We start from the raw sequence: 57671 nt of genomic DNA on the forward strand, positions 1-57671 counted from the left end.
ATATATGAAAAAATAAGATGAATTTAACAAAAACTTAATATTGTTTAAAACACGGATGTTTTCAACATTTTATTTTTTTGGCCCATTTTTCAATTATAATTTGGCTTACTTTTGAGTTGCAAAATACATCTGGTATAATTTTCATAAATAGTTGTAGAACGAGTATTTTTTACTGGATATTGTAAAAGAGATAAAATGGCTCTAATTCTTCTGTTATATTCTTCTTCAGCAGCTTTCTTGGCAAGATAAGCTTCATAATCTTTTTTAACAATTCTAATGATTTCATGATAAGCTTTTTCCATTTGATCCTCTATAACTACATAAGCAAATTCTCTTACTAATGTATATATAACTTTTCCATATGAATTAATATTTGATTTTATAACTAATTGTTCTTCTGGGAGTATCGTTTTTTGATTTTCATAATACTTTACACCATTTGAAAAAATTGTTAAACTTACAAAAATTACCAAAAATACTATAAAAATACGTTTATTCATACAATCCCTCCTGATTTTTAGATTTTTATCTGGCGCCAGAAATTAATTATTATTAATTATAAAGATCTTTTACAAAATTATTAAAAAAATGAATTATTGAGAAAATGATAAAGCATAGGTGAATATATTGTTTTAGATTTTTTAAATGAATAATAATTAATTATTGCAAATATAAAGATAAATAATTTTCCATCTAACAATGTATATTGTTGATGAACAATAGCAAAAATAAATGCTGAAATAAAACAAACTATCTTATTACTTTTAAATATAATTTCCAAAAAACCTATCACTATTAATCTATATAATATTTCTTCGTATATAGGTGCCCAGGTTATAGCCATTAAATCTATTGAAGAAAAAGCATTAAAATCAAAATTTTTAATCTTTATATATATTCCAAAAAGATAAAAAATCAATATAAATAAAAGCAATTTATTTTTAAATATAATAGTGAAATTATTAAATTTAAAATAGAATTTTAATGATTTATCGCCTTTTATTTCAATATAAACTGCTATAAGATATAAAAGAAACATTATAGCCCAAAAATATGAAATACTGGAAGTAATTTCTACATAGGTTATTGCAATAATATGAAAAAATATTATTATTTTTGTTTTAAATGAGTAACTTTCTATATCATTTACCATAAACTTTCACCCTTTTTGACAATCTTTTATTTAATATTATTTTTTATATTTTATTTATAAATAATTCAATAATATTTTGTAAAAAGAAATAAAAAAAATTAAAAAATGCTATTATAGAATTTTTTTATTTTTTCATCATAATCTTTGAAGACACTATTTTTATTTATGGCGCCATAGATATTTTTATAAAGAGTAACAAAAAGATTATTAAAAAAATGTTATTATAGTATTTTTATATTCTTTTCGATTATATCAAAAAAAAAAAAAAGAAGTCAACACAAATAAAAAAATTTACCTTATATTTCCAATATTTAAATTTATAATTAATATATCAAGTGATCAAATAATAATATAAAAAAAGTGAGTTATGGTATAATTGATAAGGAATACAGTGTATTATATAACTGAAAACAAAATTGCTGAAATAAAAGAGAGGTTTCCATTATGTCTGAAATAACAAAAAAAGCACTTTCAAATTCATTGAAAAAATTGATGAAAGAAAAACCTTTATCAAAAATCACAGTAAATGATGTTGTAAAAGACTGTGGTTTAAATAGAAGAACATTATACTATTACTTTCATGATATTTATGAATTACTTGAATGGACATTTATTACAGAAATAAAAGAGGTAATTGGCGAGAATAAAACATATAAAACATGGCAAAAAGGTTATTATTTTCTATTATTAAATAAAATCAAAAAGTAGTATTAAATGCATATAATTCAATAGATAGGAATCGACTTGAAGACCATCTTTATGATTATGTGTCAAAGCTTATATATAACGTGGTTGAAGAACTTTCAAAAAATATAGAAGTTCCGGATAAAACAAAAAATGATATTGTGAAGTTTTATGAAATAGCGCTTACTGGAGTTATTATAGATTGGATAAAAAATAAAATGATAGAAAATCCAAAAACTTTAACAGATAAACTGAGCAGGATTATAGAAGGAGATATATATAGATCGCTAAAAAAATTTGAAAAAAAAGGGCTCATGAATGAGCCCTTTAATTATAGTAATCCATCTAATGAAGTATCTTTAAGTAATTTTTTTACGAAAAATTCTCCTGGTAATGGTTTATTTCCATATAATGTTTTGGTTGCATTTACAATATGTCTAATATCATATTTACTTGGATAAATTTCTGGTACCTCTTTGTCGAGGTTCAATAATTTATATACAGCCATCATTGCTGAACGAACAGAATATTCTACTGTAAATACACAGTCTCCTTCTATTTCAACAAATTGTCCAAGGAATGCTAAATTTACACTACCCTCTGGAACAACTTCTGGCCTATCTCCTTTAACACGTGGCATAAATTGACTTGTAATATGTGGCATCATTGCTGGAATAACTATTGCATCACTAACAATTTCTTCCATTAATTTTTCTTCTACACCCATATGGTACAATAATTCTCTTAATAATTCTTCTCCAGTACATTCACTCATCTTTTTCTTAATGTAGTCGCCTTCATTATCTGCAAATAAACCATATGCCCATAATACCAGTACATCTTTTGGTTGATTTGCAAAGTGTGGTTGTCTGCTTAATGTAAAGCTCATTCCCCAATTTGAATCTTTTATTGTAATTATCCCTCCAGTAACAACTCTTCCTGAGTATGGATCTCTATTTGTTAGCTTTCTAATAATATCTGCAATTTTTGGATCTTTAAAGGTTACAGTAAATGATTCCCATTTTGTTTTATCTATATTTTCATAAAATACTTCAGGTCTTCCAAATGATGGATCTTTTGCAGCAATGTTTTTCCATAATCTCCATACTGGACCAAGTTCTGTGTTTAATTCTGGAGCTTTATCATTGCTTCCTAATGTTGAATTTTCTGTCATTGAACCATTAATTACAAATACCAAATCGTTTCTTGTAGTTTTTATATGTTTTTCTTCACCATTTTGAACTAAGTGAATTCCAGTTACAACTTTTTCTTTACCAGAAATTTCGATATCTAAATCAGTAACTAATGTATTATTTTCGATTTTTACCCCATGATCCTCTAACCATTTTACTAAAGGCAAAACAAATGAATCATATTGATTGTATCTTGAGAATAATATATTTCTTAATTCTGTCATTCCAGGTAATAAATGTATAAATCTTTCCATATATCTTTTCATTTCGACAACACTATGCCATGGTTGGAAAGCAAACATTGAACGCCATAATAACCACATATTTGTTTCAAGATAATCTGGTGTGAAGAATTGTTCAACAGTTAAATCTCCTAAATCTTCTTCTTTTGCTAAAAATAATTTTGTTAATTGCTTTATGTGATGCTCTTTTAAACCTAATGTTGAGGCATCTACTCTTTCACCTCTATTTTGAATAACTCTATTAGCTGAAACATTAGGGTCCCAATCATTAATTTCTTTCATATCATCTAAAATGGTTCTTTCTGGATCTTCTAATGTTGGGATATCACCAAATAAGTCCCATGTACATTCATAATGTTCTTCCATTTCTCTACCGCCACGAATTATATAACCATCTTCAAGGTTCCCTGCACCATCTAATGCTCCACCATTTACGTTTTTTCTTTCAAATATAGTGATATTTTTTCCATCCATATGTCCATCTCTTATTAAGAAAAAAGCTGCTGCTAATGTTGCAATACCTGAACCAACGAGATATGCTTTTTTGTTTTCTATTCCTTCAGGTTTTTTTGCATGATATTTTAATTGATAGCTGCCCATGTTATCACTCCTTTATTTAAAATCTTCAAGTAATTTTAGTATACTCTTATTTTTTGTGGTTGTAAATTATCAAAACCCTTTATTTGTGCAAATTTGCAACATATTTGATTATTTGTGTAAAAATATGTTATTATATAACCAAATAGAATGAATTCAGGGAGGGATAGTGATGAAATATGTGGACAGAAGAGGGACATATTCCGTGAAATGGGATTGGTATGAGTGGAATAAAAATTTATTTTTAGATAAAGATGTATTACCTATGTGGGTTGCAGACATGGATTTTGAAGCTCCAGAAAAAGTTATAAAGGTTTTAAAGGAAAGAATAGAACATGGGGCATATGGTTATACATTTAGACCTAGGAAATTAAAAGAAAACATTGTTAGTTGGCTTGAATATAAGCATAATTGGAAAGTTGATAAAAACTGGATATTGTCCACACATGGTGTAATACCAGCATTAAACTTTTCCATTCAATTATATACAAATCCAGGTGATAAAATATTAATCCAGACACCTGTTTATCCCCCTTTCATGAGTTCTGTTAAAAATAATAATAGGGAATTGGTTATAAACGAATTAGTATTAAAAGATAATAGATATGAAATTGACTTTGATGATTTTGAGGAAAAATTGAAAGAATCAAAGATGTTTATCCTTTGTAGCCCACATAATCCAATTGGGCGAGTTTGGAGTAAAGAAGAATTGGAAAGAATAGGTAAATTATGTTTGAAACATGATGTATTAATAATATCAGATGAAATACATGCAGATTTAACATTTGAAAATGTGAATCACACACCAATAGCTTCTATTTCAGATGATATAGCACAAAACACTATTACATTAATGGCTCCAAGTAAAACATTTAATATTGCTGGACTTCATTATTCATACACCATTATTAAAAATACAGAATTGCGAAAAATATTTAAAAAATGGATTATTCAAAGCGGTTTATATGGGCACAATTTAACTTCAATTATAGCTGCAAACGCAGCATATAAATATGGTAAAAATTGGTTAAATAAAACAATGGAATATATTGAAGAGAATTATTATTATGTAAAAGAATACTTTGAAAAAAATATTCCAGAAGTAAAAGTAATAAAATCTGAAGGGACTTTTTTAGTATGGCTTGATTTTAGACAACTAAATTTAAGTCAAAATGAGTTAAGAGAATTATTAGAAAAAAAGGCTAAGGTTGGTTTAAATTCTGGTGATACCTTTGGACCAGGCGGCAAAGGTTTTATGAGAATGAATATTGCAACATCAAGAGAAAATATAGAAGAAACGTGTAAGAGAATTAAAAATGCACTTAGATAAGAGTGCATTTTATTTTCATTTTTTAACACTCTGGCGTTGAATTTTATAATAATAGTAAAATCCTTAAAACAATAAGCTCTCTTTTGAGATATCCAGATTGAAAAATTAGATATTTTCCATATTATATAAAAATTTTATTTTTTTAATTTTGTTACTTTAAATAATTATAATTTGATATATTAATCCAATATTTGATTATTTAAAATAATAGAGTAAATATTTGATTTTTTGTTGACTTTTTTTTTTTTTGATTTATAATAATTATGTTTAATATTAAGCAAGTTTTATTTAAAATTTAAAAGGGGTATTTTTTATGTATTTGATTGAGATTCCATATATTTCCAAATTTATATTTGTACAAAAAGATAAAAATTTAAATACGTTAAAAGAGATTCCAATTTCAAATATTTCAAAAAAAGATTTGAAAAATGTTAATTTTTATAAAATAAAAACACCTAATAATCTTGAAATCCCATTACCAATAATAAACAATAAGATTATCAAAACAAATAATAAATTAATGTGTTCAAATGAATTAATAAAGCAAATTCCGCGTTTAAAATATATTTATGTGTCGAATTCATTTAACGGAAAAGAAAAATGCGTATTTTAGGAGTCAATAATACAATATTTATTAATTTTTCTTTTAATAAAATATATGATTTTAATACATATTATAATGTATTTGCTATATTAAAAAATGAGCAAAATATAATTCTTATGTCTTATTTTAATATATTTGAATTCACCACAAATGTTTCAGATGGTTATGTTATTTTTAAACTAAATTCACTTCATCTTATTCCAGAAATTTACTATATTGATTTTTATATAAATGGAGTCAGATATTTTTCAAAAAATATTGAATTTAAAAAACTACTATATAATATAAAATGATTTACAAGGAGGGTTTCTTGTGAATATTAGAATGGATGCTATTTATGAAGGAAATGTTAGTGGTTATGGGCAAGTTAATCAAGGAAGATATGTTACAGGATCAGAATCGTGGGAAAAACTTCAACAAAGAAATGCACAAAAAATTGAAGAATTTAATCAAAAAGGTATTGAAGCATGGAAAGAAACAAAAAAATCTTCAATAGTTGGAGGTATTATGGGCGGAGCAGGATACCTTGCTACAGCTGCATTTAGTTCAAATCCTATAACTTTAACAAATTTAGCTTTAGGTATTGCAGGAGGAGCAATTTCAGGCGCAATATCAACAGATGTAGCATCGTGGGTGAAATGAAATGAACAAAAGAAATCAATATGGATTATTAAAATCTATTCTTGTTGTAACCTCATGGGTAACACTTATAAAATTTTTAGATTCAAAATTTTTAAAAAATTTAATATCTATAAGGGAGCTTATAGGAGCTACTATATTATTTATTGCTACATTAATTATAATGTTTGATTTGAAAGAAAAATATTCTATAGATGATAAATTACTGGGAAAACGTTTAACTATATTATTTATTATATATAACATTTATATACTATGGGGATCATTTAATTTACTAATTCCCTTTGTAACGGTATCTATTTTAACATTTTTTGAAAAGAACAAATAATATATTATTCTTAAAAAAATGAGTAATTAAAGTTGATGTTGTAGAATGGTTAAAAAAATAATTATTGCATTAGCTATAGGAACTTATTCTTACATATTTTTGTTATTATCCTTCACAAAATTTTATTATTGAAGAAAATATTCAAAATTCTTAATATCTTCTATATATTTTATATTCTTTAATATAGAAATACTCAACAAAATAATAGGTTTTTCTTATTTCATTATTTGTTCAGTATTACATATTTTCTTATATGGGGACATTTTATAGTAGTGCTCATTTTTATTACTGAACTAATAAGGTTATTTATAAAACAAAAAAATTATCATTAGGAAATTATAGAGAATAAATTATAAACATTAATCTAAAAAACGGCCGCTAATGGGCAGCCGTTTTTTAGATTACTCCACTAATAGCTTTAACGGGACATCTACTCTGACATAAGCTACAACCAAAACATTTAGTTTCATCTACTATTACCTGTTTATTTTCTTTATCAACAGTAATAGCCCAATATGGACATACCATTTCACAAAGCTTACAGAAAGTACATTTGTTTAAATCAACTTGTGGATATTTAGGTTTAAATACTACCTCTTTTTTCTTAAGACCTGTCTTTTTAACCTCATCTATACTACTAAAATCATATTTTTCAAGTGCTTTAGGAAGTTGATCAACAATAGTTTTATACAATTGTTTACCTTTTATTAATGCAGCAGACAACATTTGTACAGCATCGGCACCAGCTAATAAATATTCTATTACATCATCTGCAGAAGAAATTCCTCCAACTCCAATCACTGGAATTTCAGGGACAGCTGATTTAATAGTATTTACCAGTGCAAGACCCAGATTTTTTATAACAGGACCTGAAATCCATACTTGTCCTTTATCGTTACCAATTAAATTTGTTCTATTTTGAATATCTATTAACATAGTTGGTCCTAAAGAATTAATGGCCACAACGCCTGTTCCGCCATTTTCAAGCACCATTTGGGCAAATTCTACCGGATCAGGAATATGAGGACTCATTTTCATAAATATAGGCTTATCTGTATTTGCTCTTATAGTTCTTACCGTTTCTGCAATATTATCTAAATTTTTTCCAACATAATGTGTGGAAATTTCAAATGCATCTGCAAATTTATCCAGCTGAGGAATTAAAATTTCCATATCTTCTTTTGTATATCCTGCACTAACAATTAATGGAATATCTAGTTCATTTTTTAATCTTGGTAATATTTCATTTATCCATTTTTCTGGAGGTAATTCAGACCACAATTCTGCATTAACTATATAATTATTTGTGCCATATATACAAGGTCTTGGTACCTCGGCAGCTTTTGTAGAAATAGTTTTTGTAACCATTCCGCCAACTCCAAGTCTGGAAATATATAACATTTTTTCATCATCGCCAACAAGAGGACCAGATGCTGGCATCAAAGGATTTTTTAATTTAATTCCTGCAAATTCTGTACTTAAATCCATACTTTCCCCCCTTAAAGTCTATCCCACATTTTATCAGCAATTTTTTTTGCTTCACTATAAATTTTTTCAACTTCAAATTTTACCTCTCTATCTTTCATTAAAAACTCCCCATTAACAATAGTGTCCATTACATCTAATTTGTCCCATATTCCAAAAAATACATGCCCAAAAATATTATTTTCATTTAAAGATGTGAAAGGTATATAATCATATGAAATAATATCTGCTTTATATCCTTCTTTTATTCTTCCTATTTTTATGTTTAACATATCACCTACAAGATTATATACATTATCGATATTATTTTTTAAATCATTAAAACTAAAAAATGTTGGATCTTCATATCTATATTTTTGGGTAAAATATAGATTTAAATATTCTCTTGTGAGATTAAAACCAAGCCCATCATTCCCGATAATTGTTTTTATTCCTTTTACTTTTAATAGCTTATAATTCGGTAATCCAACTGAATTATTCATATTTGAAGTTGGGTTTAATGCAACATATACATCATGTCTAGAAACAATATCAGCTTCTTTTTCATCAATATGAACACAATGGGATAATATTGAGTTTTTTGTTAGTAAATCAAATTCTTCTAATCTTTCAACTACTCTTTTGCCATATTTATTTATTGAGTCTTTTTCATCTTCCAAGCTCTCTGCAACATGTATATGTATTGGTGCTTCATTTAAAAATTCCGATACTTTTTTCAATGTTTCATTTGATAATGAGAGTGATGCATGAAGACCAAACATTCCAGCATATTTCTCTGACTGTTTTTTTAAAAATTCAATATTTTCTTCTATACAGCTATCAACATCAAATCTGTCACTTGTTTCAAAGCAAAAAATTCCTCTTAAACCAATTTCATCACATGTTCCTTTTTTTAATTCATTTAATGTTCCTCTTATATCCATTCCACTGGCATGATGATCAATAAAAGTTGTAATACCATTTTTTATAAACTCAATGCCACTAACTAGTCCACTATAGTATGTAGTTTCTAAATCTATTTTAGAATCCATTCTCCACCATAGCTGTTTTAGTATATCAGAAAAGGATTTAGGATTAAATTTAACGCTCATCCCTCTTGCAAAAGTGGAGTATATATGTGTATGCCCATTAACAAAGCCAGGCATAACTAATTTTCCTTTAAAATCTATAATTTCTTCATTATCTTTTTTTTCGAAATCGTCCATATTTCCTACTTCAAGAATAATATCATTAAATCTAATATATTGATTTTCTTTGTAAGTATCATAATCAAAAATATTACAATTTATTATGGTTTTTACCATATAATTTCTCCCCTTTTAATATATGAGCCTTTAATTTTTTTGTTTAAAACTCCATCCTTTATTACAAATTTGCCTTTAGATATTGTTGAAACAATCTTTCCTTTTACTTTAAATCCCTTATAAGGTATATAATCAGATTTAGAATGATGTTCTTTTATTACCCACTCTTTATTGGGATCAAACACTACTAAGTCTGCATCGTATGAAGGTAATATCTCTCCTTTATTTTTAAGTCCATAATAGTCTGCAACATTTTTTGTAAATTTGTCTATAATTTTATTTCTGAATAAAGAATACATTAATACAAAAGAAAATTCTACTCCACCTATACCCATCGGCATGCCATTCACTATATCTTTTTTCTTTTCTTCAATATTGAAAGGGCAATGGTCTGTACCTATTGTGTGTATATAATCAATATTTTCTATTAGCATTTTTTGTTCTTTTTTACTCCTAAGAGGTGGAGTCATTGTATATAGGTACCCTTTTTCTGTATTATATATATCATCAGTAAAATAAAAATAATGTGGGCAGCTTTCAATAATAAGGTTTTTACCCAATATATGTTTAAATTTTTTCTTTAATTCATTAAGTGTTTTTCCACTAGTAAGATGAACAATATATAATTGTGCATTATAATACTCTGCCATTTCAGCTAATTTTATTACTTCTGATAATTCAATAATTGTTGGTCTATATTTTGAATGATCTTTTACTTTAATTTCATTCTTTTCATATTTTTTTATTATCTCATCATTTTCTGCATGAATAGAAATTACTACTCCATACTGTTTTGTTTTTTCTAATAATTCAGCAATATACCCATCATATGTTCTTCTACTAGAAGAAGAGTATGTGGTAAATAATTTAATACTTGATAATCCCAATTTTTTTGCTTTTCTTAAAATTTTTTCTGGTTCATCTATAGGATTAGCTATTGTAGCATGAAAAGCATAATCTGTTAAACTATTTTTTGCAAGATTTAATCTATATTCAAAAGCTTTTTCTAATTCTTCAGCTGTTCTTACTGGATCTAAGAAATCTATATATGTTGTAATTCCACCATATGCACCTGAGATGGACCCAGAATAAAAATCATCAGCAGAAATATATTTTCCTAAATCAAGATGAAAATGCACATGTGGATCAATAAAACCGGGAAGTAAATACTTCCCGGAAATATCATAATATTTTTTAGCCTCTAATTGAGATTTGCTAATGTCAGAAATTTTTCCATTTTTTATATAAACATTGGCTTTTAAAAATTTACCTGATATATATAAAGTACCATTTATTATTCCAAGATCAAACATAAAATCACACCTTATTATCTTCCACCCATTAATAATGTCATAACAGCTTTAGCAGTATGTAACCTATTTTCTGCTTCATCGAAAATTACAGAATGTGGTCCATCAATAACAGAATCTACAACTTCTTTTCCTCTATCTGCAGGCAATGCATGCATATATATTGAATCTGGTCTTGTTAATTTCATCTTATCTTCATCGCAAATCCAATCTTTATGTTTTGCAGTTTCTGCTTTAATTTCTTCTGGATCATCAGAAACAAAGAAACCTCCCCAGTTTTTAGGAATTACAACATGTGCATCAACAAAAGCATCTTCCATATTATGTGAGATATTTAATTTTCCACCATATTTTTCTGCATTTTCTTGTGCTTGTTTAACAATATCTGGCATTAAATCAAATTTTTCTGGATATGCTAATGTAACATCCATTCCCAACCTTGTAAATAATAATATTTGTGATTGTGGAACAGATAGTGGCTTTAAATGACTTTCTGCATATGCCCAACTAATACCAACTTTTAATCCTCTTAGATTTTTTCCAAATCTTTCTTGCATAGTCATAACATCTGCTAATACTTGGAATGGGTGATAGACATCATCTTGTAAATTCATAACAGGCACTTGAGAAACAGATGCCATACCTCTCAAATATTTATTACCTTTTCCAAATTCACAAGCTCTAACTGCAATTCCGTGACCCATTCTTGCTAATACTCTTGCAGTATCTTCAGGTGTTTCTCCATGAGATAATTGCATCATATTAGGAGCTAAGAAGTTTGCATGTCCACCAAGTTGTGCAATACCTGCTTCCATAGAGTTTCTTGTTCTTGTTGATTGATCAAAGAATATTAAAAATAATGTTTTATACAATAAATATGGTGTTGGAATGTTAGAAGCCATTTTGATTTTTAAGTCTCTTGCTAAATCTAACATTATCTCTATTTCTTCATTTGTAAAATCTTGAGTTGTTATAAAATGTCTACTTTTTTCTGTTTTAAAAAATGCTGACATACCTATCTTCCCCCTTTTTTATAATGATTTTATTATTTTGATTTTTCTACTAATGTCTTTGGAAAATTAGCATAAAATGCAGCTGCCTTTACTAAATGCTCAATTTTTACTTTTTCATTTGGAGCATGAGCATACTTTTCATCTCCAGGTCCGAAACCTACTGTAGGAATACCGTAGACCCCAGCTGTTGCTATACCATTAGTGCTAAAAGTCCATTTATCAATTAAAGGTTCAGAACCAAATGTTCTAATATATGTTTCTTTAGCAGCTTGAACAATATCTGCATCTTCAGGAAATACCCATGTTGGAAAATATTTTTCTACAGGGTATTCAATTCCTGTATATGATGGTTTTGAATAAGTCAATTCTACAATTTCTGCATCTATACCTGTCTTTTTAAATATTTCTCTTATTTCTTCAAAAGCACTTTCTTTTGTTTCTCCAGCTGTTAATCTTCTATCTATATGAATTACACATTCATCTGGAACTGCATTATGTGAAGGTGATTTAAAGAATATTTGTGAAACAACTATTGTTCCTTTTCCTAAAAATGGATCATAATGAAGATTTTCATTTAACTTTTCTATTTCATTTATGATTTTTGCCATTTTATATATAGCATTGTCTCCTCTTTCAGGAGCGCTTGCATGAGCGGAAAGACCAACAGTTTTTATTCTAAATTCTATTCTTCCCCTATGACCTCTATATACGTTTAAACTTGTTGGTTCAGATATAACTACAAAATCAGGTTTTATTTTTTCTTCTTCAATAATATATCTCCAACACAATCCATCACAATCTTCTTCCATAACGGTTCCTGTTACATAAACTGTAAAATCATCAAGAAGATTTAGATCTTTTAGTATTTTCATTCCATATACCATTGAACACATACCAGCTTTTTGATCTGATGCTCCTCTACCATAAACCCATTCATCATCCCAGTCACCACTAAAAGGATCTTTATCCCATAAGTCTGGATTTCCAACTTCAACAGTATCAATATGTGCATCCATTGCAATAACATGTTTTCCGTTACCTATTCTACCTAGAATATTTCCTAGACCATCAATAATAACCTCATCAAAACCAACTTTTTCCATCTCTTCTTTAATTACTTGTATAACTTCTTTTTCTTCACCTGAATAACTTCGAGCTTTTATTAATTTGCTCATAAACTTTACAATGTCTTCTCGATATTTTTCTGCTAATTCTAATGTTGTCAAACATATCCCTCCCTAAAATAGCTTTATAAAATTATATAACTTTTAGTTTAAAATTAAAAATTAAGTCAAAATTCATTAACAGTATTTTAGTATTTTGAGTTTTAAATAAACTCAATTATCTCTTTTATTTATAATATTTCTAATTATTATTATATTTAATATAAAAAAAGAGTGCAAAGGCACTCTTTTGCTTTAATATTACTTTTTATAATAATCACAGTAATCTTTTATAGGACATTCCCCACATTTAGGATTTCTTGCTTTACAAGTATTTCTTCCGTGAAATATTAACCAATGATGAGCTTTTCCCCATAGTTCTTTAGGAATAACCTTCATTAAATCTTCTTCAGTACCTCTTACATCTTTACTATTAGCAAGGCCTATTCTATTTGCTACCCTAAAGACATGTGTATCAACAGCTATAGCATCTTTGCCCAAAGCCACGCTTAAAATAACATTTGCAGTTTTTCTTCCAACACCAGGTAATTTAATTAATTCTTCTCTTGTTTCAGGTATTTTTCCATTATATTTTTCTACAAGAATTTTAGCAGTCTTTATAATATTTTTACTTTTTGTCTTATATAAACCCACTCCTTTTATGTATTTTTCTAATTCTTCTGGTTCTAATTTTGCAAAATCTTCTGGTGTTTTAAACTTTTCAAATAATTTAGGAGTTACTTTATTTACCTGATTATCAGTGGTTTGAGCAGAAAGCATAACAGCTATTAATAGTTCGAAATTATTGTTGTATTTTAAAACTGTTTGAGGATTTGTATAAGTTTTTGATAAAATATCTAAGATTTTTTTTACTTCTTTTTTTGATTTCAATATGTTCATTTAGTCCCTCCATAATTTTTATCATAAAACTCCAAATACTCACCAGAAATTACTCTTTTCATCCAGTCTTGATTTTCTAAATACCATTCTATTGTTTTTTCTATTCCTTCATCAAACATTATTTCTGGTTCCCATCCTAATTCTTCTTTTATTTTTGTTGGATCTATTCCATATCTTCTATCATGTCCTAGTCTATCTTTTACATGTTTAATTAAACATTCATTTATTTCTTTATCTCCTGTTTTTTCTCTGAGTATTTCTATTATCTTTTTTACTATGTATATGTTTTCTTTTTCGTTATGTCCTCCTATGTTATATACTTCCCCTGTTTTTCCATTTTCAAATACTAAGTCTATTGCTCTACAATGATCTGTTACATATAACCAATCTCTTATTTGTTTTCCATCTCCATATACTGGTAACTCTTTGTGGTTTAATGCGTTATTTATCATTAATGGTATTAATTTTTCTGGAAATTGATATGGTCCATAATTGTTTGAACATCTTGTTATGTTTGTTGGCATTTTATATGTATCATGATATGCTTTTACTATTAAGTCTGCTGATGCTTTACTTGCTGAATATGGACTATGTGGATCTAGTGGTGTTTTTTCTGTGAAGTATCCTGTTGGTCCTAATGATCCATATACTTCATCTGTTGATACTTGTAAGAATTTTACTCCATCTTTATATTTTTGTGTGTCTATTTCCCAATATTTTTTTGCTACATTTAATAATGTTTGTGTTCCTATTATATTTGTTTTTAAGAATATTTGTGGATCATGTATTGATCTATCTACATGACTTTCTGCTGCAAAGTTTATTATTCCTTCTATTTTATATGTTTCAAATATGTATTCTATTAATTCTTGGTTGTTTATATCGCCTTTTATGAATATAAACCTTTCTTTTTGTTCTGGAGTTAAATTTTCTAAATTTTCTAAATTTCCTGCATAAGTTAGTTTATCTAGTCCTATTATTTTTCTATCTTTGTATTTTTCTAAGTAATAATATACAAAATTACTTCCTATAAATCCTGCTACTCCTGTTACTAGTATATTCATTTTATCACTCCACATTTAGTTCTTCACGAAGTTTTTTTTCTAATTCTAGAATACTTTTTTTTCTTTCCTTAAGAGGTTTAGCTGGTATCCCTACAACAATAGTCCATTCAGGCACATCTTTAGTAACTAATGACATACTACCAACAGCTGAACCGACACCAATTATTACACCTGGTAATACTATACTACCAGCTCCAACCAGAGCATGTTTTTCTATTTTCACGGATTTATTTATTACATTTCGATACTTTAATGGAATTGTTGAATTTGTCATGTATTCTCCAGAATAGTCATCTGTAATAGCATAAACGCTTACTTTTCCAGATGTGCAAGTGAAATCTTCCATTATTATTCCAGCTTCGCCAGCAAATAAGTGACAACCTGCTGCTATATGAATAAAATTACTAAGTCTTATTTTTCCTGAAAGAATACAGAAATCATCTATCCTAACATTATCTCCTATTTCAATTAATTCAGGTTTATATATTGATGCTTTTCTGCTAATTAAAACATTTTTTCCTACAGATTTGAACCCAAATTCTTTTAACTCTTCAGGTGTATAAAAACTTGTTTTCATTTATTCACCCCCGCTACATTTTCTATTATTGAACACACTCTTTCAATATTTTCATTTTCTAAATCACCATATAATGGCAAATGTAATATTCTTTTAGAAATATTATGTGAAACCCTGCATTGATTTTCCGAATTGTATACTTCATCTAAAGAAGGAAAAAAATATTTCCTAGTATTGTAACCTTCTTTTTTAAGTTGCAAATATACTAAATCTCTCATATCCTGATTTTCGAATAATACAGGCATATATATATAATTATATTTAGTTATATAATTTGATAATTTTTGAAATTTAATTAAACCTTTCAATTTTTCTTTATAAAGTTCAAATCTTTTTTTCCGTTTTTCAATTTCTTCGTCTACAATTTCCAAATTTAGTAATCCCATAGCTGCTTGGAACTCATTCATTTTTGCATTAATTCCTTTATCTACTATTTCAATTTTTTCATTAAAACCAAAGTTTCTTAATCTTTTAGCACGGTTTATTAATTCTTTATTATCAGAAAATAAGGCTCCGCCTTCTATAGTATGAAAGACTTTTGTTGCGTGAAAACTTGCAATCGAAATTTCTCCTAATTTGTAAATTGATTTTTTTTTATAATAAACATCAAAACAATGAGCAGCGTCATAGATAATTTTTAACTCATACTTTTTAGCAATTTCATCTATTTTTTCTATATCACAGGGATTTCCAAAAACATGAACTGCTAAAATTGCTTTTGTTTTATCCGTTATTTTTTCTTCGATTTTTGATGTATCTATATTAAATGTCATTGGGTCAATATCTACAAATATAGGTTTATATTTTTGCCATATTATCGATCCAGATGTAGCTACAAATGTAAATGGTGTTGTGATAATCTCAGCTTTTTCTGGAAAATCAAATAATTCTAATGCTATTAACAAAGCTAATGTTCCATTTGAAACAACAGCACAATTAGTTTCAAATCTTTTTTCAAGTGAGTTTTCAAGTTCTACTAAATATTTACCATTATTCGATAACCATCTATTTTCCCAAAGTTTTTCTATCTTTTTTATATATTTATCATAATCTGGCATTATACTTCTAGTTACATTTATCACTCTATTCACCCGCCAATTCAATTAAATATTTCCCATATTCAGTTTTTTCCTGTTTCTTCCCTAATTCAAACAATTGTTCTTTTGTTATATACCCCATTCTATATGCAATTTCCTCTATACATGAAATATAAAAACCTTGTCTTTTTTGAATTGCTGCTACAAAGTTTGAAGCTTCTAATAATCCTTCTGGTGTTCCTGTATCAAGCCATGCAACTCCCCTACCAAGCGGAATAACATTTAATCTTCCCATTTTAAGATATTCTTTATTTACATCTGTTATTTCTAATTCCCCACGTAAAGACGGTTTTAATTTTTTAACTACATCAACTACTTGATTGTCGTAAAAATAAAGTCCTGGTATTGCCCAATTTGACTTTGGTTTCTCAGGTTTTTCTTCTATTGATATTGCTTTTCCAGTTTTATCAAATTCAACTACCCCAAAAGCTTTAGGATTTCGAACTGGATAAGCAAATACTACCGCTCCTTCTTTGATTTGTGCTGCTTTTCGAACCGTTGCGCCAAAATTCTGACCAAAAACTAAATTATCTCCTAAAATAAGACTTATATTTGAATTACCTATAAATTCTTCACCAACCAAGAAAGCATCAGCAATCCCTCTTGGTTGAGTTTGTTCTTTATAGGTTATAGTTATTCCTAAATGAGAACCATCCATAAGTAGTCTTTTATATAATGGCAAAAATTCCGGATTGGTTATAACAAGAATATCTCTAATTTCAGCTAACATTAAAATAGAAAGTGGATAATATATCATTGGTTTATCGTATACTGGTAGAAGTTGTTTACTAACTGATATTGTTGCAGGAAAAAGTCTTGTTGCTCGACCCCCTGAAAGAATTATCCCTTTCATATTATCCCTCTTTTAATTTAGATTAGATAGAAAATTTATAAAAAACATTATTTATTAATATTAAATCTAAAAAACTTAAATACTTCTTAAAAAGCAAAATTATATTAAAATGTATTAATAAATTTACTTTACAACAAATTAGTTGTTTATTTTAGGAATTTTCAAAATTATTTTCTGATTTTTTTAGTAAATTTATAACATATTTCTCAAATGATTTGACAAATGTTTTGTATTCTAACTCATTGTTTTCTATTTTTCTTTTAGATTGAACAAAATTTTTAAACTCTTCATCAAGGATAATTTTTTTTGCAAATTTATATAGTTCGTCATAATTCCCTAATCTTGGGAAAATGTTTAAAGCATCATTATAAAACATCATTGGAAATGTATTCATTCTATTTTCTATACCCTTTAAGGAATAATCATATTCTTTAACAAAAGTTATTATAGGTAAATTAGCATAATAAGCTTCAATAAAAGAAAATCCTCCGGCATTTGGATCGGAATTAATAAAATAATCACAACTTTTTAAATATGCTCGTGCATTTAAATCTGCACCCAATAAAAGTATTTTTTTATTATTTATATATTTTGGAGGGATATGTTCTTTAAAAAATCCCTCATATGTAGGTCCAAAAAATACAAAAGTAATGTTTTCTATATCATCTGACAATTTTTTCACTACATTCCAATAATTTTTGCTATAATATTTTATAGCTCGTCCTATAGAGATAATAACTTTATTTTTTTGAGGTATATCATAATCTTTTTTTATATTCTTATTTTTATTAATCAACTCTGAATTTACTGGTGGTACTTTAAGAAATACATTTTTAGCAATATTTTTATCTTCTAATACAGTAAAAATAAAATCTAATTTATTGTCAAAATAAGGTTCTATATCTTGAGTTATTTGCCTTCCTATTAGTTTTGAAATTTTTCTTAATAAAGGATATATTAATATACCATATGGAGCAAAATATAGTGATTGGTAAAATGAAATATCAGGATTTACTTTTGAAATATATTCATAGTATTGAATTATTATGTCTTCTATGTTATTTGAAGGTTTTGGAATAAAAAAATCTATATTATGTTTTTTTAATATGTTTTTTGCATATTCTGCGTTTCTAAAACTATTTTCATCCAATAAACTTAAAATATGATATTCAATATTTTCGTTATTACTATTAATTATCATTTCAAAAACGAATCTAAATAATACTTGAAAATAATCTAAGCCATTTAAAACAAATAAAAAATGTATTTTTTCATCTTTTTTATGTTTTTGATTGAAGTATTTGTCATAATATTTATATAAAAATCTTTCTCCTTCTTTTTCTAAATATATAAAAGGATTATCTGATAAATATTCAAATCTATCATATTTATCAAATTTAAAATATAAATTTCTCAAAAAATAATTGATTTTTTGCTTTAATTCAAGTTTTCCGTTTATCAATAAATATTCTATAAATTCTATAAATTTTTTTATTTCCCCTTTTTCTAAATAATAATTTAAAATGTAGTCATTATTTTTGAAATTATCAGGATTTTTATATGATAATTCTAACATATGCTTTATATCATTTTTTTTATCGATTAAAGAAGCTATTACCTTTTTTACTTTATTAATCATTACTTGAAAAGAGTAATTATTTTCAATAAATTCTCTATATTTAATTGAATCATAATTGTTATCCAATATCAAATTAATAGCTTCATCTATTGTGTTGAATATTAACTCATTAGGCCATTGATTTTTACTTCCATAATAATTATGTATAATTGGTTTTAAACCTCTTGCCATACCTTCCATAATATTATAAGGGTGTCCTTCGTGAATGCTGGTAGAAAGAAGATAATTTTTATCTTTCCACCATTCATCCATATTTTCTACCCAACCATAAAAAATTACATTATTTTCTAAATTCATTTCTTTAACAATATGTTTTAAATAAATTTGGTATCTTAACTCTTGGAAATCTCCAGCAATATGAAGTTTATATCTTTTGTCTTTTTCAACAAGTTTTTTTATTATTTGAAGCATCACTGGAGGATTCTTTTTATGAGAAATATTAGCAACCCAGGCAATATTATATCCTTTTTCTCTTTTAGTAAATTGAATGTTATCAATTTTTACACCATTAGGAATTATTTCAATATCTACTAAATTTTCTATATTATGAATATATGATTTTATTATATCTTTAATATGTTCAGCAACTAATATTAATTTATCTATATTATTCCAATTTATTTTTGTTGGATAATAAGCTAATGACTCATAACTATGTAATCTTATAATTGCAGGTTTTCCTGATAATTTATTATAATTACTTGCAACAATAGCAACTTCATTTGCCCATTCTAACCAAACAATATCAGCCCAATCTATTGCTTGATATATTTCTTCATTTTTAGTTACAACAAATTTTCTTACCCAATATTCATTAGATAATCCCTCGATTATATCATTTATAAAATTATCAAGTCCTTTGGCACAAATAAAAGATAATTTTGGTAATTTTTTTGCATTTTCAAACTTGTTTTTAAAATTATTTATTTTATTTTTAAAGTAAGATTCTGAACCTTGAGGAGCATTATTAAAAGCTTTCTCTAAAAAGGATATAGCTTGATCAAAATGTCCTTCGAATAACCATAAATCTGCCAGCATATCATTAATAGCCCAGTCTGTAGAATCTTTTTCATAATATTTTAAAGCAATTTCTTTTAATTTATTCCAATTTTTGAGTTCATAATAAATACTGGATAAATTAAATAATGCGTCAAGGTTATTTGGATTAATAGACAACAATTTTTTTAAAACATTTATAGCTTTATTTTTTTTACCTAAATTATAATAAGCTATGGAGGCATAAATATAATCTTTTTCTGTTTTATCCTTTGTATTATTAAAAAAATCAATAATTTCATTATATTTTTTTTCATTGATTAAATTTTCTAAATTCATAAAATCCCTCCAATCTATTATATATTTCGACTTAAATAATCAAAATCCTTAATTCATTAATTCGCTTTACGAATTAATGAAAATGTGTTATAATTAAAATATATAAAAAATGGAGGTGAAATAGTGTTAAGTAAAGAATTAGTACATGAGATTATAGCCACTGTTTTAAAATATGGTGGAGATTTTGCAGAAGTATTTGTTGAAAAAAGATATACAAACACTTTTGAAATGAAAAATGGAGATTTAGAAAACGCTAGTTCAGGTAATTCCTTTGGAGTAGGTATAAGGGGATTTTTAAATACACAAGCAGTATATGCATATACTAATGATTTAAGTAGAGAAAGTTTATTAAATGTTGCAAAGAGAGTTGGAGAAGCTTTAGGTGAGATAAAAATAAAAGATTTAACTTTAAACTTAACTAAAGAAGAATTTGAAAATAAGCATATTGTATTATTATATCCTGAAGATATATCAAAGAAGAAAAAAGTAGATATAATGAAAAGAGCATATCATTCAGCGAAAAATTATTCTGATTTAATTAAACAAGTATTAGTGAGATATTGGGAATATAATCAAAAAATATTAGTTGCAAATTCTGAGGGTGTTTTTGCAGAAGATAATAGAGTTAGAACAAGATTGATGATATCTGCAGTAGCTGAACATAATGGCGTTATGGAAACAGGGTTCTATGGACCTGGTGCAGGAATGGGATTTGAATTTTTTGATAGAATTGATGTAGAAGAAGCTGGTAAATTAGCAGCAAGAACAGCAACAAAAATGGTTAAAGCTGATCCAGCTCCAGCAGGTAAATTACCAGTAGTTATAGCAAATGAATTTGGTGGAGTTATATTCCACGAAGCGGTTGGTCATGCATTAGAAGCAACATCTGTAGCAAAAGGTGCTTCAGTGTTTGCAGGAAAATTAGGTCAAAAAGTTGCTGCAGAATGTGTATCTGCAGTAGATGATGGTACAATACCAAATGCTTGGGGTTCAACAAATATAGATGATGAAGGTACTCCAACAAGAAGAAACCTATTAATAGAAAAAGGTGTTCTTAAAGGATATATGATAGATAAACTTGGTGGAAGAAGAATGAATATGGAACCAACAGGTAGTGCAAGAAGACAAGATTATACATTTGCTCCAACATCAAGAATGACAAATACATTTATTTTACCTGGTGATAGTTATCCAGAAGAAATAATTGCAAATACAGAATACGGATTATATGCAAAAAGAATGGGTGGAGGTTCTGTAAATCCAGCAACAGGTGAATTTAATTTTGCTGTAAATGAAGGATATTTAATAGAAAATGGAAAAATCACAAAGCCTGTTAGAGGTGCAACATTAATAGGAAAAGGTTATGAAATAATACAAAAAATAGATATGGTAGGAAATGATATTGCAAGAGGTCAAGGTATGTGTGGATCAATTTCTGGATCCATTCCAGCAGATGTAGGACAACCAACAATAAGGGTATCTGAAATAATAGTTGGGGGGCGAAACAAATGACATATGATGAATTTAAAGATAAAATATTTAAATTAGCTAAAGAAAAAGGATTTGAAGCACAAATCTCATACTCTAAAAATTATGAATTTTCATTAAGATTAGCAAATGGTCAAATGGATGAATATAAGGATGCTAACAATAGTTCTATATCATTAAAGGTATTAAAAGATGGAAAAATAGGTTCAGCATCAACTTCAATTTTTGATAATCCTGAGAGATTATTAGAAGAAGCAATAACAAATTATGAAATAATAGATTCTAATGAAGAAAATTTATTCTATGATGGTTCAGGGGAATATCTAAATATACAATCATATTATGGTGAATATGAAAAACTCAGTGTAAAAGAAAAAATGGAAAAATTAAATAAAATGTTTGAAGTAGCTTCAAAGGATGAAAATATAATGATGGTTCCTATGACAGTATATGGACATCAAACAACAGAAGTTTCAATGGCTAATACATTAGGATTAGATAAAACATATAAAGGGGATGGAGGATATGCTTATCTCTCAGTAGTTGCAAAAGATCAATCACCAAGATCAGGATTTTGGTATGGTTTAGCTCCAAAACCCGAAAATTTAGATATAGAAAAAATTAGTGAAATGGCTGTAAAAGAAGCTGTATCAAAAATAGGTTCTAAATCTGTAAAAAGTGGTAAATATAGGGTTATTTTAAGAAGCGATGAATTTGCATCATTATTATCAACAATGTTAATTCCAATGATCTCTGCAGAAAATGCCCAAAAAAATATGTCACCATTAAAAAATAAACTTGGAGAAAAGATAGCAAGTGAAGTATTAAAAATAAAAGATGTACCTTATTATGAAGGATCATTATCTAATGCGTCTTTTGATAGTGAAGGAGTGCCAACTAAAGAAAAAACAATAATAGAAAACGGTGAATTTAAAACATTTTTATACAATTTAAAAACAGCTAAAAAAGAAGGAAAAGCCTCAACTGGTAATGCTTCTGGTAGAGGTATAGCGCCAATAAACCTATTGGTAGAACCAGGAGAAAAATCATTTGATGAATTGTTAAAAGAATTAAATAATGGTATAATTATAACTTCTTTAGAAGGATTACATTCTGGTGCTAATCCGATATCAGGAGAATTTTCATTAGGAGCACAAGGTTTAAAAATAGAAAATGGAGAAATTGTTTGTGGGGTAGAACAAATTACAATTTCTGGAAATTTCTTAGAAATGATGAAAAAAGTTGAACAAGTTGGTAATGATATGTGGATATCATTTGGAGGTACTATAACACCATCAGTTATTATTTCAGAAATAGATATTGCCGGTAATGAGTAGGTGAAAATAATGCCTTTAGATCTTTCAAGCTTAGAAAAAGCAATTAATTCCCTTGATGAATTAATAAAAAAAACAAATGATAAAGAGTTTATGGACTCTTTGGATGTTATATTTAGATATGGAATTAAAGCTGGTGTAATACAAAATTTTGAATTCACATATGAATTGTGTTGGAAATTTATGAAAAGATGGTTGGAAGAAAATATAGGGCGAGCATATGTTGACGGAATAACCAGAAAAGAATTATTTAGATTAAGTTATGAAAATAAATTAATTGAAAATATAGAAAATTGGTTTGAATATCACAAATATAGAAATTTAACATCACATACATATGATTTAGAAATAGCTGAAGAAGTATATAATATATCAAAAGATTTCATTAAAGATGCTAAAATATTATTAGAAAGGCTAAAAGAGAGAAATGATTGAAATTAAATCCGAGCATTTTGGAATTGTCTTAAATATTCTAAAAAAATACTTAAAAGATTGTCAAATAATCATATTTGGTTCAAGAGTTACTGGTAACTCTAATAAATTTTCTGATTTAGACATTGCTATAGATTGTAATGAAAAAATTAAAATGTCTGTTTTATTTAAATTAGAAGAGGAATTTCAGGAGTCAGATTTACCTTTTAGAGTTGATATTATTGATTGGAATAGAACTTCTGAAAGTTTTAAAAAGGTTATAAATAAAAAATGTATAAAAATAAAACTATAGCAGCCTTTAGGCTGCTATAGTTATTATATTTTCAATCTTTTTAGTGAATTATCTAAACTCTCAAAAGATTTTGTTACCTCATCATATTTATTTGATAAGTATGATAAATTGTCTTCTATTTTTTTAGCAATATTTAATAATTCTTCTCCCTGAATTGATATATTTGAAATACTTTGAGATATCTCATTTGCACCAAAACTCATCTCTTCGGATGAAATATGCTGTTTTTCACTAAATGAATTTAGTGAAGTTATAGAATTTAAAATATCAGAAATAGAAGATTTGAAATATTCAAAAGTATTTGATAGTGAATTATATCCATTATTAGTGTCGTTTATATTATTTTTTAAAATATCAATTTTATTTTTTAATTTATCTGAAGAACTTCTAATATTTTGAATAGTGTCAGTAATTATTTCTGTTGATTTTTTAGTCTCTTCAGCCAACTTTCTAATTTCATCTGCAACAACAGCAAATCCTTTACCTGCATCTCCTGCTCTTGCGGCTTCAATTGCAGCATTTAATGCCAAAAGATTAGTTTGTTCTGTTATATTTTGAATGCTAAGTAATATTTCTTCTATATCTTGAGTTTGCTTTGTTAAATTTAAAATATCTTCTTCAATATTATTGTATTCAATAATAAGATTATCAGTAATATTTTTTAACTTTTTTAATTCTACAACACTTAAATCAGATTTCTTTTGTAAATCAACAGAATTGTTTTTTATATCTGAAGACATTTGAGAAAGTATTTGAGACTGATTAGATAATTCTTCAATATTAGCTGTAATCTCTTCGACTGAACTAGTAATTCTTTCAATGTTTTCTTGTTGTTTTTCTACTGAATTAATCATGTTATAAGTTTTTTCTTTGAATGAAGAGAAAGTATTTTGTGATTCGTTAAATATCATCTTGGAAGAATCAGATGTATTAATAACATTCTTAATTATATTAGAAAGTCCAAATAATGAATTATCTAAATTTTTTGAAATTATTTTAAATTCATCTAAACTATTTAATTCTGTTTTCATTGAAAAATCTCCATTAGATAATTTATTTAATACATCTGTGATTTTAGGTAATCCGAAAAGTATTTTTTTAGAGAAATAAATCAAAGAAAAAGCTAATAATATATTTAAAAATATACCTGTCATTACAAAACTTTTTTGAATATCAAGATTCAATTCTAATTTTAAGTTCATATATTTTAATAATATGGGAGCTATCCACATTGAAATTGAGAGAACACTAATAGTTAATTTTAAAGATATAGGTATTATAAGATTATTAATTGCATCACCTTCATATTTTTTTAAGAAGTTTGATTTTGAATATATAATTAAATAAATAGCAATAATATTAATATTAATTGCTAAAGCTCCTATTAATCTAATAATTAAAGTTTCTTCAGGTAATGGTTGAATAGAATTAGCAAATAGACCTACAAATGTTGCAGCAATAAAGTTTACAAAAAATAGAGAAATTGAACTGAATATAGGGAAATTAATTCTTGAATCATTTATAGCCTTTTTTGCTAGATATTTATTGAAAAATGCAAAACCTAAACCTAAAGTTAGAATTGCAATTAAATATCCTAATAAAAATATCCAAACAGGATAATTCTTAATACCTGCAAATATGTAATAACTAAACAATAGTGCTGGTGTATCAATAATAATAAGAGTATAAATAGTTTTTTTAAATATTTCCCATTCAAATGATTTGTGATTCATATTATCCCTCCAAATTAATTAATCTATCATTTGATATATTATTATATCATAAAAATTTCAATTAAATACATATTCAAAAAAATCTAACTTAAAATAATGACTAAAGATATAATAGGGGATATTTTGACAAATAAAATATATATTTGTATTAACTTAAAAATAAAATGCACTCTTATCCGAGTGCATTTTTTGTTAACTATAATGATTTTTTTAGAATCTTCATGATTTTTATTATATTCAAGACTTTTATATAAATAAAAATAGAACTATATTCACAGTCATTATAACAGTAAGTGCTTTTAATAAAAAATAGATATAATAAAATAATTAGAATTTCTATTATTTTTTTAGGACTATTTCTAAAAACATTTATATTTAAAAAGTAGTTTCTCAATACTTATAAATTTTTGTTTTTGTTAATAACCTTATTAATTCAGTAATGAAAATAATAACTACTATAAAATGTTTCCAAATAAGAAAATACGTGATACTGAAAAAAACAACACAATAAGAAATATCTATTATTTTATTTTGTTGTATTCTTTTTAATATTGAATATAAAATATAAGAAAAAATCAATAATATAGAAGATATCAAATAATTGTGCATATTTTGTCTTGTAATAAAGTTATTTGATATGTTTGATAATATTAAAAATATATAAGGAAAAAATCCCATTGCTAATGTAATAATTATTTTTTTAACCATTCTACAACATCAACTCCAATCGCACCTTGTATTCCTCCCACAACAATACCCGGTATTACACCAGGACCTCCACTAGCAGCTGCTCCCCATAAACTACCAACTATCGCACCAGATACCGTACCATATACCGTTTCTTTCCATGCTTCAATACCTTTTTGATTAAATTCTTCAATTTTTTGTGCATTTCTTTGTTGAAGTTTTTCCCACGATTCTGATCCTGTAATATATCTTCCTTGATTAACTTGCCCATAACCACTAACATTTCCTTCATAAATAGCATCCATTCTAATATTCACAAGAAACCCTCCTTGTAAATCATTTTATATTATATAGTAGTTTTTTAAATTCAATATTTTTTGAAAAATATCTGACTCCATTTATATAAAAATCAATAGAATAAATTCCTGGAATAAGATGAAGTGAATTAAGTTTAAAAATAACATAACCATCTGAAACATTTGTGGTGAATTCAAATATATTAAAATAAGACATAAGAATTATATTTTGCTCATTTTTTAATATAGCAAATACATTATAATATGTATTAAAATCATATATTTTATTAAAAGAAAAATTAATAAATATTGTATTATTGGCTCCTAAATAAAATACGCATTTTTCTTTTCCGTTAAATGAATTCGACACATAAATATATTTTAAACGCGGAATTTGCTTTATTAATTCATTTGAACACATTAATTTATTATTTGTTTTGATAATCTTATTGTTTATTATTGGTAATGGGATTTCAAGATTATTAGGTGTTTTTATTTTATAAAAATTAACATTTTTCAAATCTTTTTTTGAAATATTTGAAATTGGAATCTCTTTTAATGTATTTAAATTTTTATCTTTTTGTACAAATATAAATTTGGAAATATATGGAATCTCAATCAAATACATAAAAAATACCCCTTTTAAATTTTAAATAAAACTTGCTTAATATTAAACATAATTATTATAAATCAAAAAAAAAAAAAGTCAACAAAAAATCAAATATTTACTCTATTTTTTCAAAAATTAAATTAATAATTAATATATCATGTGATATAAAAAAGCAGTTGTTCCATTATTTGATAGGCTTGATAACAACAAAAATATATAGGACTAAAATCTTATTATTAATATAATAACAATTTTTCTAAAAAATTTTTTTAGCAACTCCACGACATCAATTCCAATTGATTCTTGAATGCTTCCAATTAAATTTTTATTCATAATTATTATGATAAAAAATTCAACATAAATTATAAAATATTAAAACGGTTATACTATATTAAGCTGATTAAAAAATGTTTTGGTTGTAGTTTATGTCAAAGTAGGTGTCCAGTTAATGCTATTAGTAATGTTATTTAATATTTTTTGTGATATTTTTATCTTTTTGTAATTTTTTCTTAATTGTAATCATTACAAATTATGGTATAATAAAACCGATAAAATAAATCCTATTTAAATTAACAAAGTTAAAAATATCACAAGGAGGAATTGTTATGAAAATCGTTATCATTGGATGTACACATGCAGGAACAGCTGCTGCTATAAATTCGTCAAAGTTATATAAAGATGCTGAAATTACAGTATATGAAAGAAATGATAATATATCCTTTTTATCATGTGGTATTGCATTACATGTTGAAGGAGTTGTAAAAGATCCAAATGGATTATTTTATTCTTCTCCTGAACAATTAAGAAGTTTAGGAATTAATACAAAAATGAGACATAATGTAAAAGATGTTGACTTTTTAAATAAAAAATTACTTGTAGAAAATTTAGAGACAAATGAAACATTTGAAGACTCATATGATAAACTAATTATAACTACTGGATCATGGCCAGTAATTCCAAAAATTGAAGGAATTCATATGGATAATATATTATTGTCAAAAAATTTTTATCATGCAGAGGAAATAATAAAGAAAATGGATGAAGTAAAAAATGTTGTTGTTGTTGGTGCGGGATACATCGGGGTAGAATTAGTTGAAGCATTTAGAGAACAGGGAAAAAATGTTACTTTAATAGATATTGAAGATAGAATATTAAGCAGATATTTAGATAAAGAATTTACAGATATTGCAGAAAGTGCATTAAAAGAACATGGCATCAAATTAGCTTTAGGTGAAAAGGTTATTAAATTTGAAGGTGAAAATAACAAGGTTAAAAAGATTATTACATCAAAAAGAGAACATAAAGCTGATTTGGTAATTCTATCTATGGGATTTAAACCAAATACTGATTTATTTAAAAATAAATTAAAAATGTTAGAGAATGGTGCAATTATTGTAGATGAATATATGAGAACAAGCGAAAAAGATGTTTTTGCTGCAGGTGATTCATGTGCTGTATATTATAATCCATTAAAAGAATACGAGTATATTCCATTAGCTACAAACGCTGTCAGAATGGGAACAATTGCTGCACATAACTTAAAAGAAAAAAGATTAAAACACTTAGGAACACAAGGTACATCTGGAATTAAAATATACGAAAATAATATTGCTGCTACAGGATTAACTGAAACAATGGCAAAATCTCAAGGTTTAGACGTTGAGTCAATAATAATAACAGAAAATAATAGACCTGAATTCATGCCAACATATGAAAAATTAATTTTTAAAGTTGTGTATAAAAAGAAAAATGGCAAAATTTTAGGTGCTCAAATATGTTCAAAAGCTGATTTAACTCAATCAATAAATACTATGTCTGTGGTAATACAAAATAAAATGAAAATGGAAGAATTAGCATTTATTGATTTCTTTTTCCAACCACATTTTAATAAACCATGGAATTTCTTAAATACTGCTGGATTAGAATATATAAACAAGAAGATGGCTTGATGCCATCTTCTTTATTGTTCTAACAGTTGTTTTGCTTCTTCTAATGTAGGTATTTTTCCAGAAACTACTATTTTTCCATCTATTGCTACTGCTGGAGTAGACATTACGCCTTTAGAAATAATTTCATTTATATCTGTAACATAAATTAGCTCAGCGTTTGTTCCTGTTTCATCCATAGCCATTTCCATAATCTTATATGTTTGTTTACATCTTGGACAACCTGAACCTAAAACTTCTATTTTCATATAATGCCCTCCTCATTCAAAAAATTTTTAAAATAAATTTCCATAAATTAATCCCCATGTTGTTGAAAAAATAACAACTAATGCAAAATAAGTAAATGCTTTCTTTTTACCTAATAATTTTGTTAATACAATCATATTTGGAAGACTTAATGTATAACCAGCCATAAACAATGCTAATGCAGGACCTTTTCCCATACCCAAAGACATTAATGATTGTATTATTGGAACCTCTGTTAATGTAGCAAAATACATTAATGCTCCAAATACTGATGCAAATAAGTTAGAAAACAATCTATTTCCACCTAATAATGTATGAACAACATTTTCTGGCAATGATACTGAAATAACTCCTGCGACAAAAACTCCTACAAATAAATATGGCAATATTTTTTTTGTAAAATCCCATGTTTCACTAATATACTCTTTTTGATGCTGTTTATCAAAGGTTAAAGCTATACCTACTGATATAATCGCAAAAATTGTCATTAATATACTTTTTAATGTTATATTTATTTTTAAGCTTCCTGTTATTAAAAAAGCCATTTGAAAGCCTAAAAATAATAATGTTTTTTGCCATGGTATTTCACTATCTTGACCAAATACAAATCCACCTTCACCTGTTTCTTTAAATATAGTTTGCATTATTAATCCAATAAATACAGCAGAAACTATAGTAGCAAATAATCTAACAAATGATAATTCCCAACCTAATACATTTCCTGTCAAAAATATAGCTGCTACATTAATTGCAGGACCCGTAAATAAAAATGCCATAGCTGGTCCAATTCCTGCACCACGTTTATATATTCCTCCAAATAAAGGCAAAATAGTACAGGAACAAACTGCTAATATTCCTCCAGAAACTGCCGCCACTGGATATGCTATTATTTTTTTAGCTTTAGGACCTAATAATTTTAATATTGCATTTTTACTTACAAAAACAGATATTGTTCCTGCTATAAAAAATGCTGGAACAAGACATAATAAAACATGTTGCCTTGCATAATCATGAAGCATTTCAAAACCGCCAATAATCGCTTTGTGAACCTCTTCACTTGTAAAAGGGATAAAATAGAAAGCTAAAAATGCTAAAAGAATTAAAAAGAATAATCTTAACTCTTTTTTCATAAAACACCTCCATTATTTTATAACACAAACTCCATCTTTTATAATTACTTTTTCTGATTTAATTAAATCCTCTTTGAATTCATTTTTTAAATCATCTAAAAGATAATTTAAAAATGAATATTTTTCCAAAAATTCATTATTTAATTTGTATTTTATAAAAACACCATCTTTTTCTGTTAAAACTAATTTAAACAATTTCATTTTTGATAAATGTCTGGATATTGTTGATTGTGGTAAATCCAAAATTTCTGTCAATTCACATACACATCTTGGTTTTAAACTTAAAATATTAATTATTCTTAATCTTGTTTTATCTGATAATATCTTCATTAATTCATCTATCAAAATAATCCCTCCTTTCATATATTCGCATATCCGGATATATAATAATATATTTATATTAAATAATTGTTATTCTAAAAATACAAATTTATTAATTATTTCTTAGAATATATAGAAAGAAAGTGATTAACATCCATTAATAACAATTATCAAACATTTGATATATTAATCTTTTTTGACATATTTTGCGGTTTTATGATATAATAATTTAAATTTTGTATTTTAAGTTAATATCTTTTCTGGGAGGTTAAGTATTTTGCTTTTATATAAACTCATTTTATTTTTTACCATATATATTTTTATATTACAGAAATATAATAGAAATATTTTTCTGATAAACTCTACCCAAAATTTAATAATCTTTAATAACAAACGGAGGCGCAACTAAGATGAGTAATCTATCCATCGCTTGGGTAGGTTTGGGATAGATGAAAGGCGAAGTTGCCGAAGGGTATAAGGCTTACCCACCTTATACGCCTGGTTATATAAGGAATACTTATATAACTGTCGCTTAATGCGGAGAGCCGTTTGGAATAAAATTACTTTATTTCAAACGGCCTTCTAATGAAGGCTTTTTTTATTATAATTTTCATTATATAACTTATTTAAGGAGGGGTTCTATGAAAAAACGTATTTGGGTAATTTTTATCCTGGCGACATTTTTACTAATGTCTGCTTTAGCATTTGCAAACGGGGGGGATACTGAAACAATAAATTATGGTTTTTGGTCAATTATTCCTCCACTACTAGCTATTGTTTTAGCTTTTGTTACTAAAGAAGTTATTCTTTCATTGTTATTAGGTATTTTTTCTGGAGCAGTAATTAATGTATTTGCCACATCCAGTTCTGGATTTTTCATGAAACTTATTGAAAGTTATACAAAAACTTTTGAATATCCAGTAAACGCTCTTGCTGATGGATGGCATGCTGGTATCATTATTTTTACATTAACAATTGGTGGTATGGTTGGAGTTATTGCAAAAATGGGAGGTACAAGAGCTATCGCTAATGCACTTGCTAAAAAAGCTAAAACTGCTAGAAGTGCTCAATTAGCTACAGCTTTAATGGGTGTTGTTGTATTCTTCGATGACTATGCCAATACTCTTATCGTTGGTCCTACTATGAGACCTTTAACAGACAAATTAAATGTTTCTAGGGAAAAATTATCATATATTGTTGACTCAACAGCTGCTCCTGTTGCTACAATGGCAGCAATATCTACATGGATTGGTTATGAATTAGGATTAATTGGTGATGCATTCAACGCATTGGGAACAGATGTAAACCCATACGGTGTATTCTTCCAATCAATCCCATATAGAATGTATGGATTATTTGCATTATTTATGGTATTTATGGTTGGTTTCTTAATGAGAGATTTTGGTCCTATGTATGAAGCAGAAAAAAGAGCTAGATTAACTGGAAAGGTTTTAGCTGATGGCGCTGAACCTATGTTATCTACAGATTTTGAAAAAGAATTAGATAATAGTGATATTCCTTTAAGAGTATCAAACGCTTTAGTACCTATTTTAACATTAATTATTTTTGCATTTGTTGGATTATGGTATTCTGGTGGTGGATTAGAAGAGCCATTTAATTTAGAAGGAATTAGAAATGCATTTGGTAACGCCGATGCTTCAGCTGCTTTAATTTGGGCATCTGCTTTAGCAAGTATAGTTGCTGTTATAATGGCTGTTTCTCAAGGTATTATGACATTAAGAAAAGCTTTAGAAGCATGGGTAGAAGGTGCAAAATCATTAGTTATTACCACAATTATATTAATTTTAGCATGGTCAATTGGTTCTATTGCCTCTGATTTAGGAACAGCTGAATATTTAGTACAAGTCGTATCTTCATCTTTACCTGGTTGGGCAGTTCCTGTATTAGTATTTATTATGTCATCTATAGTTGCATTTGCTACTGGTACATCTTGGGGTACAATGGCTATTATGTTACCTTTAGCTATTCCTTTAGCAGCAGCTTATACTGGAAACGCCCCATCAACATTAGTATTTGCTACATTAGGTGCTGTATTAACAGGATCAACATTCGGAGATCATTGTTCTCCTATTTCAGATACAACAATTATGTCTTCAATGGCATCATCATCTGATCATATTGATCACGTTAAAACTCAATTACCATATGCCGTAACAGTTGCTTCAGTTGCAGCAGTTGGATATATTTTAGTAGGTATTGGATTACCTATTTGGATTACATTAATATTAGGATTTGCTTCAGTATGGGCTATTTTAAGATTCTTTGGTAAATCAACTGATCCAAAAGATTTAAAAGCCATTTAAAAACCAATTAAAAAAGGAATGGCCTAGCCATTCCTTTTTAATTAAATATACTTAATCTAAAACTTTGAATATCTTCATCTGAGCTATTATATTCTTCTTCATCTACTCTATTATACTCCCAATCAAACAAAGTTAAGTATATTTCTCCTTCTTTACATTCAGTAAATATTGAAGGTACTGTATCCTCTTCATCATCTATACTCATAGCTTCAACAATAAAAGAATATGCTTTTGCTTCTGTAATATCAGATACGTCTTTTAATAATTTTTCAGCCATTTCAAATTCTTCTTCACTTTCAAATGAAAATGGAAAAGGTATTGCTACATCTTCTACTTCAACATTATATTCTTTTAACATATCTTCCAAATCTTTTGCATAATCAGCATCAAATTCAGATACTTTTTCTACTAATTTTTTTATTTTTTCTTCATCTAATGATGTCCATAACATTACTGTTGGATGTATATGATCGCCATGAAAAATACCGTCATTTGCTCCTTCAATTGCTGCTTCATGATAATTTTTGCATTTTGCCATTTTTCTCACCTCTATATTTAAATGTCAATATTAGTATACCATTAAATAATTAAAATAATTCAATTTTTATATGAACACTATTTAATTATGAACATTTTAATTATGAACATTTTGACCATCCACATGTTTTACAAGACATACATCCTTCTGTCATTAGTAATGAATTTTTACTTAAACACGTTGGACAATATACATTTCCTTCTGTGTCAACATAATATCCTTTTGTATATTCAAGCTTATTAGCATGAACAAATTTTTCAACTTCTTCTTTGCTCAAAGGTTTTCCAACATGAAATACCTCAACTTCATTTTCTTGCCATAATGCTTCAAAATCATCTAATGCACTTTTTATTTCTTTGGATATACCTTTACAATATGTTCCTTTTACTTTAGATAATTGTTCTAATATTTCATCAACAGAAACACCAGATCTTAAAGCAATAGAAGATAATCTACCAATAATTTCAGCTGTTTCTGTTCCATCGGATAGGAATATTTCTATAGCCTCACCATTATCATCAAAAGATACTGTAATATACACAGTTCCAGACTCTGTTTTGAATTTTCTAGTTACACTTTTTAACGTCTCTTTTCTTGGCCTTGCACGTAATTTATGTTTTTCATCCAATACAAAAAATGTAACTTTCTTTTCATCTTGTTTTTTAGCCTTAGTAAGAACCTGTGTTTCTAATGAACCATCCCTGTATATTGTTATACCTTTTAGATTTAATTCCATTGCTTTTTTATATATTTCTTTTATATCTTCAACAGTTGCCTCTTTTGGTAAATTAATTGTTTTAGAACATGATGCATCTAAATAACTTTGAATAACATTTTGAGCTAATAAATGATCCATCCCAGAAATGTCCATAGCTGTTACAAATACTCTCTTTATTTCTTCAGGTATTCCATCTATATTTTGCAAAGATCCTTTTTCAATAATTTCTGCTTCTAATTCGCTGTTTAAGTCACCATCTAATTTATCTCTCAATATTTTATTCATATATGGAAGCGGTACTCTATTACCCTCTTTATCTGTCATATATCTAATATATGCAAGCATAAAATTAGGTTCTATTCCACTTGAAGTATCTGCAATATTAGATATGGATCCTGTTGGCGCTACTGTATTTACTTGAACATTTCTCTTATACTTTTTTGCATCTTTAAAAAAGTGCTCTTTTATTAATTTATTCCATTTTCTTATATTCTCTGAAAATTCATCATCTAACATAGGAAAAGGTATAAACCCATCTTTATATTTTGACTTTTCAAATAATGGGAAATTACCTCTTTCCTTTGCTAATTCAGTGCTCGCCAAATGCGAATAATATGCAAATTGAGCCAATGTTTCTGCCATAAACCTTCTGCCTTCTTCAGAATTATATGGTAAATCTTTTTTATACATAGCATCGGCAAGTCCCATAATACCTAAACCTATAAATCTTTGCTCTTTTGAGACTTTATCTATTTTTTCAAGTGGATATACATTTATATCTATTACGTTATCTAAAAACCTTGCTGTCCAATATATTAATTCCTTATACAATTCATTATTTTCGCCTTCTGGGTTCCCTAATTCAACAAAATCTACTACTTTTGCAATATCAATAGAACCTAAATTACAACTCCCATATGGAGGTAAAGGTTCTTCCCCACAATCATATGATAAAATCCCATTTGTAACCCATACATAATCAGGTCCTGCTGTAATATCATATACTCTTTCTTCACCTGCATCAATAATTTCAGCAATTTCAATAAAATTATTATTATGCCTTTTAGAAATTAACATATTTAATTGTTTTTCATCAACAAAACCTATTTCATCATAAAATTTATAAGAATCCTCACCAGAAATAAGTAATTTATATTCTTTATTATAATCATTTTCAAGTGTTAATGTAGAATTAATTCCAAAAACCAATAACAACAATTGAACATTTTGAAGAACTTTTTTTGAACTACTAGATAGGCTAATAGAACCTTCTGAATTATCTACAGAACCATTTGCAGAAAACAATAATGTTAAAAAATTCTTTTGAATTTCTTTTTCAGATTCAAAAATTATTTCAAAAATTTCTTTTTCCAATGTAGAAATTTCTTTTTTCATTATTTCTTTAAATGATGAAAAATTCTTAGACATAATTAAAGATATATATTGATTTTCTTCTATTATTGATTTTTCAAGTATTGATTTTTTAAACTTTGATTTTTCAAATTCTATTTGATCATTAACTACATTAACCTTATCTCCTACATTAAGATTTTTTATCTCAACCCAACCATTTTCTGTATAAACCTTATGATCATATGTTGCTACTAATTCTATACCATTTTTTAATATTATTTTTTTCACAGGTTTAATGCCTTGGTCAATCACTTTTTCTATATTTAAAAATTGTTTTGAAATTGGGCTCCACACTTTCATATCAGTTGTTAGATCTTTAGCATTTATTAATCCTCTATCTGTTAATATTTTTGTATCTCCTATAACACAAGGATTTGTTGCACTAACTGGAGTTACATCTCCCAATGCATAATATTTATTATGTCTTCCTAAAAACAACATCCCTGGATCTCCAGACTTCCATGCATTATTAGCAATTAAATCAAAAAACTCTCTTGCTTTAATTGTTCTTTTTATGTTTGAATTTGGATGTGTTAGTTCAATTTCTTCATCATTTTCTAATTTTTTTAAAAACTCTTCAGGATTATCGAAATTCACAGATATATTAAAATAATTGAGAACTGATTTACCATCATTATCTTTTTTCGAGTTAATAAAATCTATAACATCTGGATGATCATATCTCATTACTGCCATTTGAGCTCCGCGCCTTGCACCACCTTGTTCTATAGTTGATGCGGTTGTATTAAACACATGCATAAAACTTATAGGACCCGATGATTTACCACCTGTTCCTGCTATAGAACTTTCTTTTGGTCTTAATACTGAAAAATCATATCCAACACCGCCACCATATTTTTGAATTAATGCAGCATCTTTTACTGCATTAAAAATACCTTCCATTGAATCTTCAAGTGGCACAACAAAACATGCAGATAACATATTATGTCTATTTCTCGAATTAAAAATAAAATTATAATCTTCTAAAGTCATATCTTCTAACTTTTTTTCAAAAACATCTCTGGAAAGTGTTTTTCCAGCATTAAATAATGTTGGACTATTTGGCAAAAAAACCCTACTTTTTATTAGTTTAAAATATATTTTTTCAACATTTCTTATTTTTTCAATATCTTCTGTATATAATATTTCTGCACTTGCTATATATCTAGAAACCCTTCTTGAAATATCATCCCAAGAATGTTCAAGATATTTACCATTTCCATCTTTTAAAAAATACCTATCCCTTAAAATTCTTTCTGCATTTTCAGATGGATTTATATCAGAGAAAAAATCCAAAAAACTTTCTAAATTATATAATTGTTCCACAAAAATACCCCCTTATAATTTTCATCATTTATCATTATACCACAATATATTGTGTCTTAACTTTTTCTTTACACAATACTTTGTGAAATATCTATATTTTTTACAACATCATTTATTTAAAGTATTTTTAGAAAAAAAATGATTTAATATAAAAAAATAACCTCAGAGAAAATCTCCGAGGTTATTTTTTATTAATTAATTAAAATATTCTCTTACTGCAAAGGATGCCGCAATAGCTCCATCTGCTGCTGCAGTGATTATTTGCCTTAAATCTTTTTGAACCACATCTCCTGCAGCAAATACGCCTTTTACATTTGTTTCCATATGTTTGTCTGTGATAATGTATCCAAATTCATCTAATTCTATTTTATCTTTGAATAATTGAGTTACTGGTAATACTCCTACAAATACAAATACACCATCAACTTCAAAATCTGTAACTTCTCCTGTTTCACGATTTTCTAAAACTAATTTATTTACCTTTTTATCGCCTTTAATTTCTTTAACTACTGTATTCCATATAAAATTAATATTTTCTGTATTAAATGCTTTTTCTTGATATATTTTATCAGCTCTAAGAGCATCTCTTCTGTGAATAATATATACTTCTTTTGCTATTTTTGAAAGATATAATGCTTCTTCAACTGCTGTATTACCTCCACCTATAACGGCAACTTTTTGATTTTTAAAGAAGTGTCCATCACATGTTGCACAGTATGAAACACCTCTACCAGCAAATTCTTTTTCACCAGGAACACCTAATTTTCTTGGAGTAGCACCTGTAGCTATAACAACTACTTTTGCTTTAACAATATTACCATCATCTAAAGATATAATTTTTTCTTCTTTAGAAAAATCTACGTTTATAACTTCACCGTAGTGAAATTCAACTCCAAATTCTTTTGCATGTTCACCAAATTTTTCTGCTAATTCTTCACCGGTTATAGATGTAAAACCTGGGTAATTTTCAACGTATTCCGTTAAATTTACCTGACCACCATCTAAATCTTTTTCAATAATTAAAGGTTTAATTCCACCTTGAACAGCATATATCCCTGCTGCTACACCTGCAGGTCCTCCACCAATAATAACCATATCATAGTATTCCTTTAAATTGCTTTTACTTTTAGAGGAACCCAAATCAAAAAACATTTATTATCCCTCCACAGCTTTTAATACTTCTTCTACAAAGTTTGGTTCAGGATAAGCCCCTATAAATTCACCTTTTACTTCCCATTCACCATTATTAAATACTTCAATAACTGTATGAGGAACAGAACTTACATTGTGTTTGCTAGATAGATCAAAAAATTCGTTTGCTTCAATCATTTCACCGTTTATATTTTCATTAATCATTGCTGCTTGATGAGCTGATAAAACTGCTCTTGGACAGTATGGACATGTTGGTGTTACAAATACTCTTAATCTCATTTTCTTGTCAATTGCTTTTAATTTATTAACTGTATCTTCAGAAAATTCAACTTCACCATTTTTTGATAATAATATTAAATCTTGCAATAATGTACTAAATTCATGTCCTGATGGGATTCCATAAAATCTTACTCCTAAATCACTTCCATTTGATGCTAAAATTATTGTTGCAGGAGCTAATGTTTTATCAATATTATATTCTTCAGAAATTGGAGAATCTATATGATGAACTTCTAAATCAATATTATCCACTCCATCTTTTAATTCAGTAAATAATTGTTTTGTTACATCACAATATTCGCAATTTTCTTTTTCAAATAATAATACTTTTACTCTACCTTTCATTTCTGACAATAAATCCTTTACTTGTTCTAATGTTTTATCATCTAATAATCTTTCCATTAAAAACACCTCCAATAATTTATATATTTTCTTTCGCTATTTTTACAAAATTTTTCAAAACCTCTATTTGCTCTTCCATCTCAATAATAAACCCTTTTATTCTTTCTTTACCTTTTTTAGTAATTTTATATATTTTTCTGGGAGGACTTGAAGTCATATCCCAATCAAACTCTATCTCATTGTTTTTTTCAAGATCTGATAATGCTCTATACACTCTTCCTTTTTGACCTACTCCTTCAGGAATTGTAATTCCCATTTCACACAGCCTATTTGATAATTCATATCCATAACTTGGATTTTCAGCTATCAATATTAGAAGTAAATCACATATTAATTTCCCACTTTTATTAAATACCTTACATTTATTATTTACTTGATCCATATTTACCTCCAATTTCAACTAAATAAGTCATATTACCTTCAAAGGAATTATATACAAAATGTATATATTTGTCAATACAATAATATAACAATTTTGTTTTTTTAATATTAAAAAAATCAAAGCCACAATTGTGGCTTAATCTAAAAACGTATCATATATTATTTTTATTTCATTAGAATATTTTTTTAATATATCTAATATTTTTGGATTGAAATCAGCAGGAGATGTTCTATCATCGCCATTTAATATAATGTCAAGAGTTTTTTCGTGAGAATAAGCTTTTTTATATGGTCTTTCTGAACGCAATGCATCATATACATCTACTAAAGATACTATTTGAGCTTCTATTGGAATTTCATCTCCCTTTAAACCAAACGGGTAACCTTTTCCATTATATTTTTCATGATGATATAATGCGATTTTCAAAGCTGTTTCAAAATATGCATCCTCTCCTAATAATTTAGTAGCATATATTGTGTGCTTTTTCATTATTTCATATTCTTTTTCTGTGAGTCTTGATTTTTTATTCAATATTTCTAAAGGTATAAAAATTTTTCCTATATCATGCAATGGCGAAAACTCTTTAATCTCAATAATATTATCTTCGGGCAAATTTAATTTAATTGCTATATATTGAGCCAATTCACCAACTCTATATATATGAGATCCAGTAACATCATCATGTGCTTCAGCAATAACTGCTAATTTTCTTGCAAAATTTAAATAAGCATTTTTTACTTGATCTATATTTAATTTTAATTTTAATGTATTTTTTGCAATATTTATTAATGCATAAAATATTCTTTTATCATTTTCATTGAAATGTTTTTCGCTTCCCTTTAATATATCTAAAGCAAATGATAACGTTTTATTGTTATCAATTTTAGTTGTTGCAATCATTACCTCTTTTATTGGTTTTATAGAACTAAAAAATAATTCCTTTTCTTTCTTATTTTTAAACATTTTTTCATTAAATTTTTCCAATTCTTCTCCATTAAAAATCTTTAAATCCTCATCTGTTTGTATCATATAATCTTTTTTTAATTCTAAATTTTTTAAAGTTTTTATATCATGACCTACTGCTGAGATATACTTCCAGCTCTCTCCTTCTATAATAGATAAACTTCCTCCTTCTGCATTTTCTGATAAATCAATAGCTAAATTAAGTAATTCTTCAAAATATTCATGTATTTCTATATTTTTATTTCCTAATTTTTGAACAACATTTATCATTTTAAATAATTTCTCATTTAACTTTTCTAAATAATTTTGATATTTTACATTTTCTGTAATATTTACCCATAATATTAATAACCCTATATTCTCACCATTTATTTGTATAGGACTTCTATATTCATTAAAATAACATTGTTTATTATTAATTTTCAAATTAATTTTATTATATTTATATTCTTTTTCATTAATAATATTTTCTAAATCATTAATTAATGACATTTCAATATAATTATTATTAAGTTCATCAAATAAATTTTTACCTATTAAATCTTCCTTATTCTTATTTAATAATTTAGCAAAAGCATTATTACAAAATATTATATTTTGTTCTAAATCTTTTATAAATATAGGATTAGGGGAAAGATTAACTATCTTTTCAATGAGTTCTTTTGAACTATTCAATTCCTTTATTTTTTCCTCTAAATCAAATAATGTTTCATTTAATTCTTTAGTTCTTTCATATACTTTTCTTTTTAATATTTTAGAATTTATATAAAACAATATAATAACTATTCCAAAAATAATAAGAGATATTATTAAAGTTAGTTTTAACCATTCTGGAATTTTATCCTTAACAACAGAACCAAAATATTTTTCAAATGTTGTGTAATAAAATGATGACTTATCTTCTTTTATTTTTTTTAATTCATTATCAAAATTATCAAAAATTAATTTCAAATTTTCATCTTTTCTATACATAATATAACCTGTTATGGGTTTAAATATAATAGATGTCTTTAATATATTATTATATTTTTTACCTTCTACTAAACCAAAAAATCTCGGTATAACTCCGGCATCAATATTACCCTTATTAAGTTCATTTAATATATCATTATAATTATCAAATTCAACATATTCTACATTTAATTTAAAATTCGTAATTATTTCCTTTATCCCATCTTTTCCTTCATAAAAGATATCTGTTTTCATAACCCCAATCTTTTTATTAGACAAATCTAAAATACTATCTAAATTTAATCCTTTTCTAATATAAACAACTGCCCATTCAAAAAATAAAGGTTCCTTATTAAAGTAGTATTTTTTTGCTCTTTCATCAGTATAACCCAAAGGAGCTACTGCATCTATTTCATTTCTTGATAATTTTTCTAATAAGTTTTTCTGAGAATCCAATATTATATTATATTTAACTCCACTTTTATCCATTATATTTTTAATAATATCATTTAAAAATCCTTCATCTTCATTTATCACTATAGGATTTGATAAGTATAAACCTATAGTTATTGAAAAAGATATATTAACAAAAAATATAACAAGCATAATTAAAATTATTTTTTTCATTTTATCACTTCGCTTTTATAATAAATATAATTTTATATATATTATAATATTTAACCTTTAATATTTCTTTAACATACTATTTTGTTTTTACCAGTTTTTTTTGCAATATACGCTTTTTCATCTGCTTTTTTTATTAAATCTTTAATAGAAATATTACTATCATCTACTATACCTACACTAAATGTTATATTTTTTTCCACTAAATTATTTTTAATTCTTTCCATTATAATTTTTGCTTTTTGCTTATCAATATTTTCAAAAATTATTATAAATTCATCTCCTCCATATCTATAAGCCTTATCTGTTTCTCTAATTGAATTTTTTATAATATTTGAAACCTCTTTTAATATTTCATCACCTTTTAAATGACCATATGTATCATTAATTTTTTTAAAATCATCTAAATCAATAAAAGCTAAAGAAATTATTTTTTTATTATTTTCATAATATTCTAAATCAGCATTTAACTTTGATGGATTGTATAATTTTGTCATAGGATCTAATTCACTTAATTTCTTCATCTCAATATAATGCTCTTTATGAGATACAATCATTGATACAATCCTTCCTAAAACAGATAAAATCAACATTTCTTCTTTTGTTGGTCTTAAACCACTTTTAGGTGAATCGCAGGAAATATATGCAAATATGTTATCATCTTTATCTCTAAGAGTAATTAACAATAGATCTTTCGAATCCCATCTATAATCTTCGTCAGAATATGTATCAATATTAACATTATTTTCAATAATAAAATAATTATCACTATTAACCTTATTTATTACATTTGGTATAAAATATACTTCTCCATATTTATATTTAACATTGCTAAATATATTATTTATAATTTCAGATGCTTTTACTTCTTTGCTCTTTAATTCTTCAAATTCCTTTTCTGTAAAACCAGAATATGCAACTCTCTCAATTAAATTTTCATTATAATTTATTTTCGATATTAAAATATAGTTAAACTCAAACTTTTCATTAAGAAATTTTGCAACATCAAAAAATAATTTTTTATCAGAAAAATGGAGCGTTTTTGAATATAATAAATTTGAAAATTCAAACATTATCTCATTAAATTTATTTAACCTTTGATTTTTTATGGTTTCCTCTTCCTTTTCATATATATATTTAGTAATAAAATAATATATTTCTAAAAATATTAAATTTTGAAATAAGAAATAATATTTAATAATTTCATTATTACTCATCAAATAAAAATATATACTTGGTGTAGCAGTCAAAAAGAATAACAATTCAACACTAAATACTTCTAATTTAAATTTATATATATCCGTAATTAAAGTATTAATTAATTTTGCAATAATAGCAAATAAGAGAACTTTCCCATAAATGTTTATATTTATCATATTTACTAGTAAATATGATCCATAATACATTGAAAAGTATACTAAAAACTTTTTTATTCTTTTTATTATATTTATATTATCTAATCTAAGAAGCGTAATAATGGATGCTAATAAAATATATTGGCTACCAAATAAATATGCAACAATAAATCCAGGCAAATTAGAAACTAACCTGTCTTTATTCTTCCATTTAACTACAATATTATCTGAAATAAATGTTAATAAAAATATTATAATAATATTTTTTAATTGGAATTCAAATGTTATTGGGAAAAATATAAGCAGCAAAATACTCAATATAATTGAAACTGTCATTTGATAATCAAATATTTTTTTCATTTCGTCCTCCTTATTTTTTATCTACCCCTTCATCCAAAGCCTCATCAATCTCATCAAAGCCATATAATCTAGACTTTAACCTAAGATCTTCTATATTTAGTTTTGAAATAATTTTTTTAGCTAGCAGAAATTCAAAAGGCAACCATGTAACATGTCCACTTGGAATTATATAATGTTTGGCACCTTTAAATTCTTTAGCTAACATCTTTCTGCTTTGTCTAGATAATGTTTTATCAAATAATGCTTCTACAAACATAACCTTAGATGAGTCAATTAAATGAGCATATGATAATGGATCCACCCTAAACAATGGATGAATATTATCAGAATTTAGTATTTCATCTATAGTCATGTTCTTTACTTTTGGAAATTGCTCATTATATATGTTGTATATTTTTTTAGAATCATGTAATCCAAATTCATCTTTAAATCCTTTTTTTATTAAATTTCTAACAAATTTTGTAGCTGGTGAATTATACAATATTTCTGGTAAATTACCCCCTGTTGTCATTAATAAAAAGTGTTTTAATTGAGGATTTAATGCTTCAACAATAGTCCCTATCATTCCACCCAAACAATAACCTATTAATATATTTTCTTTTTTCCAATAGCCTTCTTGTTTTAATAAGTCCAAAGTAGATAACGCATCAATTACACCATTTTCCCAAAATTTATACATAACATTTAAATCAGGCCACAAGTAACTTCTTCCGCTTACTGAATTTTTATCAACTCTTGTGTAATTACCTGGCAATATTAATATAGTGGTGTTTATTCCTACACTTGATAATCTACGTGCAAGCCATATCATATATTTAATATTAGCACTACCTAAACCGTGAAGAATCAAAGCAGATGCCAATATTTTATCTTTAGGTTCAAAATTATACAATTCTACTGTTTCTGTACCTTCAGCTGGATTTCTATATAATGTTTTAAATCTAACATAATTACATCTATAATGTTTTCCTTTAAAAATAAATCCCGAAATATAATCTATTTTTTTCTTTTCATATGAAAAATCAATTTTCATATTTTATCAAACCCCTTATAAATTTAATTGTTTCATCTAAAATTTTAATAGTTTGTATATCATTATTTTCAAATTCAAAAGCATGATCACCATTTTTATGAATAAGTATCTTTGTTTCTATTCCTTTTTCTTTTAATTTTTTAAATAATTCTATAGTTGATAACACAGGAACTGTTCTATCTTTTTGACCATGAACCAATAAAATTGGTTTCATATTTTCATTTATCCAAAATACTGGGGAATAATATATATATTCACCCTCTTTTGTTTTATTTGGTAATCCTTTTAAAGTTGTAGCAGTCGCAACTTTTGCAAATATTGATTTAACATTTTTATCAAACATTTGCATTAAATTACCTGGTGCATAATATAATACTAAACCTCTTATTCCTTCTATCTTTTCAGTATTATTTAAAAATGTATTAAAAGCATAGTATAATAATGTTAGATGACCTCCAGCAGATAATCCCATTAAAACAATATTGTTTTTATCAAGATATAGTTTATCTGCACTTTTTTTGATATAATTTAATGCATCAGTATAATCAGAAAGTATCTCGTTCATTGTATAGGATATTCCAAGCCTATAATCTATAGAAACAACTGCAAATCCTTTTGAAGCTAAAAACCTACACCAAGAAATGTTGTTCCTTTGATTTCTAAAACCTGATACCCATCCACCACCATGTGTAAAAAAAACAACTGGATATTTTTCTTTTTTTTCTTTGGGATAATATATGTCTAACTTTAATTCATTTTTCCCAAATATTTTATATGTATATGTATATGGTCCTTTAAAATCCTTGGATTCAATTGGTAATTTTCTGAATAATAGATTTAATATATATATAATACCATATAAAATTAACCCATATAATAATACAATTCCACCCCATATAAAAGTTAGGATTATTATTAATATAGTATATATTTTTTTAAGATTTTCTTTATCCATTATATTCACCATCAATTCTTTTTATATTATATTATACACCAAAATAAAGGAGTAAATAAAATGGGTTTTGGCCAAATTTTAAAAATTATAGAAGAAAAAGATTTTATTGATCATCAAAATAAAATAAGAAAAGAAGTAATTAATGTAAATAAATGGTTATTAAAACCAAGAAAATTAAACACTAGAAAATTACTATCTATTTTTAGATTTCTAAGTAAAAACGCTGAAAGAAAAATCCTAAGAAAACATTTAAATGATTTACAGTTTCTTTTAATACATATAGTAGAAAAACCAAAAGAAAATAGAATTAGAGATTTAAAAAAATATTATAATTTATTTGACCAAGATATTGATATGATCAAATTTTTAATGTTTCCAGATAAATTTCCACCTGGTGGATATGAAGAAAAATTAAAAAAATATGGAATAGAATTATACAAACCAGATGTAATATTTAAAAAATTACCATTTAAAGATTATATAGATCTATATGCTTTAATGACATATGTACCTTTGGATGAAAAAAATCCGTTTATTCAAAATTTATTAGATGAAATATTGAAAATTGACCCTTTAGAAGACAAAAAAAGCTATTTAAAAAAAGTCTTAGACATTTATAATAGTTTAAATGAATTTGAACAACATCTTTTAAATATACAATTAAAAAATTTTTCGTATTATCATTATAAACTATTTAATACTGATTCTATTAAAGGTTTAGTAATAGATGGAAGTAACATAGTACGATATGAAAATAAAAATTCATTAAATCTATTATTAGATATACTAGAAAATCTATTTTTAGGTAAGATTGTATTCTTTCCTGTTCATATTGTTTTTGATAATAATATAGAGTTTTTTTTAGAAGATAAAAATTCTCTTAAATTATTATCTGAAAAGAAAAGAGTATACTTTAATTCACCTGCTGATGATATGATTGTGTATATTTCAAATAAATATAATTATTATATTTTATCAAACGATAACTTCAAAGAATACGATGTAAATGAAGATAGATTACTAAAAATAAAGGATTTTCAATTTGACAATTAATCATAAATTTGTTATATTTAATTAAATAAATTATATTGAAAGGAGTATAAATATGAAAAAAGTACAAGATAGATTTATTGAATATACAAAATTTTTTACCACTTCAAATGAAGAGTCAAATACATGTCCATCTACACCAGAACAATTAATACTTGCAAAATACTTAAAAGAAGAATTAGAAAACATTGGAATGAAAGATGTAGAATTAGATGAAAACGGATACGTTTATGCTACTCTTCCTTCAAATATAGATAAAGATATTCCTACAATTGGATTTATTGCACACATGGATACCGCACCAGCTTTAACAGGTAAGGATGTTAAAGCAAGAATCGTTAAATACGAAGGTGGAGATATTATTTTAAATAAAGAAAAAAATATAGTGCTCTCTCCTAAAGATTTTCCATCATTAAATAATTATATAGGGCAAGAAATTATTGTTACTGATGGAAACACATTATTAGGTGCTGATGATAAGGCTGGTATAGCTGAAATTATTACTGCTATGGAATATTTAATTGAACACCCTGAAATAAAACATGGTACTATCAAAGTTGGATTTACTCCAGATGAAGAAATAGGTAGAGGTGCTGATAAATTTAATGTAGAAAAATTTGGTGCAGATTTTGCATATACAATTGACGGTGGAGAAATTGGAGAGTTAGAAGCTGAAAACTTTAATGCCGCTACTGCTACATATACAATTCACGGAAAAAGTATACATCCAGGAACTGCTAAAGATAAGATGATTAATGCTGCTTTAATTGCAGCTGAATTAGCAATGATGTTTCCTGAAGCTCAAACTCCACAACACACAGAAAAATATGAAGGATTCTTCCATGTAGTTCATATTTCTGGAGATTGTGATAGCGCTAAATTAACATTGATTGTAAGAGATCATGATAAGACATTATTTGAAAATAAAAAATGGCTATGCGAAAAAAATGCAGAATTATTAAATCGAAAATATGGTGAGGGCACAATTGAATTAGATTTAAAAGATAGCTATTATAATATGAAAGAAAAAATAGATCCGGAAATTGTTGAAATAGCCAAAAAAGCTATGGAAAATGTAGGAGTAAAACCTATAATAAAACCTATAAGAGGGGGAACAGACGGAGCAAGATTATCATATATGGGCCTACCATGTCCAAATATTTTTACAGGTGGTCACAACTTCCATGGAAGATATGAATATATTCCAATTCCTTCAATGGAAAAAGCAGTTGAAACAATATTAGAAATAATAAAAATTGTTGCTGAAAAATAATGAGAATGGTAAACCCATTCTCATTATTTTTTTAATAACCCCCATATTATTAAAATTATACCTAAAATTAAAAAAGCAATTACAAAAATATTTTCTGATAAATTTGGCATATCTGGATATGAGCTGTACGATCCTCCAGAAGGGCTTAATTTAACCGCAGAAATTTCTAAAGCCCATATGAATTTTGCTACAATCCTTTCTAACGTATAAAAAATACCACTAACAATTAGGAAAATAACACCAAGTTTCGCATATACATTCATATTCTCCCTCCTATCTTTCTATAATCCTCCAATTTCTTTTTTTCGCAATTCTTTTTAGTCTAAAGTCCGGAGAAACACAGATAGGATTTCCTACTGATTCTAAAAGAGGTAAATCTGATATTGAATCGCTATAAAAATATGCATCTTTTAAATTGAAATTCTTTGATTGACATAATTTCTTAGCTTCAATAACTTTATTTTCTTCATACATATATACATCTAACTCTCCTGTTATTATTCCATCTTTTATTATAGTTCTAGTGCATAAAGCATCATCAAATTTTAAATATTCAGCTACTGGATTTACTATTGAATCTGGCGAAGCAGAAATTATAACAAGATATGCATTATTATTTCTATGATATTCAATTTCTTTTTTTATACTTTCCCTTATATGATATTTCCCATCTTCTTCAAACCATTTTTTTGCAAACCCAAAAGCATCATCTACCTTTTGCCCTTTATATCTTAAAGCCATTTCTCTTGTCATCTTTTCCATATCCTTTATTTCAAAACCAAGTTTATAAAACACAGTAAATAATCCCATTCTATAATATTCCCAAATAGAAAATTTACCATGTTTTATCTCATATTTATAATACAATTGAGGGCTATATTTATCTAAAATAGTTCTATCTAAATCAAAAAAAGCTACATAATCTTTCATATTTACCTCCTAATAAAAATATATGGAAATTATACCATATTTTTGTATTTAATAACAATCTAATGATACACAGATTAATTGAATCAAATGTTAATATTTACTTTTATTTAATATTTTAGTTACTAATATTGAAATAATTTTTATTATAATAACATTAATTTAATAAAAAATATTTATAAAATTAAATACTTGTAAGGTAAAAATCAAAATAGGAGGTGTAATATGAAAAAGATAGTTTTAGTGGTATTTATTATGATTGTATCTTTTATTTTAACTTTTGGAGACTATAATGTCTTAATTCCTAGTTCTAAAAATTTTATTGAAACAGTAGAGATTGAAAACTACAAAATTAAATATTTATACTTAAAAGAAATGGAGAAATATATTAACACTGATAAAATATCGTTTGGTAAAAAGGGTAATATCGTATTGTTTAAGGAAATGGGAAGAAATAATTTATATATTTCCAATTTAGAGAATTTAGTTAAATGGAATGTTATTACATTAGATAATTTCCCAATACCTTCATATGATTCTACTTTTCGATTTGTAACAAATGATAATTCCGTAGTATTTTTTTATAATAATAATAAAAACTTGGAAATTTATCAATACTCATTACCAGATAAAAAATGGGAGTTAATAAAAACTTATTCAGATTCAGTATATTTTGATATTGATCCATCAAAAATAAACAATAATTTTTTATCTTTTGTTATACAAAATAGCGAAGAGAAATTAGAACTTCATCTTTTAAATATAACCAATAGCGATGATACTCTGGTAAAAAAGAATTTTATTGGTTCAACCAAATTAGACGTAAATACAAAAGGAGATGTAATTCTTATAAACAATATAAAAATTGAATACTATAATAATGAATCTAAAATAATAAAAGAAATAGATTTAAAAGATGCTTATCCAGAAATAATAATGGATGAACCATATTTTGTAACCTTTATAAATGACAATGATGTTGCTATATATAGCAGTAATAAATTAATAATACTTAATACTAAAAACTGGAAAATAAAAGATGTTATATATGAAATACCTGATAATATAGTTGGTTTGACAGGTTTAAATGATGGTAGTATTTTAATAAATATTTATGAATGAGTATGCTATAAAAAATTTATAAATTACAATAGTATTTCTAAGTTATAATAACAAAAGATAATTATTTTACACATTTAAATAACGGGAAATACAATATATGCTATGAAACTCCATAATTTGATAAATATATATTTTAGGAGGTCTTATGAATTATTTAATTATTGGTATTATTGGAAGAATTCAAATTTTAGATTTAAATTAATAATTTTTATAATCTCAATAATAATTTTGTATTTCCAGCTAAAAATATTATATAACTTATACTTTAATCCTTTATATATAATTGAAAAATATTATAATACAATGGAAGTAGCAACAAGACAATATGAAACTTATCTTAAATATACTATTGATTATGAAAAAGAAAGATTAAATGAACTTTTAAATGAAATTATTGAAGAAAGAGGAAAAATAGTATTAAATCCAGAAAAAGCTAAAAGTTTAATGAAAAAATATTATATTGATTTAGAAAAAGAGGAAGTAATGATTTATATTGAAAGTGCACTTTCTTCAGATTCAGATTATTACTATAAAAACATAAAAATAACACAATATGGATATGAAAATATATATTAAATCCAGAAATAGCCTCGATTACTCTGGACTCTAATGGTAAAATTATAGAAAGAACAATTGTTACAGACGGATTAAAAAAAATAAAATATCCAGAAAATGCTGAAATAACCTTTTATATAGTAAGAACATGGAAAGGATTAAAAATTGATTGGATTAAATCTGTTTATAATTATAACAGTATTGAACCTAAAAAAATCGGATATTAATAAAAACCAAAGAATTATTATATAAAGGGTGTAAAAATATGAAAAAACTATCTATCTTATTCATTTTGTGTATTACTATTAATATTTTTTTCAATAACCTCTATAAACCCATTACCTTTTATTGATGATGATATTTTAAATTTGGATTTTATTAATAAATCAAAATTTTCATTGAATTATGGAATTCTAAATTTCATTGAAATTAGTGGTGGAATATCAACAGAAGGAATAGCAAAAATTAAGATTAATACAAATTTTATTGAGCAAATTCCATTAACAAGCGCAATTAGTTTAGGATATTTTCCAGGTTTTTATTTATCAGATAACTATTTCCTTTTATTATATTGGATAATTGGGTATAAAAATAAAAGAATTATATTATCAAATGGTACAAGATTAACAGTGAATTTTTCCAGCTTGGTAACAATCTGTGATATTTCAAATTATAATACTGCAATATGGAATATAAACGATTTTTCTTCGATAAGTGTAGAAAATCTATTTACCTGGTCAGATAAAGGATTTTCATATTCAACAATATATTTATATTTAAATGGATTATTAAAAAACATATCCTTTATCAAAAATATAAATATAAGCGGTGGAATAAAAGAGGATTTACTAAATAATAATTTTGGTTTTATTTTTGGAGCATCTATTGAAATAGATATACCAGAAAATATCAATAAATTAGAAAAATTATTAAATAAACTTAAAGATTAAAAAATACAGCCAAACTCCCTTGAAATAAAATTCTTCTACTGCTTAAACAGTAGAAGAATTTTAATATGAATTATGTATTTGATATTATCATTTTTGCTAAATTATATGCACCATAATCATTTAAATGAACACCATCTATTGTAGTAACTAAATTCCTCATTTTACTGGTAATTTTTGATATTAAAGGAGTTCTAACAAAAATAGAATCTAGTACCATACCAAAAGGATTTTTTGATATAAAAGTGTTTGAATTTTTTACAACTTCTTTTTGCCAACTATTAAAATCAATATATTTAACATTATATCTTTTGCACATTTTTATTATTATTTCATTGTATTCATGTACTTTCTTATTTAAATCACTATTTAAAATTTCTCCAATCATCGGAATGCTAACAACATAAACCTTCTTATGTTTTACCTTATTTATCATTTTTTCATAATTATTTTCAAATTCATCTTTTGTTTCTGAAGGAACCCTTCCAGATTTAATAATGCTTTCTATTGATCTTTCCCACATTTTTGAATAAGATCTTAAGAATGGCAATAATATATCATTTGTACCAATTTCTATTACTAATTCATCATATTTTTCAAAATTTAAAACCTCTAATCTTTTGGTAAGATTTAAAACAGTATCTCCACCTAAACCAAAATTTATACCCTCTAAATATTTTACATAAGATACTCCAGGCTTACCTTCTGTTATACTATCTCCAAAACATGCTAACATATTATCCCCTCCATACCAACGATTATAACAGAATTCTTTTAAGTTGACAATAATTTAAAATATATATTAATACACACAGCAAATTAATTTAAATTAAGTTTTTCTTTTCACTTGATTTAGTTAATAATACCAAAAAAAGTGTAGAATAATAATCAATCTCCTGCTTCGTGCAGGGGATTTTTTGTTATTTATATATAATAATTTTTTAACTCAATTAATATATCATATGATATGATAATTTAGTAAATTTATTGAATTTTATAAATATAAAATTAATAGCAAAGTTACCATGATTTTGTTTATTTTTTTTTTTTTTTTGATAAAATTATAGCGAATTATCAAGATATAAAACTTAAGGTGAAAATATGAGAAAAATTTTTATTATGTCTGTGATTTTATTAACAATGTTGCTGTTGAATACTTTAACTACTTTTTATATTTCGAATTTAAATAATAATAACGTTCCTAATCCTGATATATTTTATAAAAATACCAAAAATTTAAATATTGAAAAAGAGTTCTTACAGAGTAAAGAATACACATTAAGCAAAATTTTTTATTCTATATATAGAAAACAGGTATTATAATTATATTTACAATAATATTTTAATCAACAATAGCACACTATTTATTGTAAAAAATAAAAAATGATAGTAGGAATTGTGAATGAAAAAAGAAATAGTATATGTTTTAATTCTTTTTATTAGTATATTTTTTATATCATGTACTAATGTAAAAAAATAGAAAAAATGTTGAATATAATAATGGTTTAGAAAGTTCTGTGTATGATAATAATGTTATTAAAACATCTGAGTATTATACTAAAGATGGTTTTTTGGTATTCAAAAATTATTTTGAAGATGGAAATTTAGTAAAACAAGAGATATTTGATAAAGAAGGTAATATAGAGTATACATTTGAAATAAAAAATGAAAAGATTTCTTCTATAAAAAATTCAAAGGGTCAAAAAATACCTGCTAATAAAATATATTATTATAATAATATTAGTCATACAAAAGAATTATTTTTGCCGAATAAAATATTTACTTTTGAAGATTATCTTAATAATATAAAAGATAAAGGTGTTTATGAATCATTGTATGATGAATTAGATACAGGACAATATACTTTTGGATATAGACTGGATACTACAAAAACTGGATATACTTATGGAGAAATGTCAAGAAGAATATTTAATGCAACATTAAATACTATATTAGATATAGCTACAACTAACATTATTAATTCTATTGCTTCAGAATTAAAAAACTTCATTGAATATATACAATATACAGGAGATTTTATTTCATATCTTAAAAACAATTTTAGAATAACAAAAACAACAACCAAAGAAGCAAGACATTATACATTAAGAAAAGTATATGTTATACATTACATTTCAGAAAATGGAAATTGGAAAAAAGGATGGGAAAAAGTTTTTGCTATAGCTGAACGTAATTATAGCAGTTTATTAGTAAAAGTAGAAGGAATAACAAAGTATAAATATAATGATAATGGCATAATAGAAACTCGAGAAAAACTTGATGAAACGACTATAACCAGAGGAAATCTTGATGTAAAGGATTCTCCAAATTACAATAATATTTCCCAGTTATGTTTAATAGCAAAAGATAATTATTTAAATTATATAAATGGGGGAAATTATTATGTATGGTACGAAAAACCCTAAAAATTTATTTATCCAATATTAGGAATATTATCAGTATATTTACAACATTTATATATAACAACTATTTTAATCCATTACATGTATTAGAAAAATATTATGATGCAATGTATTATGCTAATATATATTATAAAAATATTCTTGAAGATAATACATTATCTTCTAATACTATAAATGATTCCCTTAAATCTTATTTAAATAAAATGATAGAAGTTTGATAAATATATATTTTAGGAGGTCTTATGAATTGTTTAATTATTGGCATTATTGGAAGAATATAGATTTTAGATTTAAATTAATAATATTTGTAATTTTAATAATAATTTTGTATTTCCCATTAAAATTAGTATATAACTTATACTTTAATCCTTTATATATAATTAAAAAATATTATGATGCAATGTATTATGCTAATATATACTATGAAAGTATTCTTGAAGATAATACATTATCTTCTAATGTTATAAATAATTCCCTTAAAGCTTATTTAAATAAAATGATAGAAGAAAGAAAAAAGTATGTTTTAAATCCAGAAAAATCAGAAAAACTTATGAAAAAATATTATACTTTTCTTGAAAATGATGCTTCATTAGTAATGGATACAAATACAAGCAAAAGAAATATAAATATAAAAAAAAGAAAGAATGGATATATAGTTCATATTATAAATGGAGATTTAGTATCCTATGAATTGGATTCAAATGGAAAGATTATAAAAAAAGTAATAGATAATAATAAGATGAAAAAAATAAAATATCCAGAAAATGCTGAAATAACCTTTTATATAGTAAGAACATGGAAAGGATTAAAAATCGATTGGATTAAATCTGTTTATAATTATAAACATCAGGATATTGATCAAAAATAGTGAGCTATTTGTTAAAAAACAAAAAATGATAGAAGGGGAATGAAAAAGATAGTAGCATATGCTATTGTATCAAGACTGATTTGGATTTTTACCAAACTCTAAAGTGTTTGTTGAAAAAATATTAAGGGGGTAAAGATGAAAGTTATAAGTAATTTATCAGCAAAAAGAATAATTATTCTCTCTTTTTTATTGATTATCTATATCTCTATAGCTTTTTCAAGTGAATTAAAACAACTTAATTTTGATCATATTTTTACAATATCCTTCAATAAAGAATATAAATATAAAAACAACTATATAGTTTTATTCTCACCAAAAGATTCATGGGGAAACGATTTTGATTTTCAATGGACAATAAATGAGAAAGGTAACATTTATATATTTAAGAATTTGAATAAATTTAACAATACAGAAATAACTGCATATAAAATTGACATATTAGAAAATACAGTAAAAATGATAAAATTAAACACTTTGATTCCAGCTCCATTTCCTCCATGGATAGATATTTTAGATGTCTATGCAAAAAATGATAAGATATATTTTTTGACATTTGGGGGTATAATAGTATTTAATCAAAATTTTAGATTTATCGATTTTTATATATTTGAAGATGTTGCTAATTCAATTACTGAAAAAACAAAAAATGAATATGAAAATGGTGTGTATTTTATTCCATATAATCACGGGAATCAGATAATTATTGATAATAATGAAAATATAATTATTAGAGATATATGTAGTGTTAAAATATATTCTTATTCTGGAAGAAATGAAAAAATTTTTGGTGGAAAAATATATTCATTATCAAATAAATATAGTCTAAATGCAAAGGATAATGAATATCCTTTATTGTTGGAAAATGATAATGGTGAGATATTTATTGCTCTTTTCAAAGAACCAAATTTAAAAGAAGATTATATTTTTAATAAAATAGAGATTTTTAATTTGAATGATGAAAAGTCATTTGAATTAAAAATGAAAAATAGAAAATTTTATCCTACAGCAGCTCTATTAAAAAATTATCTTTATGTACTTACAATGGCGTCAAATAGTTCAAATTCATATTTACAAAGTTTAAAAATAAATATGAACGATGATAAAACATTATTTAAAATAAATGAAGAGAAAAATAATATATATTACCGTTTTAACGATATTAAAGTAAAAAAAGTATTTAATAATAAATATATTTTTATAAGATCATATGATAAGTTGGAAGTTTTTAAAGAATTTTAGCAAAGCGGGAAATTATAAGTGAGAGGATGCGAATATGAAAAAGTACATTACAGGTATTTTAATAGTATTTTTAACTATTACATTATATAGCCAGTGATTATTTTTATTTAAAACTATCAACATTAATGATCTTGACATAAATAAATATGCAAATAAAAAATATTTATTTGATAAAAAGCTGGTGTTGATAAATAGTATAGTTGATGAATCTGGGAATATTTAGGTTATAGCTGAAGATCAAAATCCATCGCTAAATTACAAAAAAGCGTATTTTTTAAAAACAAATATATTTTCTAAAAAATTAGAAACCTTTTCGGAAATTGAAGAGAAAATAGATACGAGTGATCTTGAAATGATAGTTGAAAAAGAAAATATATATTTAAAAACTCCAGATGGAATATATAAGTATGACAAAAATGGGAAACTAATAGAAAAAATGATGTATGAATCTAATAAAAAAATACACCAAATGGGAAATTTATAAAAATCAATAAAAATGAACATATAAGTATGGATTTCCCTGTTTATAATAGACCAGAGTATTATATATACAGATTAAATTATAATAGAGAAAAATTAGAGAACAATATATTAGTAAAAACTCATGAAATAATACGCAATTTATTTAAGGATAAAGATGGAATATATGTTTTCACACATAATATCGAAAATGATATTTACAATATATATCTTTTAAAATATAGAGAACTTAAAAAATTATACTCATTACCGGGATATAAATTTAAAACAATCGGGAAATTTAAACCAAATGATAGCGATCATGAAGTTTTATTTCATAGTATAAAATCAATAGGAATAATCGATAAAAAAATATATTTTATAGTTCAGTTAAAAAACTCAAAAAACAAAAATTTATTGTTATTTGATATAAGAAATAAAAAAGAAGAATATATAAAATATAAATATAATGAAGAAAATTATCCAGAAAGATTGGTGGAAATTAATAATGAGGAATATCTTATTTATAATGGGAAACCATATGAGAATTATGATTTTAAAATATATAAACTAAAATAGATTGTTGATACAGAGTTTTCATCCACTTAAGATATATAAAAATTCACCTCCTGTAACTGAGAGTGAGTTGGAAGCCTATGACCCTTACAACTTGATCTGGTTAATACCAGCGAAAGGAGCGGAGCAGAGATGAAAATCCAAATCAATCTCCTGCTTCATGCGGGAGATTTTTTGTTATTTATATATAATAATTTTTTAACTCAATTAATATATCATATTATATTATAATTAAGTAAATTTATCGAATTTTAGAAATATAAAATTAACAGCAAATTTACTGCGATTTTGTTTACTTTTTTTTTTTTTGATAAAATTATCAGCGAATAATTGAAAGTTTACTGGCGCCAGTTCATAGAAAATACATTGGAGGGATGGTAATGAAAAAGTGGTATATTTTTATTGTGTTAATAGTATTATTTGTAACAAGCT

General features: G+C 25.6%; 57 protein-coding genes and 1 riboswitch (1 of these 58 running past the window's edge). Of the genes, 25 read left to right on the forward strand and 32 right to left on the reverse strand.

Translation table 11 applies throughout. The features are described from left to right. Nucleotides 1-89: 89 nt before the first annotated feature. Nucleotides 90-500 carry a hypothetical protein gene (locus tag AS160_RS10485; RefSeq protein ID WP_165148730.1) on the reverse strand — a complete coding sequence of 137 codons (411 nt, stop codon included), beginning with the start codon at nt 498-500 and terminating at the stop codon, nt 90-92. Nucleotides 501-580: 80 nt separating this feature from the next. Beyond that, the gene (locus AS160_RS10490) at nt 581-1153 is read right to left on the reverse strand and encodes a CPBP family intramembrane glutamic endopeptidase (RefSeq protein ID WP_165148733.1); all 573 of its coding nucleotides are present in this window, start codon (nt 1151-1153) and stop codon (nt 581-583) included. Nucleotides 1154-1597: 444 nt separating this feature from the next. On the opposite strand from AS160_RS10490, the gene AS160_RS10495 reads away from it, so the two are divergent. Further along, a complete protein-coding gene (locus tag AS160_RS10495; RefSeq protein ID WP_165148736.1) occupies nt 1598-1861 on the forward strand; it encodes a TetR family transcriptional regulator in 264 nt (87 codons plus the stop codon). A gap of 307 nt (nt 1862-2168) precedes the next feature. Here AS160_RS10495 and AS160_RS10505 read toward each other — a convergent pair whose 3' ends face one another. After that, on the reverse strand, nt 2169-3872 hold the full coding sequence (locus AS160_RS10505; RefSeq protein ID WP_165148739.1) for an oleate hydratase: 1704 nt from the start codon (nt 3870-3872) through the stop codon (nt 2169-2171). 169 nt (nt 3873-4041) lie between these two features. On the opposite strand from AS160_RS10505, the gene AS160_RS10510 reads away from it, so the two are divergent. The 5 genes from AS160_RS10510 to AS160_RS10530 all read left to right on the forward strand — a co-directional run bounded on the left by AS160_RS10510 (nt 4042) and on the right by AS160_RS10530 (nt 6770). After that, nucleotides 4042-5199 carry a PatB family C-S lyase gene (locus AS160_RS10510; RefSeq protein ID WP_165148742.1) on the forward strand — a complete coding sequence of 386 codons (1158 nt, stop codon included), beginning with the start codon at nt 4042-4044 and terminating at the stop codon, nt 5197-5199. Nucleotides 5200-5512: 313 nt separating this feature from the next. Further along, complete coding sequence (locus AS160_RS10515; RefSeq protein WP_165148745.1) at nt 5513-5812, forward strand: hypothetical protein; 300 nt, start codon at nt 5513-5515, stop codon at nt 5810-5812. Then, entirely contained in the window at nt 5800-6096 is a 297-nt protein-coding gene (locus AS160_RS10520) for a hypothetical protein (protein WP_165148748.1), read from the forward strand. Before AS160_RS10515 ends, AS160_RS10520 begins: the two co-directional genes overlap by 13 nt. 19 nt (nt 6097-6115) lie before the next feature. Beyond that, nucleotides 6116-6445 (forward strand): hypothetical protein, encoded by a 330-nt coding sequence (locus tag AS160_RS10525; RefSeq protein WP_165148751.1) that lies wholly within the window; start codon nt 6116-6118, stop codon nt 6443-6445. 1 nt (nt 6446) lies between these two features. Continuing rightward, nucleotides 6447-6770: a hypothetical protein gene (locus AS160_RS10530; RefSeq protein ID WP_165148754.1), complete on the forward strand. Its 324-nt coding sequence runs from the start codon at nt 6447-6449 to the stop codon at nt 6768-6770. 396 nt (nt 6771-7166) lie between these two features. On the opposite strand, the gene AS160_RS10535 is transcribed toward AS160_RS10530, so the two are convergent. The 11 genes from AS160_RS10535 to AS160_RS10585 form a co-directional block, all read right to left on the reverse strand. Then, the gene (locus AS160_RS10535; RefSeq protein ID WP_165148757.1) at nt 7167-8258 is read right to left on the reverse strand and encodes a 4Fe-4S binding protein; all 1092 of its coding nucleotides are present in this window, start codon (nt 8256-8258) and stop codon (nt 7167-7169) included. An 11-nt stretch (nt 8259-8269) separates the two neighbouring features. Beyond that, a complete protein-coding gene (locus AS160_RS10540) occupies nt 8270-9559 on the reverse strand; it encodes an amidohydrolase family protein (RefSeq protein WP_165148760.1) in 1290 nt (429 codons plus the stop codon). Then, nucleotides 9553-10872, reverse strand: a complete 1320-nt coding sequence (locus AS160_RS10545) for an amidohydrolase family protein (protein WP_165148763.1) — start codon at nt 10870-10872, stop codon at nt 9553-9555. Before AS160_RS10545 ends, AS160_RS10540 begins: the two co-directional genes overlap by 7 nt. A 14-nt stretch (nt 10873-10886) precedes the next feature. Further along, nucleotides 10887-11882, reverse strand: coding sequence for an ornithine carbamoyltransferase (locus AS160_RS10550; protein WP_165148766.1), 996 nt, complete (start codon nt 11880-11882; stop codon nt 10887-10889). Nucleotides 11883-11914: 32 nt separating this feature from the next. Further along, the gene (locus tag AS160_RS10555; RefSeq protein WP_165148769.1) at nt 11915-13108 is read right to left on the reverse strand and encodes a YgeY family selenium metabolism-linked hydrolase; all 1194 of its coding nucleotides are present in this window, start codon (nt 13106-13108) and stop codon (nt 11915-11917) included. A gap of 198 nt (nt 13109-13306) precedes the next feature. Continuing rightward, nucleotides 13307-13945, reverse strand: coding sequence for an endonuclease III (gene nth, locus AS160_RS10560; RefSeq protein WP_165148797.1), 639 nt, complete (start codon nt 13943-13945; stop codon nt 13307-13309). Then, a complete protein-coding gene (gene rfbB / locus AS160_RS10565) occupies nt 13942-15009 on the reverse strand; it encodes a dTDP-glucose 4,6-dehydratase (RefSeq protein ID WP_165148800.1) in 1068 nt (355 codons plus the stop codon). The genes nth and rfbB overlap by 4 nt, the downstream gene beginning before the upstream one ends. Nucleotides 15010-15013: 4 nt before the next feature. Further along, complete coding sequence (locus AS160_RS10570) at nt 15014-15586, reverse strand: acyltransferase (protein WP_165148803.1); 573 nt, start codon at nt 15584-15586, stop codon at nt 15014-15016. After that, entirely contained in the window at nt 15583-16668 is a 1086-nt protein-coding gene (locus AS160_RS10575; RefSeq protein ID WP_165148806.1) for a DegT/DnrJ/EryC1/StrS family aminotransferase, read from the reverse strand. Before AS160_RS10575 ends, AS160_RS10570 begins: the two co-directional genes overlap by 4 nt. A gap of 1 nt (nt 16669) precedes the next feature. Continuing rightward, the gene (rfbA, locus tag AS160_RS10580; protein ID WP_165148809.1) at nt 16670-17536 is read right to left on the reverse strand and encodes a glucose-1-phosphate thymidylyltransferase RfbA; all 867 of its coding nucleotides are present in this window, start codon (nt 17534-17536) and stop codon (nt 16670-16672) included. Between the two features lie 151 nt (nt 17537-17687). Continuing rightward, nucleotides 17688-20510 (reverse strand): glycosyltransferase, encoded by a 2823-nt coding sequence (locus AS160_RS10585; RefSeq protein WP_165148812.1) that lies wholly within the window; start codon nt 20508-20510, stop codon nt 17688-17690. A gap of 123 nt (nt 20511-20633) precedes the next feature. Here AS160_RS10585 and AS160_RS10590 point away from each other — a divergent pair, with 123 nt between their 5' ends. The 4 genes from AS160_RS10590 to AS160_RS10605 are packed head-to-tail and all read left to right on the forward strand — an operon-like array spanning nt 20634 to nt 24056. Further along, nucleotides 20634-22022 (forward strand): TldD/PmbA family protein, encoded by a 1389-nt coding sequence (locus tag AS160_RS10590; RefSeq protein WP_165148815.1) that lies wholly within the window; start codon nt 20634-20636, stop codon nt 22020-22022. Beyond that, complete coding sequence (locus AS160_RS10595; RefSeq protein WP_165148817.1) at nt 22019-23335, forward strand: TldD/PmbA family protein; 1317 nt, start codon at nt 22019-22021, stop codon at nt 23333-23335. Before AS160_RS10590 ends, AS160_RS10595 begins: the two co-directional genes overlap by 4 nt. Before the next feature lie 9 nt (nt 23336-23344). Beyond that, the gene (locus tag AS160_RS10600; RefSeq protein WP_165148819.1) at nt 23345-23767 is read left to right on the forward strand and encodes a nucleotidyltransferase substrate binding protein; all 423 of its coding nucleotides are present in this window, start codon (nt 23345-23347) and stop codon (nt 23765-23767) included. Further along, nucleotides 23760-24056 (forward strand): nucleotidyltransferase domain-containing protein, encoded by a 297-nt coding sequence (locus AS160_RS10605; protein WP_165148821.1) that lies wholly within the window; start codon nt 23760-23762, stop codon nt 24054-24056. The genes AS160_RS10600 and AS160_RS10605 overlap by 8 nt, the downstream gene beginning before the upstream one ends. Nucleotides 24057-24079: 23 nt before the next feature. Here the strand turns inward: AS160_RS10605 and AS160_RS10610 are convergent, their stop codons facing one another. The 3 genes from AS160_RS10610 to AS160_RS10620 form a co-directional block, all read right to left on the reverse strand. Next, entirely contained in the window at nt 24080-25789 is a 1710-nt protein-coding gene (locus AS160_RS10610) for a methyl-accepting chemotaxis protein (protein ID WP_165148823.1), read from the reverse strand. A gap of 692 nt (nt 25790-26481) precedes the next feature. Continuing rightward, complete coding sequence (locus tag AS160_RS10615) at nt 26482-26793, reverse strand: hypothetical protein (protein ID WP_165148825.1); 312 nt, start codon at nt 26791-26793, stop codon at nt 26482-26484. 19 nt (nt 26794-26812) lie between these two features. Beyond that, entirely contained in the window at nt 26813-27400 is a 588-nt protein-coding gene (locus tag AS160_RS10620) for a hypothetical protein (protein ID WP_165148827.1), read from the reverse strand. Nucleotides 27401-27987: 587 nt separating this feature from the next. On the opposite strand from AS160_RS10620, the gene AS160_RS10630 reads away from it, so the two are divergent. Then, nucleotides 27988-29331, forward strand: coding sequence for an FAD-dependent oxidoreductase (locus tag AS160_RS10630; RefSeq protein ID WP_165148829.1), 1344 nt, complete (start codon nt 27988-27990; stop codon nt 29329-29331). Nucleotides 29332-29342: 11 nt separating this feature from the next. Here AS160_RS10630 and AS160_RS10635 read toward each other — a convergent pair whose 3' ends face one another. From AS160_RS10635 to AS160_RS10645, 3 genes are read right to left on the reverse strand one after another with little or no spacing between them, the layout of a single operon-like run. Then, nucleotides 29343-29576, reverse strand: coding sequence for a thioredoxin family protein (locus AS160_RS10635; RefSeq protein ID WP_165148831.1), 234 nt, complete (start codon nt 29574-29576; stop codon nt 29343-29345). 27 nt (nt 29577-29603) lie between these two features. After that, on the reverse strand, nt 29604-30704 hold the full coding sequence (locus AS160_RS10640; RefSeq protein ID WP_165148834.1) for a permease: 1101 nt from the start codon (nt 30702-30704) through the stop codon (nt 29604-29606). 12 nt (nt 30705-30716) lie between these two features. Next, the gene (locus AS160_RS10645; RefSeq protein ID WP_165148837.1) at nt 30717-31049 is read right to left on the reverse strand and encodes a metalloregulator ArsR/SmtB family transcription factor; all 333 of its coding nucleotides are present in this window, start codon (nt 31047-31049) and stop codon (nt 30717-30719) included. A gap of 362 nt (nt 31050-31411) precedes the next feature. Beyond that, nucleotides 31412-31581, forward strand: a riboswitch (Lysine riboswitch). An 85-nt stretch (nt 31582-31666) separates the two neighbouring features. Here AS160_RS10645 and AS160_RS10650 point away from each other — a divergent pair. Then, nucleotides 31667-33349 carry a Na+/H+ antiporter NhaC family protein gene (locus AS160_RS10650; protein WP_165148840.1) on the forward strand — a complete coding sequence of 561 codons (1683 nt, stop codon included), beginning with the start codon at nt 31667-31669 and terminating at the stop codon, nt 33347-33349. Between the two features lie 37 nt (nt 33350-33386). On the opposite strand, the gene AS160_RS10655 is transcribed toward AS160_RS10650, so the two are convergent. From AS160_RS10655 to AS160_RS10695, 9 genes are all read right to left on the reverse strand, one after another. Continuing rightward, entirely contained in the window at nt 33387-33887 is a 501-nt protein-coding gene (locus AS160_RS10655) for a hypothetical protein (protein ID WP_165148843.1), read from the reverse strand. A 100-nt stretch (nt 33888-33987) separates the two neighbouring features. Then, entirely contained in the window at nt 33988-37344 is a 3357-nt protein-coding gene (locus tag AS160_RS10660; protein WP_165148846.1) for a ribonucleotide reductase N-terminal alpha domain-containing protein, read from the reverse strand. A 195-nt stretch (nt 37345-37539) separates the two neighbouring features. Continuing rightward, nucleotides 37540-38496 (reverse strand): thioredoxin-disulfide reductase, encoded by a 957-nt coding sequence (gene trxB, locus AS160_RS10665; protein ID WP_165148849.1) that lies wholly within the window; start codon nt 38494-38496, stop codon nt 37540-37542. Nucleotides 38497-38499: 3 nt separating this feature from the next. Then, a complete protein-coding gene (locus tag AS160_RS10670; RefSeq protein WP_165148852.1) occupies nt 38500-39177 on the reverse strand; it encodes a thioredoxin family protein in 678 nt (225 codons plus the stop codon). A gap of 19 nt (nt 39178-39196) precedes the next feature. Continuing rightward, nucleotides 39197-39559 (reverse strand): helix-turn-helix transcriptional regulator, encoded by a 363-nt coding sequence (locus AS160_RS10675; protein ID WP_165148854.1) that lies wholly within the window; start codon nt 39557-39559, stop codon nt 39197-39199. A gap of 135 nt (nt 39560-39694) precedes the next feature. After that, nucleotides 39695-42100 (reverse strand): HD domain-containing phosphohydrolase, encoded by a 2406-nt coding sequence (locus AS160_RS10680; protein ID WP_165148856.1) that lies wholly within the window; start codon nt 42098-42100, stop codon nt 39695-39697. Nucleotides 42101-42168: 68 nt separating this feature from the next. Next, on the reverse strand, nt 42169-43812 hold the full coding sequence (locus AS160_RS10685; protein WP_165148858.1) for a GGDEF domain-containing protein: 1644 nt from the start codon (nt 43810-43812) through the stop codon (nt 42169-42171). 10 nt (nt 43813-43822) lie between these two features. Further along, complete coding sequence (locus tag AS160_RS10690; protein WP_165148860.1) at nt 43823-44845, reverse strand: alpha/beta hydrolase; 1023 nt, start codon at nt 44843-44845, stop codon at nt 43823-43825. Further along, on the reverse strand, nt 44835-45800 hold the full coding sequence (locus AS160_RS10695) for an alpha/beta hydrolase (protein WP_165148862.1): 966 nt from the start codon (nt 45798-45800) through the stop codon (nt 44835-44837). The genes AS160_RS10690 and AS160_RS10695 overlap by 11 nt, the downstream gene beginning before the upstream one ends. 60 nt (nt 45801-45860) lie before the next feature. On the opposite strand from AS160_RS10695, the gene AS160_RS10700 reads away from it, so the two are divergent. Both AS160_RS10700 and pepT read left to right on the forward strand, forming a co-directional pair. After that, complete coding sequence (locus AS160_RS10700; RefSeq protein WP_165148864.1) at nt 45861-46853, forward strand: hypothetical protein; 993 nt, start codon at nt 45861-45863, stop codon at nt 46851-46853. Nucleotides 46854-46905: 52 nt separating this feature from the next. After that, nucleotides 46906-48123, forward strand: coding sequence for a peptidase T (gene pepT, locus AS160_RS10705; RefSeq protein WP_165148866.1), 1218 nt, complete (start codon nt 46906-46908; stop codon nt 48121-48123). A gap of 23 nt (nt 48124-48146) precedes the next feature. Here the strand turns inward: pepT and AS160_RS10710 are convergent, their stop codons facing one another. Both AS160_RS10710 and AS160_RS10715 read right to left on the reverse strand, forming a co-directional pair. After that, nucleotides 48147-48386, reverse strand: a complete 240-nt coding sequence (locus tag AS160_RS10710; RefSeq protein WP_165148868.1) for a hypothetical protein — start codon at nt 48384-48386, stop codon at nt 48147-48149. A gap of 10 nt (nt 48387-48396) precedes the next feature. Continuing rightward, a complete protein-coding gene (locus tag AS160_RS10715) occupies nt 48397-49053 on the reverse strand; it encodes an HAD-IB family hydrolase (RefSeq protein WP_165148870.1) in 657 nt (218 codons plus the stop codon). A gap of 222 nt (nt 49054-49275) precedes the next feature. Between AS160_RS10715 and AS160_RS10720 the strand changes: the two genes are divergently transcribed. From AS160_RS10720 to AS160_RS10730, 3 genes are all read left to right on the forward strand, one after another. Beyond that, on the forward strand, nt 49276-50172 hold the full coding sequence (locus AS160_RS10720; RefSeq protein ID WP_165148872.1) for a hypothetical protein: 897 nt from the start codon (nt 49276-49278) through the stop codon (nt 50170-50172). A gap of 303 nt (nt 50173-50475) precedes the next feature. After that, entirely contained in the window at nt 50476-50748 is a 273-nt protein-coding gene (locus tag AS160_RS10725) for a hypothetical protein (RefSeq protein WP_165148874.1), read from the forward strand. A gap of 347 nt (nt 50749-51095) precedes the next feature. Then, nucleotides 51096-51677, forward strand: coding sequence for a hypothetical protein (locus AS160_RS10730; protein WP_165148877.1), 582 nt, complete (start codon nt 51096-51098; stop codon nt 51675-51677). Nucleotides 51678-51747: 70 nt separating this feature from the next. Here AS160_RS10730 and AS160_RS10735 read toward each other — a convergent pair whose 3' ends face one another. Next, the gene (locus tag AS160_RS10735) at nt 51748-52410 is read right to left on the reverse strand and encodes an SGNH/GDSL hydrolase family protein (RefSeq protein WP_165148880.1); all 663 of its coding nucleotides are present in this window, start codon (nt 52408-52410) and stop codon (nt 51748-51750) included. A gap of 383 nt (nt 52411-52793) precedes the next feature. On the opposite strand from AS160_RS10735, the gene AS160_RS10740 reads away from it, so the two are divergent. From AS160_RS10740 to AS160_RS10770, 8 genes are all read left to right on the forward strand, one after another. Next, on the forward strand, nt 52794-52997 hold the full coding sequence (locus AS160_RS10740; RefSeq protein ID WP_206528180.1) for a hypothetical protein: 204 nt from the start codon (nt 52794-52796) through the stop codon (nt 52995-52997). 194 nt (nt 52998-53191) lie between these two features. After that, on the forward strand, nt 53192-54100 hold the full coding sequence (locus AS160_RS10745) for a hypothetical protein (RefSeq protein WP_165148884.1): 909 nt from the start codon (nt 53192-53194) through the stop codon (nt 54098-54100). Next, nucleotides 54082-54315, forward strand: a complete 234-nt coding sequence (locus AS160_RS10750) for a hypothetical protein (RefSeq protein WP_165148887.1) — start codon at nt 54082-54084, stop codon at nt 54313-54315. The genes AS160_RS10745 and AS160_RS10750 overlap by 19 nt, the downstream gene beginning before the upstream one ends. 29 nt (nt 54316-54344) lie before the next feature. Next, nucleotides 54345-54965, forward strand: a complete 621-nt coding sequence (locus AS160_RS10755; protein WP_165148890.1) for a hypothetical protein — start codon at nt 54345-54347, stop codon at nt 54963-54965. Between the two features lie 135 nt (nt 54966-55100). After that, nucleotides 55101-56204: a hypothetical protein gene (locus AS160_RS10760; protein WP_165148893.1), complete on the forward strand. Its 1104-nt coding sequence runs from the start codon at nt 55101-55103 to the stop codon at nt 56202-56204. 352 nt (nt 56205-56556) lie between these two features. Then, nucleotides 56557-56688 (forward strand): hypothetical protein, encoded by a 132-nt coding sequence (locus tag AS160_RS11565; protein ID WP_277601316.1) that lies wholly within the window; start codon nt 56557-56559, stop codon nt 56686-56688. A gap of 26 nt (nt 56689-56714) precedes the next feature. Next, nucleotides 56715-57242, forward strand: a complete 528-nt coding sequence (locus tag AS160_RS10765) for a hypothetical protein (protein WP_165148896.1) — start codon at nt 56715-56717, stop codon at nt 57240-57242. A gap of 377 nt (nt 57243-57619) precedes the next feature. Beyond that, nucleotides 57620-57671: the 5' portion of a hypothetical protein gene (locus AS160_RS10770; RefSeq protein ID WP_165148899.1), read on the forward strand. Its footprint extends 443 nt past the window's final position; 52 of the gene's 495 nt are visible here — the first part of the coding sequence; its start codon is at nt 57620-57622; the stop codon falls past the right edge of the window.

Origin of the sequence: Marinitoga sp. 38H-ov, assembly GCF_011057715.1 — a bacterium.
Classification (GTDB): Bacteria; Thermotogota; Thermotogae; order Petrotogales; family Petrotogaceae; genus Marinitoga.

What these genes read in the sequence shown, in the direction of transcription:
- AS160_RS10485 (WP_165148730.1), bottom strand. Translation starts at nt 500, where the DNA reads ATGAATAAACGTATTTTTATAGTATTTTTGGTAATTTTTGTAAGTTTA.
- AS160_RS10490 (WP_165148733.1), bottom strand. Translation starts at nt 1,153, where the DNA reads ATGGTAAATGATATAGAAAGTTACTCATTTAAAACAAAAATAATAATA.
- AS160_RS10495 (WP_165148736.1), top strand. Translation starts at nt 1,598, where the DNA reads ATGTCTGAAATAACAAAAAAAGCACTTTCAAATTCATTGAAAAAATTG.
- AS160_RS10505 (WP_165148739.1), bottom strand. Translation starts at nt 3,872, where the DNA reads ATGGGCAGCTATCAATTAAAATATCATGCAAAAAAACCTGAAGGAATA.
- AS160_RS10510 (WP_165148742.1), top strand. Translation starts at nt 4,042, where the DNA reads ATGAAATATGTGGACAGAAGAGGGACATATTCCGTGAAATGGGATTGG.
- AS160_RS10515 (WP_165148745.1), top strand. Translation starts at nt 5,513, where the DNA reads ATGTATTTGATTGAGATTCCATATATTTCCAAATTTATATTTGTACAA.
- AS160_RS10520 (WP_165148748.1), top strand. Translation starts at nt 5,800, where the DNA reads ATGCGTATTTTAGGAGTCAATAATACAATATTTATTAATTTTTCTTTT.
- AS160_RS10530 (WP_165148754.1), top strand. Translation starts at nt 6,447, where the DNA reads ATGAACAAAAGAAATCAATATGGATTATTAAAATCTATTCTTGTTGTA.
- AS160_RS10535 (WP_165148757.1), bottom strand. Translation starts at nt 8,258, where the DNA reads ATGGATTTAAGTACAGAATTTGCAGGAATTAAATTAAAAAATCCTTTG.
- AS160_RS10540 (WP_165148760.1), bottom strand. Translation starts at nt 9,559, where the DNA reads ATGGTAAAAACCATAATAAATTGTAATATTTTTGATTATGATACTTAC.
- AS160_RS10545 (WP_165148763.1), bottom strand. Translation starts at nt 10,872, where the DNA reads ATGTTTGATCTTGGAATAATAAATGGTACTTTATATATATCAGGTAAA.
- AS160_RS10550 (WP_165148766.1), bottom strand. Translation starts at nt 11,882, where the DNA reads ATGTCAGCATTTTTTAAAACAGAAAAAAGTAGACATTTTATAACAACT.
- nth (WP_165148797.1), bottom strand. Translation starts at nt 13,945, where the DNA reads ATGAACATATTGAAATCAAAAAAAGAAGTAAAAAAAATCTTAGATATT.
- rfbB (WP_165148800.1), bottom strand. Translation starts at nt 15,009, where the DNA reads ATGAATATACTAGTAACAGGAGTAGCAGGATTTATAGGAAGTAATTTT.
- AS160_RS10570 (WP_165148803.1), bottom strand. Translation starts at nt 15,586, where the DNA reads ATGAAAACAAGTTTTTATACACCTGAAGAGTTAAAAGAATTTGGGTTC.
- rfbA (WP_165148809.1), bottom strand. Translation starts at nt 17,536, where the DNA reads ATGAAAGGGATAATTCTTTCAGGGGGTCGAGCAACAAGACTTTTTCCT.
- AS160_RS10585 (WP_165148812.1), bottom strand. Translation starts at nt 20,510, where the DNA reads ATGAATTTAGAAAATTTAATCAATGAAAAAAAATATAATGAAATTATT.
- AS160_RS10595 (WP_165148817.1), top strand. Translation starts at nt 22,019, where the DNA reads ATGACATATGATGAATTTAAAGATAAAATATTTAAATTAGCTAAAGAA.
- AS160_RS10600 (WP_165148819.1), top strand. Translation starts at nt 23,345, where the DNA reads ATGCCTTTAGATCTTTCAAGCTTAGAAAAAGCAATTAATTCCCTTGAT.
- AS160_RS10605 (WP_165148821.1), top strand. Translation starts at nt 23,760, where the DNA reads ATGATTGAAATTAAATCCGAGCATTTTGGAATTGTCTTAAATATTCTA.
- AS160_RS10610 (WP_165148823.1), bottom strand. Translation starts at nt 25,789, where the DNA reads ATGAATCACAAATCATTTGAATGGGAAATATTTAAAAAAACTATTTAT.
- AS160_RS10620 (WP_165148827.1), bottom strand. Translation starts at nt 27,400, where the DNA reads ATGTATTTGATTGAGATTCCATATATTTCCAAATTTATATTTGTACAA.
- AS160_RS10630 (WP_165148829.1), top strand. Translation starts at nt 27,988, where the DNA reads ATGAAAATCGTTATCATTGGATGTACACATGCAGGAACAGCTGCTGCT.
- AS160_RS10635 (WP_165148831.1), bottom strand. Translation starts at nt 29,576, where the DNA reads ATGAAAATAGAAGTTTTAGGTTCAGGTTGTCCAAGATGTAAACAAACA.
- AS160_RS10640 (WP_165148834.1), bottom strand. Translation starts at nt 30,704, where the DNA reads ATGAAAAAAGAGTTAAGATTATTCTTTTTAATTCTTTTAGCATTTTTA.
- AS160_RS10650 (WP_165148840.1), top strand. Translation starts at nt 31,667, where the DNA reads ATGAAAAAACGTATTTGGGTAATTTTTATCCTGGCGACATTTTTACTA.
- AS160_RS10655 (WP_165148843.1), bottom strand. Translation starts at nt 33,887, where the DNA reads ATGGCAAAATGCAAAAATTATCATGAAGCAGCAATTGAAGGAGCAAAT.
- trxB (WP_165148849.1), bottom strand. Translation starts at nt 38,496, where the DNA reads ATGTTTTTTGATTTGGGTTCCTCTAAAAGTAAAAGCAATTTAAAGGAA.
- AS160_RS10670 (WP_165148852.1), bottom strand. Translation starts at nt 39,177, where the DNA reads ATGGAAAGATTATTAGATGATAAAACATTAGAACAAGTAAAGGATTTA.
- AS160_RS10675 (WP_165148854.1), bottom strand. Translation starts at nt 39,559, where the DNA reads ATGGATCAAGTAAATAATAAATGTAAGGTATTTAATAAAAGTGGGAAA.
- AS160_RS10680 (WP_165148856.1), bottom strand. Translation starts at nt 42,100, where the DNA reads ATGAAAAAAATAATTTTAATTATGCTTGTTATATTTTTTGTTAATATA.
- AS160_RS10685 (WP_165148858.1), bottom strand. Translation starts at nt 43,812, where the DNA reads ATGAAAAAAATATTTGATTATCAAATGACAGTTTCAATTATATTGAGT.
- AS160_RS10690 (WP_165148860.1), bottom strand. Translation starts at nt 44,845, where the DNA reads ATGAAAATTGATTTTTCATATGAAAAGAAAAAAATAGATTATATTTCG.
- AS160_RS10695 (WP_165148862.1), bottom strand. Translation starts at nt 45,800, where the DNA reads ATGGATAAAGAAAATCTTAAAAAAATATATACTATATTAATAATAATC.
- AS160_RS10700 (WP_165148864.1), top strand. Translation starts at nt 45,861, where the DNA reads ATGGGTTTTGGCCAAATTTTAAAAATTATAGAAGAAAAAGATTTTATT.
- pepT (WP_165148866.1), top strand. Translation starts at nt 46,906, where the DNA reads ATGAAAAAAGTACAAGATAGATTTATTGAATATACAAAATTTTTTACC.
- AS160_RS10710 (WP_165148868.1), bottom strand. Translation starts at nt 48,386, where the DNA reads ATGAATGTATATGCGAAACTTGGTGTTATTTTCCTAATTGTTAGTGGT.
- AS160_RS10715 (WP_165148870.1), bottom strand. Translation starts at nt 49,053, where the DNA reads ATGAAAGATTATGTAGCTTTTTTTGATTTAGATAGAACTATTTTAGAT.
- AS160_RS10720 (WP_165148872.1), top strand. Translation starts at nt 49,276, where the DNA reads ATGAAAAAGATAGTTTTAGTGGTATTTATTATGATTGTATCTTTTATT.
- AS160_RS10725 (WP_165148874.1), top strand. Translation starts at nt 50,476, where the DNA reads ATGGAAGTAGCAACAAGACAATATGAAACTTATCTTAAATATACTATT.
- AS160_RS10735 (WP_165148880.1), bottom strand. Translation starts at nt 52,410, where the DNA reads ATGTTAGCATGTTTTGGAGATAGTATAACAGAAGGTAAGCCTGGAGTA.
- AS160_RS10740 (WP_206528180.1), top strand. Translation starts at nt 52,794, where the DNA reads ATGTCTGTGATTTTATTAACAATGTTGCTGTTGAATACTTTAACTACT.
- AS160_RS10750 (WP_165148887.1), top strand. Translation starts at nt 54,082, where the DNA reads ATGGTACGAAAAACCCTAAAAATTTATTTATCCAATATTAGGAATATT.
- AS160_RS10760 (WP_165148893.1), top strand. Translation starts at nt 55,101, where the DNA reads ATGAAAGTTATAAGTAATTTATCAGCAAAAAGAATAATTATTCTCTCT.
- AS160_RS11565 (WP_277601316.1), top strand. Translation starts at nt 56,557, where the DNA reads ATGATAGTTGAAAAAGAAAATATATATTTAAAAACTCCAGATGGAATA.
- AS160_RS10765 (WP_165148896.1), top strand. Translation starts at nt 56,715, where the DNA reads ATGGATTTCCCTGTTTATAATAGACCAGAGTATTATATATACAGATTA.